The following is a 55,976-nucleotide window of genomic DNA, read 5'->3' on the forward strand; positions in this document are numbered from 1 at the left end:
CGAGCAGCCGCCCGCGCAGGGCGTCGCGGCGGGCCATCGACAGGGGCAGGTCGCACAGTGCCTTCCCGTCACGGACCATGACCGCGTGGTGGCCGAGGGAGTGCACCACCGGCCAGGGCAGGTCCCGGGGCAGCGAGCCCGACAGCAGGGTCCGACCGGTGAGGGTGAAACCCGTGATGCACCCGGCCTCGGCGTCGAGGACGGTGTCCTTGACGTGGGCGACGGCATCGCCGCCCAGCGTCACCACGGGCAGCGTCGACAGGCTCCGCACCGCCAACAGCTCGCTCATCGGTCGCCTTCCCGCCGTCGCCCCTGTGCCGCCGTCCCTCCCGCACGCCCCGGAACCCGCCCACGCCTCCACCGGACCGGGTTCCCGCTCTGTGGCGCGGCGAACACCGATGGGGGGACTGAGCGGCCGAACTCGGGGTACGTGCATCAATGCAGATCGTCCGGCTCGTCCGGCCGGCCCGGCTTCGCAGAGAGAAGCGCATGATCGATCACCTGGACGGGGCAGTGATACCAACTGGTTTCGACGTACCCGTGGAGCCGCTACGGCGGTCGGCACACTTCACCGGCGAGCCGGGGTGCATCGCCGAGGCGCGCGCCTTCGCGTCGCTGTTCCTGGAGCAGCTCAGGACCGAGTGGTGCGCCACGATCGGCAAGCGGACCGACGGCGCGGCACTCCTGGTCGTGAGCGAACTGGTCACCAACGCCGACCGGCACAGCAACGGCCCGTACATCCTGGAGCTGGAGGGTACGGACGAAGCGATCACGGTCGCCGTCTACGACAGCAGCGGCACGCTGCCCCGTATCTACCCCCGCGATCCCGAGCGCATCGGCTGCCACGGCCTGGAGATCGTGCAGGCTCTGGCGCGCGACATCCTCGTGGAACGCGTACCGGTCGGAAAGTGTGTCCGCGCGGTGCTGAGCTTCGAAGTCGGCTGAACCGCACCGGCGGTCGGCGCGGGGCTCGAACGGTCTGCACGCGCCGAACTCCGGCACCCCGACATGCGTGACGGAAGTGCGGCTGCCGCCCCACCCCCGTGGGGGTGGGGCGGCAGCCGCACTTCCGTGTCCCGTGCCGTCAGGCGCAGCCGAGTTCGCCCAGCATGCCCTCGCGCAGACGGCCGATGATCCGCTTGATCAGGCGGGAGACGTGCATCTGCGAGCATCCGAGCCGTTCGCCGATCTCCGCCTGGGTGGCCTCCTCCACGAACCGCATCCGGATGATCTCCCGGTCGCGGTCGCTGAGCTCGGCCATGAGCGGGGCGAGCGCGTGGAAGTCCTCGACGAGCCGCAGCCCTTCCTCCTCCATGCCGATGAAGTCGGCCAGGACGGACTCGCCGTTCTCGGGGCCGTCACCGGTGAGGGCGGCGTCCAGCGACGACGAGTTGTAGCCGTTCGCGGCCAGCCGGCCCTCGTTGACCTGCTCCTCGGTGATGTTCATCAGCGTGGCGAGCTCGGCGACCGTGGGCTCGCGGTCCAGCCTGCTGGCGAGTTCCTCGCGGGCCTTGGCCAGTTCCACCCGCAGCTCCTGGAGCCGGCGCGGCACGTGGACCGCCCAGGTGGTGTCGCGGAAGAAACGCTTGATCTCGCCCACGATGTACGGCAGCGCGAAGGAGGTGAACTCGACCTCGCGCGACAGCTCGAACCGGTCGATCGCCTTGATCAGACCGATCATGCCGGTCTGGACGATGTCCTCCATGTCGTCGCCACGGCCGCGGAACCGTCCGGCCGCGAACCGCACCAGCGACATGTTCATCTCGATCAGGGTGTTGCGCGCGTACTGATACTCGTGCGTGCCCTCTTCCAGTTCCGCCAGACGACGGAAGAACTGACGGGACAGCTCCTTGGCATCGCGCGGAGCGACGGTCCGCGGGTCGACGATCCCCGGCAGGCTTCCGTCACCCGTCCCGGCCTCGACGTTTCTTTCGACGACCTGCGCCTGCGACCGGATCACGGCGGTCTCCATTACCTCTCCCCACGAAAGTCCGATGGACGTGTGCCTTGGTCCTTCGGGGTTGCGACTACCCAGCTCCGTTCCGAACACTCCCCCCGACTTTCGAGGATCTTCGCAGTGACGGGCGGTGCCGTCTCCTTCACTCAGAGCGGAACGCCGCTCCCTTCCCCTCGGGGCGAGGATTCCTACGCTGAAGGGGTGAGAAACCAAGTGCCCCTCGACATCAGTGTCATTCCCCTGCGGCCCGCGCCCGCGCGCCGCGCCGTCGCCCCGCCGGCCCCGGCTCCCGTTCCCGCCGCTCCCGCTCCCAAGGAGCCGCTGTGGCGCGACCTGGTCGGCGACGTGCTGCGCCGGGAGCGGCTCGCCCAGGAGCGGACGCTGAAGGACGTCGCCGACACGGCCCGGATCTCCATGCCGTATCTGTCGGAGGTGGAGCGGGGCCGCAAGGAGGCATCCTCGGAGGTCCTCGCGGCCGCCGCCCAGGCCCTAGGTCTGGGCCTGGGCGACCTGCTGACGCGGGCCCAGGGAGAACTCGTCCGCCTCACCAGCCGACGTGCTCCCGCGGGCCGGAGCACGCCCCGCGCCTCGTACGACGGACTGTGCCTGGCCGCCTGACCCCGGCGTGCCCGTGCCGGATCCGGCGCCTCACACACCCATGAGGCGCCGGCTCAGCACCTCGTCGGCCAGACCGTACGCCACGGCCTCCCGCGCGGTGAACACCTTGTCGCGGTCCATGTCCGCCCGCAGGGTCGCCACGTCATGGTGCGTGTGCCGGGACAGGACCTCCTCCACCTGGGCACGGATCCGCAGCATCTCCTTGGCCTGGAGCGACAGATCGGAGACCGTGCCCCGCTGCCCGGCCGTGGCCGGCTGCCCGAGGAGCACACGCGCGTGCTCCAGCACGAACCGGCGCCCCGCGTCCCCGCCGGCCAGGAGCACGGCCGCGGTGGACGCGGCCTGCCCGACGCAGTACGTCGAGATCGGCGCCCGCACGAACGCCAGCGTGTCGTAGATCGCCATGAGCGAGGTGTACGAGCCGCCCGGGGAGTTGATGTAGACCGCGATCTCGCTCTCCGGGGCCGACGACTCCAGATGGAGAAGCTGTGCGATGACGACGTTGGCGACCCCGTCGTCGATCTCGGTGCCGAGGAAGATGATCCGCTCGGACAGCAGCCTGCTGAACACGTCGTAGGACCGCTCACCCTGCGGGGTGCGCTCGACGACGTTCGGAATCGTGTACGTCCCCATCGTCACAGCCCCATCCTGCGTCGCGTCGCGGCCGGGCGGACGTCGTCGAGCGACTCCACCACCCGGTCCACCATCCCGTACTCCCTGGCCTCCTCGGCCGTGAACCAGCGGTCGCGGTCGCCGTCCCGGGAGACGGTCTCCACCGACTGGCCGGTGTGCTCGGCGGTGATCCGCTCGATCGTCCGCTTGGTGAACTCCAGGTTCTCCGCCTGGATCTCGATGTCGGCGGTGGTGCCGCCGATCCCGGCGGACGGCTGATGCATCATGATCCGCGCGTTGGGCAGGGCGAACCTCTTGCCCGGCGCGCCCACGCTCAGCAGGAACTGGCCCATGCTGGCGGCGAACCCCATGGCGAGCGTCGAGACGTCGTTGGGGATCAGCCGCATCGTGTCGTAGATCGCCAGGCCCGCGTGCACGGACCCGCCGGGGCTGTTGACGTACAGGCTGATGTCGGTGCGCGGGTCCTCCGCGGACAGGATCAGCAGCTGCGCGCACACCCGGTTGGCGGAAACCTCGTCGACCTGCGTCCCGAGCATGACGATCCGCTGGGCGAGGAGCTGGGCGGCCAGGTGGTCGTCGAACCGGGTCGGAGGGGTGTCGCCCTCCTCGGCCCGGGGCAGCGGGACCGGTGGCCGGCCGGCGCTGAACCCGGCCGCGTGTCCGGCCGCGTGTCCGGCGGCAAGTCCGGTGATGAAGGGGGACATCGGCGCTCCCATGGGTGTCGGTGTGGGGCTGTCCGGTCGTGTGCCGGTGTGCCTGTGCCGTTCGTCGGTACGCGGCCGGTGCGACCGCGTGCCTCCACTCTCGACCGGCCGCGGTGACCCGCGGGGATTTCTCTGCCCGTGGCAGATTCGCCACGGGCAGAGGCCCCTTCCGGCCCCGAGGCCCCGCAGCGCCGTGGTTGCTCCGTCGTCGACCGATGAGTTCCGGGGCCCGGACCGGTCGACACCGGTGACCGCGTTCCCCACCCCGGGAGGTATGCATGACCACCGACGGATTCACCATGTGTCTCTGGTTCGACGGCCGGGCCGAGGAGGCCGCGCACTTCTACGTGTCCGTGTTCAAGGACTCCGGCGTCGGCCGCACCCTCCGGTACACCGAGGCCGGGCCCGGACCCGAGGGCTCCGTCCTCACCGTGGACTTCACGGCCAACGGCCAGAGGTTCGTCGCGCTGAACGGCGGACCCGAGTTCAAGTTCACCGAGGCGATCTCCCTGCAGATCGACTGCGCCGACCAGGGCGAGGTCGACTTCTACCTCTGATCTTGGCCAGTGCTCCGCCCTTCAGGGCGGGGGTGAAGGCCATCCCTGGCCCGGAGGCACGGAGCGCCGGAGTGCTCTTCTTCTCCGGGGTGACGGTCAGCCGGGACGCTGCCGGCTTTCGATGTACTGCTTGACGACGGTCAGGGGTGCCCCGCCGCATGATCCGGCGAAGGAGGAGCCGGACCAGAAGTGTCCGCCCAGCAGGTACCGGCGGACGTGGCTGTCGTACTCTTCCCCGGCCTTCGGCCGGGAGGTGCCGCCAGGCGGAGCCTGCGGGAGCTGACGCCCTTGAGGGAGTCGACCAGCTTGGAGAGCTGGACGGTGGGAGGGTGGTGCACGAGCAGGTGGACGTGGTCCTGTTCGCCGTTGAACTGCTTCAGCCCGGCTTCGAAGCCGGCACAGACCTCCCGCATGACCGCCTCGGCGCGGCATGGTGTCGGTGAACGTCTTCCGCCGGTATTTCGTAACAAAAACCAAGTGAACATGCAGGTGGTGAACAACATGGCGGCCGGTTCCGGCACCGGGGTCAGAGTCCCAGCGCGGTGACACCAACCATGGCTATTCTCGTGATCGTGAGTCGAGACACCCTGGTCAAGCGGCAGTTCGGGCACCGTGCCCGGCTTGCACTGTCGCCTTCCGGGGTTCGCGCGGTGGATGATCAGGCGCACGCGGCCCGTACCCTGTGGAACCTGCTGCACGCCTGGTGGCAGATGATGCCGAAGGAGAAGCGGACACTCCAACACGCGGACGCCGCGATCCGCCAGGCCCTTAAGGACATCGACTTCCTGGCCGTCCTCCCCGCGCAGGCCGCGCAGGCGGTACTCAAGACGTACTTCCGGGCGTGGCAGAACTGCTGGGAGCACCGGGCCGACGCCCCGAACTTCAAGGGCCGCATCCGCACGGTGATGTCCGTGGATATCCCGCAGGGCCGCGACCTGAACATCGTCCGGGTGCACCGACGCTGGGGGCAGGTCAACATTCCCAAGGTGGGCCGAGTCCGCTTCCGGTGGACCAAGGACCTGCCCGTGGGCAAGCGTGCCACCGCGGAGAACCGGATCACCGGGGCCCGGCTGATCAAGGACGCGCTCGGCTGGCACATCGCCTTCCGCGTCCAGGCTTTGGAGGTTGAGCCCGGGCCCCACCAGGGGCCGGACGTCGGCATCGACGTCGGTATCACCGTGCCCCTCGCCTGCTCCAACGGCGAGACGTACGAGCACGGCGCATGGCTGACACCGAAGGAGAAAGCCAGGCTCCTGCATCTGGAGCAGCGCGCCGCCCGGCGCAAGCAGCGCCGCAGGCCGGGCGAACGCACCAGCGGCCGGCTGCACCGCACCTATGACCGGATCGCAGGACTTCGTGCGAAAGCCAAGCGCCGGGCCCTGGACTGGCAGCACAAGGCGACCACCACCATCGCCCGCACCTACAACGCCGTCGTGGTCGAAGCACTCACCATCACGAACATGGTCAAGTCCGCCAGGGGCACCATCGAAGCACCGGGGAAGAACGTCGCCCAGAAGTCCGGGCTGAACCGTGCCATCAGCGGCGAGGCCTGGGGGCGCACGGTCACCATGCTGACGTACAAGACCGCCCGGCACGGCGGCACCCTGGTCAAGGTCCCCGCCCCCAACACCTCCAGGCGCTGCTCGGCATGCGGCTTCACCACGCCCGGCAGCCGGGAGTCCCAGGCCGTGTTCGTGTGCAGGAACCCGGACTGCGGATGGTCGGGCAACGCCGACCACAACGCGGCCCGCAACGTCTTGCACCTGTACCGGATGGGCCTCGCGCTCACCCCGGCTGCCGGGAGGGCAGTCGTCAGGCGCGCGCAGCGCGTCAAGCCCGCTACCGCAAGGTAAGCAGGAATCTCCCGGCTTCAACCGGGAGAGCACTTCAATGGGACAAGCTCGTCGAGGGAGGCGGCGAGCACGGGCCCTGCGGCTGGCTCAAGGACCGGTTCGGCGTGTCCTGGCAGGTCGTCCCCACCCGGCTGACCGAGCTGATCGCCGACCCGGACACCCGGAAGGCGGCCCGCGCCATGAAGGCCATGATGTCGATGGGCAAGCTCGACGTCGCCGCCCTGGAGAAGGCCTACGCGGGCGAGTGACCAACGGTGCGCAGCGGGGCGGGCGGTGGAACGGCCCCGCCCCGCTGCCCGAGCCCTCCTCGCGTCCCGCCGGTGCCGCGGCGCCTCGTCCCGTCAGCGCGAGCGGGCGTGCTCCCCGACCACCCGGGTGATCTCCCGCGCCATGCGCAGGATGCCGGGCGAGCGGACCGGGCAGGGCTTCGGCGTCGACGTCGTGGGCGCCAGACAGAAGTGCAGGTAGTCGTCGTCCCGGTGCAGGGCCGTCCGGTCACGGTCCCGCTGGGTGCAGTACTCGGGATGGGCCCGCTCGTAGGCGTTGCAGGGCAAGTACTGCGACCAGGTGTAGCGTGCCCCCGCCGGACTCACCGCCTTGCCCCCGTCGGCCAGGAGGCCGCCCGAGGCGGCGGCCCGCTCCTCGTAGAGCGCGTTCACCCGGCGGACCCGGTCGGGGGTGATCGGGTCGGGACCCTGCAACACCCAGACGACGCGCGGCGGTCGGGCCGCGCCGGCCGCGGCGATCTGCTCGGTGAGGCGTCGCGCGTCGGCCGCGTACCGCTCGAGGTACCGCTCGCGGGCGGCGTCGTAGGTGATCCCGTCCATGCAGGGGGTGTAGTCCCAGGCGTTGCCCCAGAACTGCAGCACCACGTAGTCCGGCCGCAGCGAGCGCACCAGCGCCGCCGCCTTGTCCGCCGCCGGGACCAGCAGGGACCGCTCGGCCGAACCCTCCAGGTAGTCGCACAGGGTGGTGCCCGAGTAGGGCGCGCTGGTGTACCGCGCGCGCAGAACCCCGCGCAGCTCCCGTCCGAGGACCTCCTGGTTCTCCATCGCGAGGGAGTCGCCGAGGTACAGCACGGTGGGAGGCTTCCCGGATCCGGTGCCGGACGACGACGTGGCCCCGGGGGAGGGGGCCTCGGAGGAAGCCTTCCCGGAGGGAGCCGTTCCCGGGGAGGCCGCGGGCCGCTGGTGCGTGGTGGCCGACGCCTCGGGGACGGCCGGCGGCCCGGCGGACGGCTCGGACGACGGGTCGCCGCACGCACCGAGCAGCACGGCGGCCAGCGCCACTCCCCCCACCCATGGCTTGCGCATACGTCCCCCCGCCCGGCCGAAAACGGCACCCCAGGCAAGCACAGCCCGGCCCGGAGGGGAAGACCTGCTTCAGGACAGATCGTTCACTGCGGCTCGGACGGCTCGGACGGCTCGGACGGCTCGGCGGGCGGGTGCGGGCACGGGTGATTAGCGTGAAGGAAGGACCGACCACTCGTCCGGAGAGGGCACGCCATCATGGCCGTACAGCTCGAGGGAACCCCCTGCTGGGCCGATGCGATGTTCAACGACGTCGAAGGGGCCAAGAGTTTCTACGGAGACGTCCTCGGCTGGACCTTCGGGAAGTCGTCGTCGGAGCTCGGCAACTACACCCAGGCCTACGCCGACGGCAAGGCGGTGGCGGCCGTCGTCCCGCCCATGCCCGGCCAGGAGGGGCAGTCGCAGTGGTGCCTCTATCTCGCGGTCCGGGACGCCGCTGCCACCGCCGTCCGCGTCCGGGACAACGGCGGCGAGGTGCTGATGGAGCCGATGCGGGTCGGCGACTTCGGCACGATGTGCCTGGCCCGCGAGCCCGGTGGCACCGTCTTCGGCCTCTGGCAGGCCGGCACCCACGAGGGCTTCGAGGCGACCGGAGTACCCGGCGCTTACTGCTGGGCGGAGGTCTGCACCCGGAAACCGGAGAAGACCGACGTGTTCTTCCCCGCCGTCTTCTCCTACAGGTCCAGGCAGCTCGAGGACGAGGCGATCGACTTCCGGCTCTACGAACTCGGCCGGGAGACCGTGCTCGGCCGGATGGGGATGGGGGAGGACTTCCCGCCCGAGGTGCCGTCGTACATGAACGTCTACTTCGCCGTCGAGAACTGCGACGAGGCGGCGACCAGGGCCACCGAGCGGGGCGGCACCCTGCACTTCGGGCCGATCACCACTCCCTTCGGGCGGTTCGCCGCCCTGAGCGACCCGCAGGGCGCGAACTTCTCGGTGATCGACGTCACGACCCTGGGGGTCGAGACGCCCGGCGGCACCGACGTGCCGAACGGCTGACCTGATCGCCCGGACCGCGCCGACCACCCGGATCACCCCGGGAAGCGGCCCGGCGGGCGCTCCCGGACAGGCGCACCGCGTGGCCCGGCGCCCCGTCCGGCCATGGCATGATCGGGCGCATGCGTGAACGTGTTGTGGCCGCGTGCGACGGGGCCTCCAAGGGCAACCCCGGACCCGCCGCCTGGGCCTGGGTGATCGCCGACGCCTCCGAGACCCCGGTCCGCTGGCAGGCGGGCGCACTCGGCAGAGCCACCAACAACGTCGCCGAACTCACCGCGCTGGAGCGGCTGCTGGCGGCGACCGAATCCGACGTGCCGCTCGAGGTCCGGATGGACTCGCAGTACGCGATGAAGGCGGTCACCACCTGGCTGCCTGGCTGGAAGCGCAACGGCTGGCGGACGGCGGCGGGCAAACCGGTCGCCAACCAGGAACTCGTCGTCAGCATCGACGGACTCCTGCAGGGCCGCTCGGTCGAGTTCCGCTACGTCCCTGCCCACCAGGCCGACGGAGACCGCCTCAACGACTTCGCCGACCGCGCCGCCAGCCAGGCGGCCGTCGTCCAGCAGGACGCGGGCAGCGACGCGGGCTCGCCCGAGCCGCCGCCCTCCCCGGACACCCCGCCCGCCGGTGCCGCCAAGCGCAGGTCCACCGGGGCGAAGACGGCGTCCCGTCCGCGCGGCGGCTCCTCGAACCGCACGATCAAGGCGAAGTTCCCGGGCCGCTGCCTTTGCGGCCGGTCCTACGCGGCGGGCGAGCCCATCGCCAAGAACGACAGCGGCTGGGGCCACCCCGCTTGCCGCACGGCCGAGAGCGCCTGAGCACGGCCTAGGCCGGTCCCGCGAGCAGCGGGACCGCCGGCCAGCCCCGCTCCCCGGCCAGGACGCGGCCCGCTGCGGCGCCACCCCACCCACCCACACCGACCACTCCGGCAGCGCCACCCGTTCCGGCCGCCCCGGCCCGCCGGGACACCGAGGCCGGCAGGGCCGCCGTCCTGCGGGCGGCCCGCCACCTCCCGGCCCGGCCCGCACACGCCGACATCACACTCAAGGCGGTCGCCGAACGCGCCGGGGTGAGCCCGCCGTTGATCCTGAAGTGCTTCGGCGACAAGGACGCGCTCCTCGCCCGGGGCATGTCCTTCGAGACGGACGCCACCGCCCTGCTCGGCATCGGTGCCCTCCACGGCCTCGCCCGGGGCACCCCTGTGCGTTCCACCGCCGTCGACGTCCTCGTGGACCGGTACGCGCCCGCCCTGCAGGCGCCTCTCGCCTCCGGGCCGGCCGGGACGGGCGGCCCGGAGGCGAGAGGCGCCTGCCGATCGCACGCCCGGTCGCGACGGATGACAGACTGACGCCATGGACGAGCGCACATTCGACAGGTCGGGTCAGCACGCCTCCGTGATCGGTCTCGGCACCTGGCAACTCGGGGCGGACTGGGGAGATGTCGACGACAAGCAGGCCCTCACGGTCCTGGAAGCCGCCGCCGAGTCCGGGGTCACCTTCTTCGACACCGCCGATGTGTACGGGGACGGGCGCAGCGAGCAGACCATCGCGTCGTTCCTGAGCGGACGGCCCGATCTGCACGTACTGGTCGCCACCAAGATGGGCCGCCGGGTCGAACAGATCCCGGAGAACTACGTGCTGGACAACTTCCGCGCGTGGAACGACCGCTCGCGCCGCAACCTGGGCGTCGACCGCGTCGACCTGGTGCAGCTGCACTGCCCGCCGACCTCCGTGTACTCCACCGACGAGGTCTTCGACGCCCTCGACACCCTGGTCGCGGAGGAGCGGATCGCCGCGTACGGGGTCAGCGTGGAGACCTGCGCGGAGGCGCTGACCGCGATCGCCCGGCCGAACGTGGCGAGCGTGCAGATCATCCTCAATCCGTTCCGCATGAAGCCGCTGCGCGAGGTGCTCCCGGCGGCCCGCGCGGCGGGCGTCGGCATCATCGCCCGCGTCCCGCTCGCTTCGGGCCTGCTGTCCGGCAGGTACACCAAGGACACCGTCTTCCCCGAGAACGACCACCGCACCTTCAACCGGCACGGCGAGTCCTTCGACCAGGGCGAGACCTTCTCCGGCGTCGACTACACGACCGGCGTCGAGGCCGCCGCGGAGTTCGCCGCGCTCGCCCCCGAGGGATACACCCCGGCCCAGCTGGCCCTGTGCTGGATCGTCCGCCAGCCCGGTGTCACCACCGTCATCCCCGGCGCCCGCTCGCCCGAGCAGGCCCGCGCCAACGCGCACGCCGCCCGGCTCCCGGAGCTGTCCGAGCAGACGCTCACCGCCATCGACGACCTGTACGAGCGGCGGATCAAGCACCAGGTGGAGGGCCGCTGGTGACACACCGGGCGGCAGCCCGGCGGTGAAGGACCGGGCGGGCGCCCGCCCGGTGACGGACCCGGTGGAAGCCGTCCGGGCGCGGCCGTGAGGCGGTAGGAGCCCCGGACGGTGGGCACCCGAGGGGAGAGGCGGGCCGAGGCCGTTTCTCACCCCGGGAGGCGCACTGTGGCGCACGCGCAGCAGGACAAGAGCGGGCGCAGAGGCCGCGACGAGACCGCGGAGGAGCGGGCGGACCGGATGTGGCAGGAGCTCATCCAGGAGGTCCGAGTCGCCCAGACGGGCGTCCAGATCCTCTTCGGCTTCCTGCTGACCGTCGTGTTCACACCCAAGTACGAGGAACTGTCCGGCACCGACCAGACGATCTACATCGTCACGGTCGTCCTCGGTGCCTGTGCCACCGGTGCGCTCATCGGCCCCGTCTCGCTGCACCGGCTGGTGTCCGGGAGGAAGGTCAAACCGCAGGCCGTCCGGTGGGCTTCCCGGCTGACCCTGTTCGGCCTCGTCCTGCTGCTCGCCACCACCTGCGCCGCACTGTTGCTGATCCTGCGGGTCGCCACCGACGACGGCTTCGTCCCGTACCTGGTCGCCGGAGTGGTGGCCTGGTACCTGCTGTGCTGGTTCGTGCTCCCGATGTGGACCCGGTACCGGCACACGGCCCCGTGACGTGCGCGACCGCGGGTTCACCGGGCCGGGGAGTGCCGGTGGCCCGAGGCTCAGCGGCCCGTGAGGACCTCCGTGAGGAAGTCGTCGAGGCGGGTCTCCTCGCTGCCGGGCGGAACCGAACGGAAGGTGTCGCTCAGGAAGTCCCCGACCGCCCCGGCCCACGCGAACACCACCGCGTGGTGACGGCCGCCGTCGGCGTGGGGTTCACCGAGGAACTCCATCCGCAGCTCCCGCCCCACCCCTCTGGACTCCGGGCGAAGCCGCACGTCACCGGTCCCGACCGGGCGGGTGAGGCCGTCGGCGAGCATCTCGCGGTCGAGCCGCCAGCGCGCCAGGACCCGGCCGTCGTGGCTGAAGACCAGCGTGACCGCGAACGGGTCGGCGGGGTCGTAGCTCAGGTGGGCGAGCACGGGAAAGCGGTCCGTGACACCCGCCTGGAGCTCCACCACCAAAGTCCTGCGCACCATCGAGTTCACGAGAGGCCTCCTGGTCGTACCGGCGTAGGGCCCTCTCCTACCCCGAGGGCGCGGAGAATGCTCAGCCGACCGTGAGATTGATCCGCCCCGTTCCGCCCCGCTCCGTGCCGGTTGGCCCGTCGGTCCTCGCCCGGCCACCGGCGCATCGAGTCCGGGCGGTCGGGCAGGATCCCTCCCATGACTGCCCACCCGCTGCCCACAGACGCCCCCGCCGCGCTGGGCGTCGACGCCTTCGGTGTCCACGCCTTCCTCGACGCACTCGACGACGCCCCGGAGATCGAGCCGCACAGCCTGATGATCCTGCGTCACGGCCGGCAGGCCGCCGCCGGCTGGTGGGCTCCGTACACCCCCGAGCGGCCGCACCTGCTGTACTCGCTCAGCAAGAGCTTCACGGCCACCGCCGCCGCCCTCGCCGAGGCCGAGGGGCTGATCGACTTCGACGCCCCGGTGATCTCGTACTTCCCCGAGTTCGAGGCGGACATCACCGACCCGCGCAGCCGGGCGATGCTGGTCCGGCACGTGGCGTCGATGGCGAGCGGCCACGAGACCGAGACCGTGGACGCGGCCTACGCGACCGACCCCGCCGAGCCGGTCCGCGGGTTCCTGCTGCAGCCGCCCGACCGCGACCCCGGCACCGTCTTCGCCTACAACCAGCCCTGCACGTACACGCTCGCCGCGATCGTGCAGCGGGAGACGGGCCGGTCGCTCACCGACTGGCTGCGGCCCCGCCTGCTGGATCCGCTCGGCATCGGCGAAGCACTGTGGCAGCGCGACCGCACCGGCCGTGAGCTCGGCTTCAGCGGGCTGCACGCCACCACCGACGCGATCGCCCGGCTCGGGCTGCTGTACGCCGACGACGGGATGTGGGACGGCAAGCGCCTGCTGCCCGAGGGATGGGTGGCCAGGGCCTCGCGTCCGTACCTGCCGACCGCCGGGGCGATGGGGGAGACCGGCCGGCAGGACTGGGACCTGGGCTACGGCTTCCAGTTCTGGACGTCCCGGCACGGGTTCCGGGGCGACGGGGCGTACGGACAGTTCTGCCTCGTCCTGCCCGAGCACGACGCCGTGATCGCCACGACGGCGGCCACCGAGCAGATGCAGCAGTACCTGGACCTGGTCTGGCGGCATCTCGTACCGGCCTTCCGTCCCGGCCCGCTCACCGGGCGGGGCGCCGAGGACCGGGCCCTCGGGGAGCGTCTCGCCCGCCTCGCCCTGCCGCCGGCCGTAGGCGGCCCGGTACCGCCGGAGCGGGCGCGGGAGGGCCGGCCCACCACACGCTTCACCCCGTACGGCGGGGTCTGCGCGGACCAGCCGACGCTCACCGCCGCCGAGGTGACGGTGGACGCCGGCGGACGCTGGACGCTGAGCCTCGTGGAAGACGGCCACCGCCTCGACCTGCCGCTCGGCGGCGAGGGATGGGCGGTCTCGGAGCAGCCCTGCCCGACCGCGGTGAGCGGCGGCTGGACCGACGACGGCACCTTCGCCGCGGACGTGGTCTTCCTGGAGACCCCGCACCGTCTCCGGGTCACGTGCGCCCTCACGGACCGGACCTTCACGGCACACTGGCGTACCCGCCCGCTGCGCCTGACGCCCCTGCACCGGCTGTGCGCACCGCGCGGCTCAGCCTCGGCCGGAGGACGGCCGGAACGTCCGCAGGAACGTCCGTAGCGCCTCCTGGTTCGCGGACTTCGCCCAGTCGGCGGCCGGGGCCGTCCAGCGCAGCGAGAAGCCGCGTCCACCGCCCAGCAGGAACCCGCGGCCGAAGGTGCGTGTCCGGGCGCCGTCGTCCGCCGAGAGCCACTCCATGTCGGCGGCCTCACTCCCCTGGTAAGTGGTCGCGCGGATCGCGCCGATCCGCTCGTAGCCGGCCGTCCGTTCCAGGGGCGGCTCCACGTCGTCCCGCCACACGGCCACCGGGTCGGTCCCCACCCGCTCGCTGTAGGTGATCGCGAGGGTGCGGGTGCCGTCCTCCGGGCCGAAGGTGATGCGGTAGGCCAGGTCGGAGACGCGGGAGGTGTCGAGGCGCTCGAAGTTCTCGGGGAGCGCGACGGAGAAGCCCTCCGGCGCGCTCAGCAGGCCGTAGCCGGGCGGGAGATCCCCCGTTCCCGAAGGAGCGGGGGTGGTCGGGGCCGGCGTCGGCTCGTCCCGGTCGTCCCGGTCGCCCGGGTCGCCGGACGCCCCGGGAGCCTGGGGCGCGGCCGGAGCGGCGGCGGAGGCGGGCGGCGCGCTCGGCGTGTCGGCGGCGGATCCGGAGTCGGTGCCGGGCAGCCCCCGAGTGGCCGCGGTGAGCACGACGACCGCGACGGTGACCACGGCCAGGGCGGTGCCAAGGACCGCCGTCCGTCTTCTCCCGGCGCGGCCGAGGTCTCTGAGGACGGCGGGGTACGCGCCGCGCAGCCGAAGGCGGCCCGGCACGGCCTCGGGGGCCGTGCCGGGGTTCTCCTCCGCGAGCACACGGCCGAGCGCCTCGCGGACCACCCGCCCGGTCGGCCGTTCCGCGGCGTCCTTGCGCAGCAGCCCCTGGACCACCGGGGTGAGCGGTCCCGCTCGCAGGGGCGCGCGCAACGGCAGCCGGTCCACTCCCTTCAGCGTGGCCTCCGCCCGCCCCCGGTCACGGAAGGGCGGGCGCCCCTCGACCATCGTGTGCAGGAGCGCGCCCAGGGCCCACAGGTCCGCCTCGGGCCCGGCGCCCTCGCCGCGGGCCTGCTCCGGCGCCGCGTACGACGGTGCCGTGAGCCGGAGGGCCGGGACGGTGCCCGCCAGGCCGAAACCGGTGACCACGACCGGACCGGTCTCCCGCACGAACACCTGGCCGGGGCCGAGTTCGCCGTGGGTCACGCCCGCGCTGTGCGCGGCGTCCAGTACGTCGAGCAGCTCCAGCCCGATGCGCGCGGCCCGGGCGAAGGTGAACGAGCCCTGTTCGGCGAGGAGTTCACCGAGAGGGGTGCCATCGACCCAGGCGGCGGCGGTCCACAGGAAGCCGTTCTCGTGGACGGAGTCGACGACCGCGGCGATCCGGCCGGGGCACAGCCGCGCCATCATCCCGGTCGCCCGCAGGACGTGGGAGGGGGCGTGACGCACGGCCTCGCCCGGGTCCCCGGGCAGCGCGACCTGCGTGACGAGGCAGGGGCGGCCCGTCCCGAGGTCGTCGGCGTACCAGCAGAGGTGGTTGGTCTCGCGGTGGATGATCTCGACCAGCCGGTACCGCCCGGCGACCGGCTGGTGTGTGGAGACGTGCGCCCTGCCCATGGCCATCCCTCGTCGAAGCCGCTGCTGTCCGCCTTTCCCAGTGGTACGCGGGACCGCACGGCCTTCGTTCAAGAGGCGGAGCCCGAATCCCGGCTCCGACGCATTCTTGTCCTTCGGTCAAACTCCGAGGCGGACTTCGAGCCCGGTCCCGCGTCGGGGGAGGGCGACGGGCAGGGCGTCACGGACAGGGCGTCACGGGCGGCGGCCGGGCCGGGAGGCTCAGCGCAGCCCGAAGCGGGAGGCCCAGGCGATCATGTCACCGGTGGTCGCATTGCCCCCGCACACCACCAGCCCGATCCTGGCCCCCTCGCCGACCCGCTCCAGCACCCGTCGCGCGGCGGGCAGCAGACAGCCCGCGGCCGGCTCGGTCCACACCTTGGCGTGGTCCGCCAGGTCGAGCGAACCCCGCACGGCCTCCCGGTCGGACACCACCAGCACCTCGGTGACCAGCGCCGACACATGCTCGTACGTCAACTGCGAAACGGCCGGGGCACTGAGCGTGGAGACGATCGAGGACAGCCCGACCGGCACCGGTCCGCCCGCCGCGAGGGCCTCGGACATCGCCTGGGCGCCTTCCGTCTCCACCCCCCAGATCCGGATCCCGGGCCGCCGGGCCCGCAGCGCCGCCGCCACACCGGAGATCAGCCCGCCGCCCCCGATGCTCACCAGGACGTCGGTCAGGTCACCGGCGTCGTCGGCGAACTCCAGCCCCACCGTGCCCTGTCCGGCGATCACCACCGGGTCGTCGAAGGGGTGGACGAGAGTCAGCCCCTCCTGCCGGAGCCGCGTCGTCAGCGCGAACGCGCCGTCCATGTCGTCGGCCAGCCGCACCGACGCGCCGGCGGTCTCCGCGACCTCCACCGCCCGCGCGGGCGCCGACCTCGGCATCACCACCGTGGACTTGACGTCGAGGGCGGCGGCCATGACCGCGACGGCGATCCCGTGGTTGCCGCCGCTCACCGCCACGACCCCGGCCGCCCGCTCCGCCTCGCTCAGCGACAGCAGCTTCGCCACCGCGCCGCGTGCCTTGAACGAGCCGGTGCGCTGCAACAGTTCCAGCTTCGCCGTGACCGGGGCGCCCAGCAGCGCCGACAGCCCGGGGCTCGGCACCGTCGGCGTCCGCACCACGTGCCCGGCGATCCGCCCGGCCGCGGCTTCGATCTCCGCCGTCCCGATCACCACAACCACCCTCCCTGGCACGGGGACATGATCCGCACCGGGACGAACCCTGGCCTGTCCGGACCACCGAGGTCAACACGGTGTGCCCAAAGGCGCGCCCGCACCGGAAACCGGAGCGGGCGAGCGGGGGCGGACCTCAGTGCTGCTGTGCCTTCGCCGGCGTGGCCTCGCTGGGCCGCACGATGACGTACCCCTCGCCCTGCAGCACCAGTTGCACCGCCTCGCCCGAGCCGCCGCGCAGCATCGAACCGAGCGACTGCGAGCGGTGCAGGGAGGTCGACAGACCTGCCGTCCAGCCGACGATCGCGTCCGTGTCGACGTGGACCGGGTACTGCGGAGACACCGGGAGGACCAGCGGGTCGCCCTCGCACACCAGGCCCAGGAGGCCGTGCCCCGTGAAGACACTGTTGAACAGGCCGCCACCGGTGATTCCGGCGCCCTTCACGGTCGCGATGCGGTACGACAACGTGGAGTCGAAGCACAGGACGTTGCGGCCGTTGACGGTGAACTCGTCGCCGGCCTCGACCTGGACGATGAAGCAGTTCTGCGCCTCGTGCGCGAACCAGGCCTCGCCCTGCCCCCGCACCGCCATCAACGGCAGCCCCTCGCCGGTCACCGCGCGCTTGAGCATGCCGCCCACGCCCTGGCCCTTGCGCTCGAACTGGAGCCCGCCACGGTAGGCGATCATCGCACCCTGCCGGGCGTGCATCTCGCCGTCGACCACGTAGCGGATGCATTTGGCGTTCTCGACCGTCATGCCCGGAGCCGAGGCGGGCCGCACCATGTGCCGGCTGGAAAACAGATCACCCTTCATGCAGGCATCCTCACCCGGAGGAGCCGCCTCCGCCAAGGGCCGGCTGCACGCCCGGAATCTGTCCGGCGGATCAAGTCGGAGGCAAGGGGCGGTATTCGTCCAGAGGAGGTCGAGCGGGGGCGGTGCGTTCAGGCGCAAGGCGGAGGAGGGAGCGCCGGCCCCCGCGTCTTCGGCACGACCCGCCGAAGAGGCCCTAAGCGCCGAAGAGCTGGGTCCAGTACGTGCCGGCGCGGCCGCCGCCCGCGAAGCCGACGCCGATGTGGGTGAAGTCGGGCTTGAGGATGTTGGCGCGGTGGCCGGGACTGTTCATCCACCCCTCCACCACCTCGGCGGCCGAGCGCTGGCCGCAGGCTATGTTCTCGCCGATGGTCCGGCGTGCCGAACCCGCCGTGGCGGCCCGGTCCCAGGGCCGGCTCCCGTCGGGAGCGGTGTGGGAGTAGAAGTCGCGGGCCACCATGTCGGCGCTGTGCGCCTGCGCGGCCGTGACGAGGAGCGAATCGACGGCCAGGGGCGGCAGCCCGGCCCGGGCGCGCTCCCGGTTGGTGCGGTCGACCACGTCCGTCACCGTCCGGGCCAGGCCGGCCGGGGTGAGCGGGACGGCCCACAGCGCCGTCCAGTAGACGTCACCGGCGGAGCCGCCGCCCACGTGCGCCAGACCGGCGTGGGTGAAGGCGGGACCGTGCAGGGTGCGCCGGGACGGCTCGTTGCCCAGGCAGTGGGCGACGAACTCGGCGGGGGTGCGCGGGCCGGACACCAGATGCTCGCCGACGGTGAGATACGCGTACCCGGCGGCGACGACCCGCTGGTGGACGGAGACCCCGTCCCGGCTCTCGACGGCGAGGTGCCGCTGTGCCGCCATGGCCTCGGCGTGGGCACGGGCCGCCACCGCCAACCGCGCGTCGAGCGCGACCGGAGGCGAACCCGCCTCGGCCCGAGCGGAGTTGACCGGACCGAGGTAGTCCGTCGGATCGGGGACGGCCGAAGGCGCCGCCGCAGCCGGAACCCCGGCCGCCCCGGGCTCCGTCCCGTCGAGCACGTCGACGCCGAAGTCCCGGGCCAGACCGGCCAGTCCGTCGGCGTACCCCTGGCCGAGGGCGCGCAGCTTCCAGCCCTCGCCGCGCCGGTAGATCTCCGCGAGGAGCAGCACCGACTCCTGCCCGGGGCGCGCCGGCGAGAACCGGGCGAGGGAGCGCCCGCCGGCGTCGGTGACCCAAAGGACGGGCGGGGGCAGGTCGCCCAGCGGGACGGCGGGGTCGGCGGCGCTGAGGGTCACCGTGACCCGGACGGCGCCGGGTCGCAGGGCGCTCGGGTCGACGGTGAGCGTGTCGCCGTGCAGGCGGGCGCCGGGGGCGGACGGTTGGTTGAAGAACACGAAGTCGGCGTCGTCCCCGACCTTTCCGTCGTCGCCCGTGATCAGCGCGGAGACGTCGTAGGGGCCCGGCACCCGGACGGTCACCGTGCCGTCCGGAAGGGCCAGATTGCCGCCGGGGACCAACTCGCTCATCGCACCGCCCTGCTGTCGTCAGCCGTCAAGGATCCGTCGTCACGGACCGGTGGGGGGTGTTCGGACAACGGTCGGCGGCGGGCGCGGGTTCCCGGAGAGGTCAGCCGGGCGAGATCCCCGTCCCCGCGGGTTCCGTTCCCCCCGGTCGCGTCCCCGCCGTGGTGTCCTCGTGCCACCGTTCCGGAGCGGAGTCCTGTCGGACCGCCGGCCCCTCGCCGCAGAAGGCGGATTCCAGTGTGCCGAGCATCGTGCTCATCACCGGAGCGTTGTTCGAGGTGGTGGCGAGCGCGGTGAGGCTGCGCCCGCCGTCCTTCGAGGTGAACGCGTAGGTGTAGTAGCCCTGGACGGCGCCGGTGTGCCCGTACACGGACACCCCGCACGACAGATCGCGGCGCCGCAGCCCCAGCCCGTACGCCTGACCCGTGCCCGCGGGGATCCAGCGCTGCATCTGCGCCAGACCGGCCGCCGAGGTGAGCCGGCCGGCGAGCAGCGCCGACAGGAAGGTGTTGAGGTCCCGGGCACTCGAGACGACGGCGCCTGCGCTCTGCGCCCAGGACACCGTCTGCTCAGTGGCGTCGACGAGCTCCGTCGCCGGTGCGTCCGGGGTGAGGTAACCGCGCGTGTGAGGGCCGGGGATCGTGGTGCGGGGATGCGGGTAGGACGTGTCGCTCAGCCCGAGGGGGGTGGTGATCCGGTCGCGGTACTCGGTCGCGAGGGAGTGGCCGGTCAGCTTCCTGATGAGCAGGCCCGCGACGACGAAGTTGGTGTTGGAGTAGCTGTAGGCGCCGCCGGGGGCGGTGGTCGGGGGATGCTCCAGCGACAGTTCCACCAGCCGGCTCAGGGTGAAGGTCCTGGTACGGACCGCCTCGAAACCGGGGACCGTCCGTGCGAACAGGTCGTTGGTGTAGTCGTACAGACCGCTGCGGTGGCTCAGTACATGGCGGACGGTGATCCGGTCGTCGGGCAGCAGTCCCGGCAGGTGGAGGTTGACCGGGTCGTCGAGCTTCACCTTGCCCTCGTCGACCAGTTGCAGGACCACCACGGCGGACATGATCTTGGTGACGCTGCCGATGCGGAAGCGGTCGGTGGTCGCGATGGCCCGCCCGGTTCCGCGATCGGCGAGGCCGAAGGACGTCCGGTGCACCGTGCCGTGGTCGTCGATCCGGGCCAGGGCGCCGGGCGCGCCCTGCGACCGTGCCGTGCGCAGCACGCTCCCGAGGCCGGCCAGGTCGGGGGCGGGCAGCGTCGTAGCCGCCGAGGGCCGGGCCGTGTCCGGAACCGGGGGAGCGGCATGCGCCGCAGCCGCCGGGAGGATCAGGGCGGCCACCACGGCGGCCGTCCCTCTGCGCATCGTCGTCGCTGAGACCATTCGGCTGCTCTCTCCCGTGTCCGCCGACCATCCGTCACCTGACTTTCGGCAGCGCACAGTTGCACACCGTGCCGGACGTACCGGGCGCGACCGATCGGCACAGTATTACTGTGATATGCGGTCAAGACGGTTATTTGGGGTGACTGTCGGGAGTGTTGGGAGTGTCGGGAAGGGCGGGGCAGCGGGAGCGGCGAGGGCGACACGCACCGGCGCGACGGGCAGGGGAAACCGGACGCCGCTCAGCCCGAGACCGCGGACTCCGGGGAGATCAGGCCCTTCCGGTAGGCGACCGCCACCGCCTCGGTGCGGCTCGCGGCGCCCAGCTTGGCGAGGATGTTGGAGACATGGACGCTCGCCGTCTTGCCGCTGATGAACAGCTCCTCGCCGATCTGACGGTTGCTGCGGCCCCGCGCGAGCAGCCGCAGCACCTCCTGCTCCCGCGCGGTGAGCAGGGTGACGGCGCGCTCGCCCCTCGCCGGTGTCTCCGCCGGCCAGGCGCGGTTCACCAGGGCGTCCAGTCGCTCCCGCAGCAGGGCGGCGCCCAGCCGGTCGGCGGCCTCGCGCACCGCGCGGGCCTCGGCCGCGGCCTCCTCACGCAGCCCGGCGGCCAGCAGCGCCTCCGCGTGGCGCAGCCGGCAGCGCGCCCGCTCGTACGCGTCGCCGTACGCGAACCCGGCCACCGCCTCCGCCCACGCCGCCACGTCGGGACCCGACACGGCCCGTGTCCACTCCGCCTCCGCGCGGGCCAGCCAGGCCCGGCCCTCGGGACCCTGAGGCGTGCCGTCCTCACCGTGCGCGGCAGAGGCACGGGCGGGCCCCACCAGCTCCGTCGCGGCCTCGGCCCAACGCCGTGCCCCGGCGTCGTCACCGGACAGCCGCAGCGCGACGGCCGCGTCGGCGACCGCGGCGAGCGCGAGCGCCGTCAGCCGGACCGTGACGTCGGGGCGGGTCCCCGTTTCGTCGGTCAGGGACGCCAGAGTGGACCGCACGCACCGCACGGCCTCCTCCGGATCGCCCCGCAGCGCGGCGGCGTCGGTGAGCACGGTGCCCGCCACCAGCGTCGCCATCCAGTCGAACGGACCCTCGAGGAGCGCCCGCGCACGGTCGGCGGCCGTGAAGTCGCCGCGGGCCAGCGCCACGAACAGCGCCGGCGTGACCGTGAACCCGCCGGCCGGGGGCAGCACCTCGGCATCGGCCGCCGCCGTGCGGACGCACTCGTCCCAGCGGCCCAGCGCGTACAGCACCAGCAGCCGCAGATACCGCATCTCCAGCGGATACGCCGACGACGACAGGCCTGCGCGGCGCGCCCGCTCCAGGCCCTCGGTCAGCCAGGGCAGACACGCCTCGGGGTCACCGGACTCGTAGCAGCCCATGGCGAGGTTGAACAGCGCGCGCAGTTCCACCGGGGCGTTGCCCGCCCCGCGCGCCAGCTCCAGCGCCCGGACCAGCCGTTCGCGGCCGGCTTCGGTGCTCCGGCCGTTCCCCTCCAGGCCGGCCGTGGAGATCAGCAGATCCGCCTGGGCGTCGGTCATCCCCAACTGCTCGGCCCTCCCCAAGGCCTGGCGCGCCACCTGCAGCGCTGTGCCGGCGGCGCCCATCTGCCGCGCCGTCATGGCATGGGTGGCCGCCGCCCACACCCAGGTGGGCGACGGGGGTTCCTCGGGGATCATGGCGAGCGCCTCACTGCTGTGCGCGAACGCCGCGGACAGACTGTCGACCCGCAACAGGTTCCCGGCCAGGGTGTAGCGGACCCGGGCCGCCAGCTCCAGGTCGGCGTCCTGGCCGAGGTCCGCGAGCGCGGACCGGGTGAGGGAGACCGCGCGGTGCAGCTCGCCCGCGTGCGCCGCCGCGGCCGAGGCGCGCAGGGTGAGGGCCACCGGGTCGAACCCGACGCCCTCGGGCAGCCCGGCGGGTCCCACCGCCGGCCACAGATCGAGGGCGGTCTCCAGGTGGCGCAGCTCCTCGGCGGGCGCTCCCACCCGCTGGGCGTGATCGGCGGCCTCCAGCGACGCGGCGAGCGCCCGGGCCGGGTCGTGGCTCTCCCGGTAGTGGTGGGCGCGCTCCGCGGCACTCGCGCCGCGGAGCCCGCGGCCGGTGAGCAGCCGGGCGAACGCGCCGTGCAGCCGGGCCCGCTCACCGGGGAGCAGATCCGCGTAGACCGCCTCGCGCGCGAGTGCGTGCCGGAAGGAGTACGTGCCGTCGTGCGCGGCCACCAGGAGCTGCCGTCCGGCAGCCTCACGGAGCGCGGACTCCAGCTCCTCCTCGGGGAGCCCGACCGCCTCGCGCAGCACCTCGTGCTCCACCCGGCGGCCGGCGACGGCGGCGGTCCGCAGTACCTGCTGGGCGGTCTCGGAGAGCTGTTCGATCCGGATGAGGAGCACGTCGGCCAGCTGGCTGGGCATCCCGCCCGCCGGGGAGTCCGTGGCCGCGAGCAGTTCCTCGGCGTAGAAGGCGTTGCCCTCGGCACGCTCGACGATCCGGCGGACCGTGGCGTCCGGCAGCGGCCGCTGTTCGAGGGCGCGCACCAGCCGGGCCACGTCGGGATCGGGCAACGGCCGCAGCTCCAGCCGCTCCACCGAGGGCAGTCGTACCAGCTCGGCGAGCAGGGGCCGGAGCGGATGCCGGCGGTGCAGGTCGTCCGCGCGGTACGAGCCGCACACCGCCAGCCGGTGCGTGGGGGCGCCGCCCGCCGGCCGCTGGAGGACGCCCCGGCTGAGCAGGAACCGCAGCAGGTCCCGGGAGGACTGGTCGGCCCAGTGCAGATCCTCCAGGACGAGCAGCAGCGGTGCGATGTCCGAGACGTCGGCCAGCAGCCCGGCCATGCCCTCGAACAGCCTGAGCCGCGCGTCCACGTCCCGCGCGGCGTCGGTTCCGGCGCCGAGCAGCCGGCCGACCACCGGACGGGCGTCGACGGCGGGGGCGAACCGCTCGTCGGCGGTGAGCCGCCCCAGCACCTCGGTGAAGGGCAGATACGGCAGGCCCACGTCCCCGAGGTCCACGCAGTGGCCGGTCACCACCGTCATGCCGGTCCCGGCGGCCCGCGCGGACACCTCGTCCAGCAGCCTCGTCTTGCCCACCCCGGCGTCCCCGGCGATCAGCGCGGCGCGCGGCTCGCCCCCGCGGGCGCGCTCCAGCACCCCGGCGAGCCGGGCGAGTTCGTCGTCGCGGCCGACGAGCGGACCGGCGAATGAGGTCTGTGACACGCGTCCATCCTGGCACGCGCCACCAGCCCCGCCTTCTCCGCCGGTGATCCCCGCGGAGGGGCCGGCCCGGCCCCGGTCCCGTGGGCCCCTCAACGCCGCAGATTCTGCTTCCAGTCCTCCGGGACCCGCCCCGCCGGGCCCGGAGCCGGCTGGTCGGCCGGACGGCGCGCGGGGTCAGGTCCGGGCCCGACTCGTACAGCTCTTCCGTGGCGTAGTTCCAGAACCAGGCCTCGCCGGGTTCGTAGCTGCGGACCACGGGATGCCCGGTGGCTTCGAAGTGCGCCGTGGCGAGCTGTCGCAGCAGCCGGCGTGGCCGCACCGCGCGCAGCGCCGCAGAGGGAACCACCAGCCGCCCACGGCGTCGCAGTCGGAGCATCCCGCGCCACTCGGCACGGCACCGGGATCGATGGCCTGGTCGCTGGTCATGCCGGCTCCTCGTGAGGTCGTCGGGGCTCCGGCGATGAGCGCGGGCGGAACCGGAGAACGGGTGTCGCCGTCCGGTACCCGGCGCCACGGAAACACCACCGGCAGCCGGTCCATCGGAGGTTCGAACCAGGCGTCGCGCGCGGCGGGGGCGAGGCTCGGGCAGGGTGCGAGGAGAGCACGCGGAACTCGTCTCTCCCGGGGCGGCGAGGGCCCGCCACGGCTGCTCGCCCTGGCCGACGTCCGCCGGGCGGGCACCGAGGGCGAGGAGCCGGACGGCCTCCGCCGCCTGGTCGTCGGGCCGGAAATCCAGGGGGAGGCGTTTCTGCACGGTCCGTTCGTCCGGCACCGGCACGCGGACGAGCCCCGGCAGACGGTTCCGCTCCGGCCGGATCCCGTACTCGTCGGGCGGGTCGTCGAGCACCACCCGGCCGAGGGCCTCTGCCCAACGGCGTCCCGGTGTCACCGGATCGGCCGCGTCCACCACTGCCTGCTCCCGGGTCGAGGTCGTGCGGGAAGGTTAGGGAAGACTGGACCGTGCGTAGTGGACACGACACAGGAGGAACCGCATGACGCGCCCGATCACGGCAGGGGTCGACGGAACCGAGGAGAGTCTTGCCGGACTGGCCTGGGCGGCGAGGGAAGCGGTCCGCCGGGGGCGGCCGTTGCGGGTGGTGCACGCCTGGCGCTTCCAGACGCACGAGGCGGTCGACGCCGGCGACGCCGCCACCCAGGAGCGGTGGGTGCGCGACGCGGTGGCCGAGTCGGTCCGCCAGGTCACCGAACGGCACCCCGCTCTCACGGTGACCACCGATGTCCTGGAGGGGGACGCCGTCGGGGTCCTGACCGGCGCCGCCGCGGACGCCGAGATGCTGGTGCTCGGCTCCCGCGGGCACGGGCGGATCATGGGCTTCCTGGTCGGCTCGGTCGGCCAGCAGGTGATCGTCGAGGCCCGGCGGCCGGTGGTGTTCGTACGGGCCGAGGACACGCCGTCCGGCGAGGCCGCCGGGCGGGAGATCGTCGTCGGCCAGCAGGGCGATCCGGAGGACAGCGCCGCCGCGCTGGAATTCGCCTTCGAGGCCGCCGCCGCGCGGGGTGCCACCCTGCGCGCCGTACGTGCCTGGGCCCTGCCGCCGATGTTCGCCTACAGCCCCGACACACTGCGTCTCATGGACGAGGCCGGGGGCCTGGAGCCGTACGAGCAGAAGTCCCTGTCGGACGTCCTCGCGCCGCTGCGCGAGCGCTATCCGCAGGTGCGCGTCGTCGAGCACGTGGAGATGGGCAGCGCCGGGCAGGTGCTGCTGTCGGTGTCCGGCACGGCCCAGCTGATGGTCGTCGGCCGCCGCGCGCGCCGCAGCGCCGTCGGGGCCCGGATCGGCTCGGTCGCCCACGGCGTCCTGCACCACGCGGACTGCCCGGTGGCGGTGGTGCCGCACGACTGACCCGCCCGGCCGCCGGGGCCCGACGCGCCCGCCACCGCCGGGCGGCGTCCGGCCGCTGCCCCGCCCGGCTCACTCGGTCGTGGGCCGCAGCGTCTCCCGGGTCTTGGGCAGGATGTTCCTGATGTAGTCCTCGACGGCCGTGTCGAGACCGATGTCGTGCTGGGCCCGCTCGGACAGGTACCAGCGGTGCTCGAGGAGTTCGTGGTAGATCTCCGCCTGGTCCATCGCGCCGCGCAGTCCGGGTGGCACGGCACGCACGGTCGGGCGGAACACCTCCCGCACCCAGCGGTGGGCGAGGACCTCCGGGCGGGCGCCGGGCAGAGCGCCGTCGGGGGTGTGGTCGTCCTGGGTGGCCATCCAGCTCTCCAGGTCGTTCAGCAGCCGCCTGGCCTGGTTCTCCTCGGCGTCCAGTCCGGTCAGGCGCAGCAGTTGGCGCTGGTGGTGCCCGGCGTCGACGACCTTCGGCACGAAGGTGACCGTGTCGCCGTTGGAGGCGTGCTCGATCTGCATCTCGGCCACGTCGAAACCCAGATCGTTCAGCCGGCGTATCCGGCGCTCGATGTAGTGGTACTTGCCCGCGGGGTAGACGGAGGTACGGGTCAGCTCCCGCCAGAGGCCCTCGTAGCGGGCGCAGATCCGGGTGCCGAACTCGATGGGGTCCACGGACGGGTGCAGCGCCCCGGAGGCCTCCAGGTCGAGCAGCTCGCCGCTGATGTTCACGCGGGCGAGGTCCAGGTCGTACGCGCGCTGGCCGGGGCTCAGCTCCGGGTGCAGTTCACCGGTCTCGGCGTCCACCAGATAGGCGGCGTAGGCACCCGCGTCCCGTCTGAACAGCGTGTTGGACAGCGAGCAGTCGCCCCACGCGAACCCGGCGAGATGCAGCCGCACCAGGAGCACGGCGAGCGCGTCCATCAGCCGGTGCATGGTCGCCGGGCGCAGCGTCGTCTCGAACATCGACCGGTACGGCATCGACCCGCCGAGATGCCGGGTGATCAGCACGCTCTCCAACGGCTCCCCGTCGGCGCCCGCGCGGCCGGTGACCACGGCGAGCGGGTCCACCGCGGGGATGCCGATCCGGTCCAAGTCGCGCAGCAGCTCGTACTCGCGCAGTGCGGGCCGCCGGGCGAGTTCCTTGACGGCGATCACCTCGTCACCGGCGCGGGCGTAGCGCACCACGTGCCGGGAGATGCCGCGCGGCAGCGGCACCAGGTACTCCTCGGGCCACTCCTGGAGCGGCAGGTGCCAGGGCAGTTCCAGCAGGAGCGCGGGATGCTCCGGGTTGGTCGCGCTGATCTGCAGGGCCATGGCTCGGGTGTCCTCGTCTCGCGGGCGGCCGTCTCCAGAGTGATGATCACACCGGCGGTCGTCCGCTCACCCTATTGCGCGCGTTCGCGGGCCAGCTTCGCCGCACCTTCCAGGGACCCCCGGTACGCGGGGCCGTGTCCGGGCAGCGTCAGGTCGCCCTCCAGCTCGGCCAGGATGTCCAGCGAGCCGACGGCGGTGGCCCGCTCGTGGTGGAACATGCGGGGCAGCAGCTGCGGTCCGTCGATCCGGGACGTCGGATGGGCGCTCACCAGGGCGTCGCCGGACACCACCACCCCGAGGTGCGGGAGATGGAAGACGCAGTGCCCGGCGGTGTGGCCGGGCGTGTGCACGGGCACCGGCCGGCCGGGCAGGTCCAGCGGGCCGGACCGCGGGAACGGCTCGGGTGCGGCCACCGGCACGTGCGCCGTGCCGCCGGAGCGCAGCACGTGCAGGGCCCAGGGCAGCACACCCGGCCGCCAGCCGTTGCGCAGGACCTGTCCGACGGTCACCTGCTGGAGGAAGTCCCGGCGGGCGTGGGGGACTTCGGCCTCGTGCGTGTACACGGGCGTGCCGTACGTGGCCCGCAGGTACTCGGCGGAGCCCAGGTGGTCCGTGTGGGCGTGGGTGATGAGGACGGCCGCGACCGATTCCGGTGAACCGCCCACCTCCGCAAGGGAGGCGAGGAGCTGCTCGCGGTCACCGGGGTACCCGGTGTCGATCAGTGTGACGGCGTCCCCCTCCCGGAGGATCACCCAGTTGGTGTGGGAGCCGTGCACCAGATGGGTGCCGTCGGCCACCTGCCGTACCTCTGCGCGCATGATCGCCCCGAGTCCGTCGTCCCTGCCGGAAGCCACCAGGAAAGCAGATCAGGACGCCGTCCCAGGGGGCGGTTCCGTTCGTGTCGCAGCCGGTACGGGACGGGCCGGGGACGCGGTGCGCATCCCGAACAGGAAGCGCGTCGCCCGGGTTCTGCGCACCCCGTACTCATGGACGGTGAAAATGACCGCCGGTGAGGAGACCACGATCACGGTGTACTTGACCGCCGCCGGACGGCAGCCCGGAGTCTGCGCGCATCGTCCCTCCCCGCAGGTGTGCGGCCCGGTGCGGGGGAGCGGAGCGGGGGGACGACAGGCTTCTGGCAGGGGCAGGGGCAGGGGCAGGCGGGGCCTGCGCATCGCGTGCTCGGCCGGGATCGGGAAGTTCCCGCCGCCGAGGGCTATGGATACATCGGTGTATCGGATACGTTCGCGTATCGAACGGAGGTGGCGGGGTGACCGGGGACGGCAGCACGGGGCGCGGGGCCGGGCGGGTGACCAGACGCCGCGTCCGCACGCGCGCCGACCTTCTCCGGGCGGCGTTCGCCGTGTTCGCGGCCAAGGGCTTCGGACACGTCTCGATCGAGGAGGTCTGCGAGGCCGCCGGATACAGCAGGGGCGCCTTCTACTCGAACTTCGCCACCCTGGACGAGTTGTTCTTCGCCCTGTACACGGAGCGCGCCGAACTCATCGCCGCGCAGGTCTCCGCAGCCCTCGCCGGTGGCGGCCCCGACCTCGACGTGCCCGCCACCGTGGACCGCGTCACCGAGGTGCTGCTGCTCGACCGGGACTGGCTGTTGGTGAAGACCGACTTCCTGGTGCGCGCCGCCCGCGACCCCGACGTCTCCCGCACCCTGCTGGAACACCGCGCCAGGCTGCGTCGCGCCATCGCGGACCACCTGGACCGGGCCCGAGGCCACACCGAACTGCCCGCCGTTCTCGGCACCGTCGAGGGTGCCGCGCACGCCGTGGTCGCCGCGTACGACGGAGTCACCACCCAACTGCTGCTGGACGGGGACGTCGAGCACGCCCGCGCCTGGCTGAAGCAACTACTGACCGCGCTGCTGACCGACGGCAGCGCCGGACCGGCCGCGCACCGACGCGGATGAGGAAGGGACTTCTCGCCATGGATGCCGACGTCATCGTCGTCGGAGCGGGTCTCGCGGGCCTGGTCGCGGCCCACGAACTGACCAGCCGGGGCCGCAGGGTCGCCCTCGTCGACCAGGAGAACGCCGCCAACCTCGGCGGCCAGGCGTTCTGGTCCTTCGGCGGGCTGTTCCTCGTCGGCTCCCCGGAGCAGCGGCGCCTCGGCGTCAAGGACTCCTTCGACCTGGCCTGGAGCGACTGGCAGGGCAGCGCCGGGTTCGACCGGCTCGAGGACGAGGACACCTGGGCGGTGCGCTGGGCGCGCGCCTACGTCGAGTGGGCGGCGGGGGAGAAGCGGTCCTGGCTGACCGGGCACGGCATCTCCTTCCTGCCCACCGTCGGCTGGGCCGAACGCGGTGACCTCCGCGCGGACGGGCACGGCAACAGCGTGCCCCGCTTCCACATCGCCTGGGGCACCGGTACCGGCGTCGTCGAACCCTTCGTCGGCCATGCCCGACAGGCCTCGCGCGACGGTCTGCTCACCTTCCACCACCGGCACCGGGTCGACGAACTGGTCGTCCAGGACGGCGCCGTGAGCGGAGTGCGGGGCGTCGTCCTGGCCTCGGACGACGCCCCGCGCGGTGTCGCCTCCAGCCGCGAGGCGATCGGTGACTTCGAACTCACCGCCCAGGCCGTGATCGTCACCAGTGGCGGCATCGGCGCCGACCACGACATCGTCCGCCGCCACTGGCCCGAGCGGCTCGGCACCCCGCCCCGGAAGATGGTCACCGGGGTCCCCGCCCACGTGGACGGGCGGATGCTCGGCATCAGCGAGCGCGCGGGCGCGCGCCTGGTCAACCGGGACCGGATGTGGCACTACACCGAGGGCGTACGGAACTGGGACCCGGTCTGGCACGGTCACGGCATCCGCATCCTCCCCGGACCGTCCTCGATGTGGTTCGACGCCCTCGGCCGCCGGCTGCCCGAGCCCTGCCTCCCCGGTTACGACACCCTGGGCACGCTCGAGCACCTGCGCACCACCGAGGACATCGCCGGCTACGACCACTCCTGGTTCATCCTCACCCAGAAGATCATCGAGAAGGAGTTCGCGCTGTCGGGGTCCGAGCAGAACCCCGACATCACCGCCAAGGACCGGACCGGGTTCCTGCGCGAGCGCGTCCTGGGCAAGGGCGCCCCCGGCCCGGTCGACGCCTTCCTGCGCGAGGGCGCGGACTTCGTGACCGCCCCGGCCCTGGAGCAGCTCGTCGAGCGGATGAACGCCCTCACCGACGAGCCGCTCCTCGACGCGGCCGCCGTCCGGCGCCAGATCGAGGCCCGCGACCGGCAGCTCGACCACTCCTTCAGCAAGGACGCCCAGGTGCAGGGCATCCGCAACGCCCGCCGCTACATAGGCGACCGCCTCGGCCGCGTGGCCACCCCGCACCGCATCCTCGACCCCGCGGCCGGCCCGCTGATCGGCGTCAAGCTGCACATCCTCACCCGCAAGACCCTCGGCGGCATCCAGACCGACCTCGACTCCCGCGCGCTGGACGGCGGGGGCAGGCCGATCGGGGGACTGTACGCGGCGGGCGAGGTCGCGGGCTTCGGCGGCGGAGGCGTCCACGGCTACAACGCCCTGGAGGGCACCTTCCTCGGCGGCTGCCTCTTCTCGGGCCGAGCGGCGGGCCGGGCGGCCGCACGGCAGACGGCGTAGCCGGTTCGGAGCGGGCCGGGGGACACGGCTGCCGCCCGACCGCTCCGGCGCCTCGGACACGCCGGAACGGTCGGAGGATTCAGCCGTTCCGGTCGTCGAGGAGGCGGGCCAGCACCTCGGCGTGGCTGGTCTCCGGCTCCCGGGCCGCGGTCACCAGAGTCACCCGGCCCTGCGTGGCCAGATCCCGTACGTGATCGAGGAGTTCGGCAGCCTCGGGAGTGGCGAGCTCCTTCTCGTAGCGCCCGCGGAACTCCTCGTACGGCCGCTCGCCTGTGTGGTACCAGCGCCGCAGGTCCGTCGACGGCGTCAGGCCCTTGGGCCACTCGTCCACGCGGGCCAGGTCCTTGGCCAGGCCACGCGGCCACAGCCGGTCGACCAGGACACGGATCCCGTCGTCCGGCTCGGGTGGTTCGTAGACACGGCGCACACGCACGCTCATGATCGGTCCCTTCCCGCGCTCTCCCGGCGAGCCTAACGCCGCCCACCGGGCCGGGCACGGCGGGCAGGCCGGACGGGCAGGGCGGACGGGCAGGCCGGACGGGCAGGGCGGAACGCGGGCCTGCCTCAGGCGCGGCGCGCCTTCAGGCGCCGCTTCAGCGCGCGCCGCTCCGTCTCGCTCGTGCCGCCCCACACCCCGAGGGACTGCCCTGTGTCCAACGCCCAGTCGAGGCACTGCTGCTGGACAGGGCAGCGTCGGCACACCCCCTTCGCCTGCTCCGTCTGAAAAAGGGCCGGGCCGGAGGTCCCGATCGGGAAGAAGAGGTCGGGATCCTCGTCCCGGCAGGCCGCGCGGGTCCGCCAGTCGTCCATGGGAAATCACCTGATTCGCAGTGGATACGCACCCTTGGGGTGCCGTACTCCGTTACGGGTCACCTGCCGGCACGGGATGAAACAGCGGCTTCGGTGAGGCGCGTCTCCCTGGGATCCGTCGGCCGGCCGACGAGGGGCGCACGGTACCGACTTCTCAACTCCGCAGTGCCGTCACCGCAGTTGCCGCCACCGCCTCGGCCACCGCAGCCAGGGCCGGGGAGTCCAGCTTCCACTGCTGCCAGTACAGGGGCGCGTCGGCCGCGCGGTCCGGGGCGAAGACGGTGAGCCGGCCGGCCCGCAGCAGGGGGTCGGCCTGCGTTTCGGGGACCATGCCCCAGCCCAGACCCGCGGCGACCGCCTCGGCGAACCCTTCCGAGGTCGGAATGAGGTGCCGGCCCGTACTCGCCCCGGTGCGGCCGCGGGTGAGCCGGCGGACGAAGGCGTCCTGGAAGTCGTCCCGCCGGTCGAAGGTCACCACGGGCGCCCGCGGCAGCGTCTCCTCCAGCGGCCCGGCGAGGTACCGCGCGGCGAACTCCGGGCTGGCCGCGGGAAGATAGCGCATCCGCCCCAGCAGTCGTACGGAGCAGCCGGGCACCGCGTCCGGCGAGGAGGTCACCGCGGCCATCACCGCTCCCTCCCGCAGCAGCGCGGCGGTGTGGGACTCGTCCTCGCGGCGCAGTTCGAAGCGGAGGCGCAGCTCGGCCGGGACGCGGGTGAGAGCCCCGAGGAACCAGGTCGCCAGCGAGTCGGCGTTCACCGCCACCGACACCCGGGTCGGCTCCCCGGCCGAGCTCAGCCCCAGCTCCGCGTACGCGTCCCGCTCCAGCCGCGCCACCTGGCGGGCCAGCCGCACCAGCACCTCGCCCGACTCGGTCGGCCGCACCGGGCGGGTCCGCAGCAGCAGCACCCGCCCGGTGCGCTGCTCCAGCGCCTTCACTCGCTGGCTCACCGCGGAGGGCGTCACATGCAGGGCCGCGGCCGCCGCGTCGAAGGTGCCCTCGTCCACCACGGCGAGCAGGGTCCGTACCTGGTCCAGCGGAAGGTCGTCCATCACATCGGCTAAGGGTACGTAAGAATCATTAGCTGTACTGCGGCAGGGCGAGGCCTCTAGCGTCCTGTGCATGACCGCCGCCTTGACCACCGCCGCCGCCGGATTCGGCACCGGCCTCTCCCTGATCGTCGCCATCGGCGCCCAGAACGCCTTCGTCCTGCGCCAGGGCGTCCGCCGCGAGGCGGTGCTCGCCGTTGTGGGCATCTGCGCGGTGTCCGACGCGCTGCTCATCGCCCTGGGCGTCGGCGGAGTCGGCGCGCTGGTCGTGGCCTGGCCCGGCGCGCTGACCGCGGTCGGCTGGATCGGCGGAGTGTTCCTGCTCGGCTATGGCGTCCTGGCCGCGCGGCGGGCGATCCGGCCGGCCGGGGCCGGGCTCGAGACGGAGGGCGAGGCCGTGACCTCGCGCCGCCGGGCCGTACTCACCTGCCTGGCGATGACCTGGCTCAACCCGCACGTCTACCTCGACACCGTGTTCCTGCTGGGCTCCGTGGCCGCCGACCACGGGCCGCTGCGCTGGACGTTCGGGCTCGGCGCGGTGCTGGCCAGCCTCTGCTGGTTCGCCGTCCTCGGCTTCGGCGCCCGGCTGCTGAGCCGCTTCCTCGCCCGGCCCACCGCCTGGCGGGTCCTGGACGGCCTGGTCGCCGCCACCATGATCGTCCTCGGCTGCACGCTCATCGCCGGAAGCTGAGGCGGCGGGCGAGTGCCGCCGCGGGTGCTGCCATAGTGATCCCCGGAAACAAGATGTAGTCACCAACCGGGACGGTCGTGGACCTCAGCGAGAACAGCACCGAACCCCGGGCCGAGGGGCCCGCCCTCGAGCGGGCCGTGTCCGGACCGGCCGCGTCCGCGCCACCCGAGCCGGCCGTGGCCGGGGCGGTGACGGCGGAACCGTCCGCACCGCCCCGGCCACGCGGCCTGCGCCGCTGGGCCATGGACACCCGGCCCCTGCGCCGCCCGGCCTACCGCCGGCTGTGGACGTCCACCATCGTCACCGCGGTCGGCAGCCAGCTCACCGCCGTCGCCGTGCCCCAGCAGATTTACGACATCACCGGCTCCTCCGCCTGGGTCGGCGCCGCGAGCCTGGCGGGACTGCTGCCGCTGATCGTCTTCGCGCTGTGGGGCGGCGCGATCGCCGACGCCATGGACCGCCGCACCCTCCTGCTGATCACCAACACCGGAATCGCCGTCACCTCGGTGTTCTTCTGGGCGCAGGCTGCCGCCGGGCTGGACTCCGTGGCCGTGCTCATGATCCTGCTCGCGGTGCAGCAGGCGTTCTGGGGGCTGAATGCCCCGGCCCGCAGCGCCTCCATCGCCCGCCTGGTCCCCGAGGACGAACTGCCCGCCGCCAACGCCCTGGGCTCCACCGTCATGCAGACCGGCCAGATCGCGGGACCGCTGCTCGCGGGCGCGCTCATCCCGGTCGTCGGGCTGGCGGAGCTGTATCTGATCGACGCGCTGGCGCTGTGCGTCACCGTCTGGGCGGTGTACCGGCTGCCCGCCCTGCCACCGCTCGGGGCCACGGTGGCGCGGCGCGCGGGCATCCGGGAGATCGTGGCCGGGTTCCGCTACATCGCCGGGCACGCGGTGCTGCTGCTGTCCTTCCTCGCCGACATCGTCGCCATGGTCCTCGGCATGCCCCGTGCCCTGTTCCCGCAGCTCGCCGCCGAGACGTACGCCCCCTACGGTGAAGGGGTCGCGCTGGGGATGCTGTTCGCCGCGATCCCGATCGGCGCGGTGCTGGGCGGACTTCTCTCCGGCACGTTCTCCCGGGCCCGCCGGCACGGCTGGATGGTCATCGGGTCCGTGGTGGTGTGGGGCGTCGCCATCACGGGGTTCGGGCTCAGCGACAGCCTGTGGATCGCCGTGGCCTTCCTCGCCGTCGCCGGCGTCGCGGACATGGTTTCGATGGTCTTCCGCGGGGCGATCCTGCTCTCCGCCGCGACCGACGAGATGCGCGGCCGGATGCAGGGCGTCTTCACGGTCGTCGTCGCGGGCGGTCCCCGGCTCGCCGACGTCCTGCACGGCACCGCCGGTTCCTCCCTCGGCCCCCGTACGGCCGTGGCGGGCGGTGGGCTCCTGGTCGTCGTGGTGATGCTCGCCCTGGCCGCCGCGATACCGGCGCTGCGCCGTTACCGGGTGTGAGACGAGCGCGCCCTGCTTCGGCAGGACCCGCCGGAACAGGATCCGGCAGGACCCGCAGGAACAGGCTTCACAGGACCCGCAGGAGCGGGCTTCAGAGGACTTTTCGGGTACGCGGCGCCGGCTGTTCCATCAGCCGTACCCGCGTCGCCTCCAGCCGGTGCGCGAGGATCTCGGCGACGCAGCGCACCAGCGTCAGCCCGAGCGCCGGATCCTCCTCGCACAGCCGCAGGACGGCCGCCGCGTCGAACTCGTAGGCGCGGACCCGGCTGAAGGCTTCGGCGCCGAAGTCCCACTCGTGGGGCGGGAAGAGCCAGGACCAGCCCAGCAGGTCGCCCGCGCCGAGCGTGGCGACCGTGACCCGCTGGAGCTGGTTCACCCGCTGATCGAGCGACACCGCCCCGGAGCGGATGACCCAGAAGCGATCGGCGGTGGTTCCCGACTCGAAGATCCTGGTGTCCTCGGGAAAGGACACCTCCCGCGCGAGCGCCATCATGCGCTCCCGCTGCGGCGGAGGCAGGGCGGTCAGGAGTTTGATCGCTTTGGTCATGGGCGGGACTCCTCGCCGGGCCATCGGACGGTTCTCTGTCCATTGGAGCCGCTGCCGCCGCCCGGGGCACCTCGGCGACTGCGGAGGCCGTGGTCCGGGAAGTTGAAAGCCCTGGCTGGACGGGGGAAACCAGCCAGGGCCGCAAAAGGTGGTCAGGGAGGACGGTCGTCTACTCCGTCACCACGTATGCGTGAACGATAAACCATTTTTCGGGGCTCGTGCCGCCGGAATCGGGTCGCGTGACCCGTTTCACTCCGGGCGGCGGTCGCCGCATCCGTCGAGCCGGCCGGCCGCCCCGGCGCACCGTGGAGACGGCATCCGTTCCGGAGCGGGCCGAAAGGTTTGCCGGTGCCATGAGAGGTCAGCCGGAAGGGGGTGACCTTTCTCATAGAGCAGGGAGCCGACCAATGTGCCAGGAGCACATGTTTTCAGCCGACACGGAGCCACCCGCCATGGAACCGCTCACCGCGGAAGGGCCGTCCGCGGAACCTCCCGGCACCGTCCGGGCCGCACTCCAGCGCCCCTATCGGCCGGCCCAGGTGCGTGAGGCCGTGCAGCGGGCGGTGTGCGAACGCTGCCGTGCCACGCACACCCCGTGCGACACCGCCGCCCTCGCGGACGCCCTGCTCGTCGCCTCCGAACTCACCACGAACGCGATCCTGCACGGCGGCGGCGTCACCGACGTCAGGGTCGACGTCGCCGGCCCCGGCGTACGGGTGTCGGTGAGCGACCGCAGTACGGAACTGCCCGTCGCCCGGCCGGCGGCCGGCCCGCAGGGACGCCTCACGCCCGGCGGTCACGGCTGGCCCATCGTCTGCCGGCTGTCCCGCGACATCCGCGTCCGGGACCTGCCCACGGGCGGCAAGTGCATCAGCGCGCTGGTCCCCCTGCCCTGACCTGCCGCCGGAGCCTTTTCCGGATTTGTGCGGGGAAGCGGAGTTTGCGCCACCGGGCACCGGGCAGTCGGAGGGTCGTGCCTCGGACCGACGGCGCGCCGCCGGAAGAGGCATGGCTGCTGTGGTACCCACTCCGGACGTCCTCACAGCGGCCGCCCCACGGTAGATCGCCCATGACAACAACTGTTCGGGAGCGAAACCGCATGCTCATAGAAACGTCCACCGACCGCCCCGACACCCTCGCCCCCACGACCGCAGGAACCCGCCGGAGGCACGACGACGCCCCCGACACCGCCGCCCTGTTCACCCGGCTGACCTCCCTGGAGGACGGCCCCGAGCGGGACGCCGTACGCGACGAGCTGGTCACCGCGTGGCTGCCCATGGCCCACCGCATCGCCGGCCGCTTCCGCGACCGCGGCGAATCCGTCGAGGACCTGCGCCAGGTGGCCGCACTGGGCCTGGTGAAGGCGGTGGACCGCTTCGACCCGGACCGCGGAGCCTTCGAGAGCTACGCCGTCCCGACCATCACCGGCGAGGTCAAGCGGCACTTCCGGGACCGGATGTGGGCCCTGCGGGTGCCCCGCCGCGTGCAGGAACTGCGGAACAAGGTACGGATCGCCCGGCGGGACCTCACCCAGACGCCCGGCAGTCCCGAACCCGCCCCGGCGGACATCGCCCGGCACACGGGACTGACCGAGGAGGAGGTCACGGCCGGGCTGGAGGCGCTGGAGAGCTTCAGCACCCTGTCGCTGGACGCGGAGATGTCGCCCGACGACGACGGCTACAGCCTGGCCGACACCCTGGGCGCCTCGGACGCGTCCTACGACATCGTGGTCGACCGTGAGTCCGCCAAGGAGGGCCTGCGCCGTCTGCCGGAACGCGAGCGCACCATCCTGTACATGCGCTTCTTCGAGGACATGACACAGAGTCGCATAGCCGCCCAGCTGGGAATCTCCCAGATGCACGTCTCCCGGCTGATCAGCCGGAGCTGCGCCCGGGTACGCGCCGACGCCCTGGGCGGCCGCATGAGGGGAGCGCGGAGCCGATGAGTGAATCCGAGATTCCGCCGGAGGACGGCCGGCCCGTGGACGTCTACCTCGACCTCCTGAGCATCCGGATGGACACCGAGGACTACCGCCTGCTCCTCCGTGTGGTGGAGCCGGTCCTCCGGGCGATCGAGGAGCACCGGCTGTCCGGTCTCGACCTCGCCCTGGACGGCGGCGACGAGGAACTGCCTCAAGAGGTCCGCGACGAGGCCGCCCTCGTCATCGCCACGGCCGTCACCGGCCGCATGGACAACGAGGTGGTCGAGCTGGAGGTCGACGAGAGCGGACCGGTCAGGGTGGTCACCGACGCGACGACCGCGGCCGATCCGTCCCGCCTCGACGAGATCGCCGACTACATCAGGCAGCGCCACCGGCAGAACGACGAACTGCGCGGCATCGCCGAGGCCAGCGGTCTTCCCACCGACTTCTGAGCCGGGCGGTCACCGCCTCCCGACCCCGCCACCCGCTGCCCGCGACGACCGGATCTGCCGCTTCCGTCCTCCGAGCACGCGGCCTTCAGCGCTCGGCCGTCGCCTTTCGGCCGTCGCTCGCCAGCGGGACGTCCAGCGGGCGGGCGAGGCCCACCACCGCCTCGTCCAGCCGCTCCAGATGCCGCAGCACCCGGCCGGTGATCCGGCCGTAGCGCGACGCGCCGTCGCCGCCGGAACCGCCCAGCAGCGAGGCGAAGCTCGGCCCCGTCTCGATCCCGGCCGTGGCGTCCTCGCCCGCGACCCGGGCAGCGATCGTCGCGATGTTGCGCACGGTACGCGCCGCCGCCCCGCGCAGCCGGGGATCCGCCGCGATCGAGGGATGGGCCGGCAACAGCTCGGCCGTCGCCGCCAGCGAGCGCGCCTGGTACGCACAGGTCTCCAGGAGCGCGACGACGTACCGCGCGGTGTCGCGCCGGCCCCGCAGCGGAGTGACCGGATGGGTGAGCGGCTTGGTCGCGGCGCGCAGTTCGCCCAGTGCCTCGTCCAGCTCCCGCGCCCGGTCCAGCAGATCGACGGCGGGCCCGCCGCTGAGCTGGTCGACCGCGGCCTCGGTGACCTCGGTGAGCCGTTCCAGCACGGTGCCCAGCAACTCGTTCGTCCGCCGGTCCGTACGCACCGGCAGCACCAGGAACGCGGCGAACACCCCGCAGGCGGCGCCCAGCGCGGTCTCGGCCACGCGCAGGACCAGCACCTCCCAGCTGTAGGTGTGCAGCAGCGTGTACAGCAGCCCCACCATCGCGGTCACGAAGAACGACATCAGCGTGTACGAGAGCGGGGCCGTGTACGCCATCGCGAAGATCAGCACCAGCATCAGGGCGAACGCGGTCCAGGCGTGCCCGCCCACCAGTCCCGCCAGCACGATGCCGGCGACGACGCCGAGCACCGTCCCCAGCAGCCGCCGGTAGCTCTTGACCAGGATCTCGCCCGTCGACTCGGTGTTGATGAAGACGAGCCAGCAGGTCAGGACCGCCCAGTGCCAGCCCTGGGAGGACAGCAGTTCACCGCCGGCGATGGCCAGCGACGAACCCACGGCGACCTGGACGGCGGCCCGGGTGGTGGGCCGTCGCAGCCCCTTGGCCTCCTCGGCGGGCTCGTTCTCCTCGACGGCTTCGATCGCGGCGTCCTCGGCGTCCAGCTCCTCCCGGGAGCGGGCCGTCGCGGGGGTGTCGTCCGACTCGTCCTGCGGGCCGTCCAGGGCGATCCGCAGGCCCATCACCGCGCGGGACATCTCGCCGATGGCCCGGAACACGTCCTGGAGGGCCGGGGAGCAGGCCGGCAGGTTCTCCTCGTCCCGGTAGGAGAGCAGCCGGTTGCGTACATGCGCGATCGACGTTCCCCCCACCCCGGGTCCGGCGTGCAGAACCTGGGTGCGCAGGGAGAGCAGATCGCGGCGCAGCGCCGCGGTGGCCTCGTCGGGCGCGGGCATACGGCCGGCCTCCGGGGCGGGCGCCCCCGGAAGATGCAGGGTCAGTGTGTCCGCGCGCTCGGCGCTGCGGGCGGTGAGCAGCAGCAGGCCGAGCCGCTCGGCGGAGACCTCGGCCTCCGCGATCCGGCGCTGCACCAGCCGTGCCGACGACGCGTCCGGGGTGCCCCGCTCCAGCCGGCTCTGGATCATCAGGGCCGTCTCGTGCAGCCGGGCCGTACCCGCGCGGACGTCCGCCAGAGCCTCGTCCACCCCGTCGCCGTCGGCGTCGAGCAGCGCCAGCTGGGCCGTCACGAGCTGCGCCAGCCGGGCGCGGAAGGCTTCCCGCAACCGCAGGAGGAGCCCGGCCGGGGTCACCGGAACGACGGCGAACCGAAGGACGGCACTGCATCCGAACGCGACGGCCAGGGCGGCCCAGATCTCCGGCAGTCCGTCGACGGACGCGCCGATGAACAGGGACACGAAATAGACCTGGAAGCCGATCAGCCCGAGCCCGGTCCCGCGGTCGCCGAACCGGCGGGCGTACACCGCGCAGAAGATGAGGACGACGAAGAAGAGGTCATCGGCAGTGGTCCGCTCGCTCAGCACCGCGGCCAGCGACACGGACACCATCGCCACCGGCAGACCGAGGGCGAGCGTGACGGCCTGGGCCCCGCGCCGCTTCTCCCGGATGGCGAAGTTGGCGACCGCCGCGGTCATCGCCCCCGCCACCAGTTGGGTGACACCGGCCCCCGTCACAGCGAGCACGGCCAGCGTCAGCGCGAGGGAGCCCACCATCCGCAGCCCGGCCGTCATCCGCAGCATCCCGGGATCGGACGCCGCCAGGCGGTCCCCCAGCCGTGTCCGTACCGAGCGCCCCGCCGCCTTCACTCCGCCGTACACTCCCCGTCGCTCGCGTTGATCAGGATGCAAGCATGGCATGTGCCGCCACTGACCTGCCGGGTGGCTCCATCGGCCGGAAGACCGGCCGGGCACGGCCCGCGGAAAGGCGGAGCGGCCGCGGGGACCGGGTCATCGTGCCGGCAGGCCCGCCTCCTCGACGTGCGCCCGCACCTGCTCCGGGGTCAGATAGACGTCCGTGTACTCGAAGTCCCGCAGCTTGGCGGGCTGGCGGGCCTGGAAGCCGGTCCGTACGAAATCGTCGCCGGCGATCGAGTTCAGCAGCCAGTTGGTCATGACCCTCGTCTTGGCGACATTGGTGCGCAGTGCCGACCAGTGGTACCCGCGGGCCGCCACCTGAGCGGGCAGGCCCCGCAGCTCCACGCCGAGCGGCCTGGAGACGGCGTCGGTGCCGCCGAGGTCCACGACCAGCCCGAGGTCCTTGTGGTGGTACGGCCGAAGCAGGCGGCCGGTCAGCGTCGCGATGACGTTGTCGGCCACCTGCCTGCCCTGCCGTAGGGCGTGCTGCGCGGTCGGCGGGCACACCGCGCCCTCCACACCCTTGGCGTGGTCGGGCACCGCCGCGGCGTCACCGAGGGCGAACACCCCGTCCGCGCCCGGCAGGCACATGTCCGCGGTGACCGCGAGCCGCCCGCGTACGGTTTCCGCGCCGAGCGTGGCGATCAGCGGGCTGGCGACCACGCCGGCCGTCCAGATGAGGGTGCGGGTGGGCACCACCCGGCCGTCGGTGAAGGTGACCTCCGTCGGTCCCGCCTTCGCGATGGAGACGCCCAGCGAGATCTCGATACCGCGCCGGGTGAGGATCTCCTGTGCGCTGCGCCCGAGCTTCTCCCCCAGTTCGGGCATGAGCTTCGGTGCGATGTCGATCAGATGCCACTTGATCAGGCCCGGGTCCAGCCGTGGGTAGCGCTCGACGGCGGCATGGGTCAGCCGCTGCAGACAGGCGGCGGTCTCGGTGCCCGCGTAGCCGCCGCCGACCACCACGAACTGCAGCCGCGAGGCCCGCTCGGCCGGATCCTCGATCGCGTCGGCGAGATCGAGCTGGGCGATGACGTGGTCGCGGATGTAGGCGGCCTCGGCCAGCGTCTTCATGCCGAACGCGTGCTCCGTGAGCCCGGGGATGTCGAAGGTACGGGTGACGCTGCCGGGGGTCAGCACGATGTAGTCGTACGGCTCGTCGACGATCCGGCCGGTGATGCCGCGGATGACGCAGACCTTGGCTTTCAGATCCACGCCGATGGCACCGCCCGGGATGATCCGGGTGCGGTACTTCGTGCTGCGGCGCAACGACAGGGCGACCGACTGCGGGGTCAGCACACCGGAGGCGACCTGGGGGAGGAGCGGCAGGTAGAGCTGGTAGGAGTTCGGCGTCACCAGGGTGATCCGGGCATCGTCGGGGGAGAGCTTCCGCTCCAGTCGGCGAACGCACTCCACTCCGGCGAAGCCTGCGCCCACCACCAGGATCCTGGGTCGTGTCACGGTGTCCATCCCTTTCTGCGGCTCCACACGGTCTGCCTCGAACGCCGACGACCCTTCGCCTGCCCGTGGACCGCCGCCCCGCACCTCCTCGATCGCGGCGCATCCCGATCGCGGCGGCGCTCCGGGCCGGGTCCGGACGCAGATCCGGCACGCGCACACGTTCAGCACCACGATGCCCGCACCGGCGCCGGCACGCACCGGGAGAACCGTGGTGCGGGCGGGGCGGCGGGTTTCCGCGCCCCGTACGGTGGGTGCCCGGCCACCGGACGGACACACCCGGACGCCGCCGGTGACCCGGGAGAGGAGACCGGCGAGCGGTGATCAGCTCTGCAGATGGCAGAGCAACAGACAGACGTCGTCGTCGCGCTCGGAGTCGCTGAGGAGAGGTTTCAGGATCCGGTCCGCCGCGCCCTCCAGGTCCGTGTCGAGCTCCGCGGGGCCGAACGAGCCGAGCGCGGCCGAGAGCCGCTCGATGCCCGGATCGATGCCCTCGGCACGGCGCTCGACCAGCCCGTCCGTGTAGAGCGTCAGCGTCGAGCCGGGCGCCACCTGCTCGGTGTGGTCGGCGATCTCCTGCTCCAGCGGGATGCCGAGCATCGCGCCCGGCTTGGCGTCCAGGGCCCGCACCCGCCCGTCGGGCAGCCGCAGCACCGGCGGCGGATGCCCCGCGGCGGCCCACGTCAGCGTGGGCTCGTCCGGATGGAACCGGGCGATGACCGCCGTGGCGTACAGATTCGGCTGGAGCCGGTGCAGGAACTTGTGCAGCCGGGTCAGCAGCCGGCCGGGACTGCCGTCGTCGACGGCGTAGGCGCGCAGCGCGGTGCGCAACTGGCTCATCATGACCGCCGCGTGCAGCCCGTGCCCGGTCACGTCGCCGATGACCGTGATCAGACTCCCGTCCGGCCGGTGGAAGGCGTCGTACCAGTCGCCGCCGATGTTCATGCCGTGAGTGGCCGGCAGATACCGTGCGGCCAGGCTCAGCCCCGGCGTCGTGGGCAGTTCGGTGAGCAGGGCGCGCTGCAACGTCTCCGCGATGTCCCGGTTGTGTTCGAAGCGGCGGGCGTTGTCGATGGCGATACCGGCCCTGCGGGTGAGCTCGATCAGCATCACCGCGTCGTCCGGATCCCAGCGTTCGCCGGGCGGCGACAGCGTGAGCACGCCGAGCGGCGCCCGATGCGTCAGCAGCGGGACGCACAGCAGGGGCCGGTCGGGGTGGAGGACGGAGGGCGGCAGGTCGTCCACGCCGCGCAGCCCTCCTGGATGGTCGGCGGCGTACTGCGGCCGGCCGGTGCGGGCCGCGCGCACCGTCGCGGCCGGACGGGTCATGGGGTGGTGCGGATCGTCCTCCTCGTCGAACAGCCAGATGCCGACCTCGGCCGCGTACCGCGGCACCAGCAGCTCGGGCAGCCGGCGCACGATCTCGCCGTGGTTCAGCGAGGTGTTCAGCACGGCGCTGGCGTCCGCCAGGAAGGTCAGCCGGCGGCGGGCGTTCTCCGCCTCGTTGCGCGCCCGGCGCTCGGCGGCGAAGGCTTCCCGCTGGGCGCGGCCCGCCGCGTCGAGCTCGGCGTGCAGGGCCAGGACGCCCTGGTTGGTCTGGTGCAGCTCGTCCCGGTGGAAGGCGACCAGTGCCTCCTGCTCGGCGAGACGGTCGAGCACCAGGGCGGTGTCCGCGTCGGCGCTCATCAGCGCCTGGGACAGGGCCGCCGGATCGTCGCCGGGCACCATGTCGCTGTCGCTGTCGCTGTCGCTGTCGCCGGTGCCGCCCGGCCGGTCCGCCGCGGGCAACGGGACCGTCGTCTCCCAGCGTGTTCCCTCTCCGGCGGAGGACGCGTCCGGAGAGGGCTCCAGTACGGCGTGCAGCGCGCCCCCGCCGCTGTCCGCGCTCCGTACGCCCAGGGTGAGCCGCCAGGTGCCGCCCTCGGCGAGGCACTGCCGCAACCGGGCGCCGAGCGTTGCGGCCAGGCGGGCCCGTTCGAGGGCCGGGACCCCGTGGCGTGCGGCGAGCCGCGCGGCTGCCGCACGCGCGGCTGCCGCATCGGTCACGCTGTCGATCTGCCGTGTGTCGGTCATGGACGGTCCGGTGGGGAGGAGGTCATGACGGCCACCGCGGTGTCGTCCCGCACCGGACGGGCGGCGCTGCCCGCGTCACGGATCACCAGGGCGGCCGTCACGGCCGGGTCGGCCGTCGCCGTACCCGGATCCGATGGCGGGGTCCAACGGCTGGGCAGGCCGTCGGAGTGCAGGAACAGCACGCTGTCGGTGGACCACGCGAACTCGTCCTCGCGGACGGTGCCGGGCCGGTGGACCCCGACGATGCCGGGCCTGGAGAGCAGGGCCCGCCACCGGTCGCCCTCACGCACCCGGGCCCCGATGTTGCCGATCCCGGCGAACCACAGCCGTCCGGACCGGGCGTCCAGCTGGGCCACCGCGACGGCCGCGCCCCGGGTGGCGCCCAGCTCCGCGTGCAGCAGGCGCAGCATCTCGGCAGGACCGAGATGGGGCCGGCCGCGCACCGCGTCCACCGCGGCGGTGGAGGCGCGGGCCGCCTCGGGGCCGTGGCCCAGCCCGTCGGCCAGCATCAGTGTGTGCCGGTCCCCGGACCTGACCCAGGTCCAGGCGTCCCCCGAGTGCTCGGCTCCGGCGTAGGGGACGTTGACTCCGCCGGCACGGATCACCGGCACCCGCGGACCGTCGTCCCGGCCGTCCCCGCCGTGCATCGGAGGCGTGCCGTGCCCCACGCGGGCCACCGCCACCGTGCCCCGGCCGAGGACGCTGTGCAGGCCGAAGTCGTCCGAGAGCCGCCGGCAGGTGCCGAGGCCCGCGCCCAGCGAGCGGGTCGTGCTGAAACCGTCCCGCAGTACCCCGGCCACATCGGAGATCCCGGGCCCGTGGTCGATCGCCGCGATCTGTACGACCCGTGCCTGCCCGCCCTCGCGCAGCACCGGCGGCTCCACCACGTCGACGAGTACCTCACCGTCCCGCGCGTGCTTGAGGAGATTGGTGGCGAGCTCCGTGGCCACCAGGGACACGGCCGAGGTGCCCCGCTCGTCGAGACCGGCCAGGGCCGCCGCCTCCTCGGCGGCGACGCGGACGTCCCGTACGCGGGTGGAGTCCCGCACCGGCACGTCCCAGACGCGGGGCATCAGCCCTCCTCCCGTGCCCGGGGAGGCCGGCTCACCCACGAGGTCACCCGCACCGTGGTTCCCGCCCCCTCCGCACTCTCGACCTCGAACTCGTGCACAAGGCGCCGGGCACCGCCCAGGCCCATGCCCAGCCCGTTGCCGGACGTGAAGCCGTCACTGAGCGCCCGCTCGAGGTCGGCGATGCCCGGCCCGGTGTCACTGAACGTCAGCCGCAGCCCATGGCCGAATCCGGCGGTCACCGGGGTGACGTCCAGCTGTCCGCCCCCGCCGTGCACCAGGGTGTTGCGTGCCAGCTCACTGGCCGCGGTGACCAGCTTCGTCTGGTCCACCAGACCGAAGCCGAGCAGGGCGGCCGCCTGCCGCACATGCTGGCGCACCCACATCAGGTCCATGTCCGAACGGATGGGCAGGCAGGCCTCGATCTCCGAGGCGGTGTACATCACGCACGCTCCCGGCGCATACCGCCCGCGTGCGACCGCACGACGGGCTGCTCGAGCAGTGCCATCGCGGCCTGGGCGTCGAGCGCGGTACGCAGCCCCGGCAGTGTCAGGCCCAGTTCCACCAGGGTGATGGCGACCGCGGGCCGCATTCCGGCCACCACGGTCCGCGCGGCCAGCAGCGACGCCTGCGCCGCGATCTCGGCGAGCACCCGCCCGAGAAAGGAATCGACGATCTCCACGCCGGAGATGTCGATCACCACCCCCGTGACCCCGGCGCTCACGATGGTCTCCGACAGGTCCTGCTGCAGCTGCTGAGCCGTACTGTCGTGCAGGTCGCCCTGGAGGGTCACCAACAGAATGTCGCCAAGTCTCAGCACCGGAACTTGTCCCGCTTCGGGGCGGGAGTACGCCTCGTTCACCGGCGGACCGCACTGCCGGCCGCGGGACTCGAGACAGCGACTCCCAGCTCGTTCAGACAGTAGCCCAAGGCGTCGGCGAGGCTCGCCCGGGTGAGTACGGAACCGAGATCGAGGCCCAGGTGGACCATGGTCTGCGCGATCGCCGGGCGGATACCGGAGACGACGCACTCCGCGCCCATCAGCCGGGCCGCCGCGACCGTCTTCATCAGGTGCTGCGCCACCAGTGAGTCGACCGTCGGCACCCCGGTGATGTCGAGGATCGCGAACCGCGCGTGCTGGTCGACCACCGCGTTCAGCAGTGTCTCCATCACCACCTGGCTGCGGGCGCTGTCGAGCGTCCCGATCAGCGGGACCGCGACGATCCCGTCCCACAGCCTGATGACCGGCGTCGCCACCTCCAGCAGTTGCAGCCGCTGCCGGTCGATGAGCGCCTGTCCCTCGCTCAGCGCCGTCTGCATGGCCACCACCCGCAGGGTACCCATGAGCGTGCTCAGCGTGGTCGTGCAGGCCCGCAGCTCCTCGGTCGGCCTCTCCTCCAGTTCGGAGGCGAGGAGCTTGTCGACCGGCGGCCACAGTGAGGCCAGTTCGTTCGACACCTGTGTGGCGGACAGCCCCGCCCGGGAACGGGACGCGCTCATCCGCGCCAACTGCTCCCGCACACCGGTGAATCCGGCGGCGTCCGAGTCCTCCACCCGCTGCGCGTCGGCGACTTGGGCCAGGGCGTCGACCACTGCCTTGCCTGCCTCGACCGCTTCGTCGCGTGAAAGGGTGAACACCGTACGGAACAGGGGTTCGTCCGCCCATCGCTGCGCTATCTGCTCGCGACTGCGCCGCAGGAAGTCCCTGACCTCGAGCGTCGGCGTTCCCAGCGGTCCGCCCGCTTCGTGCTCAGGCACCTGTGTCTCCTCGTCGTTTCCTCGTCGTCGTTTCCGCACCGATACCGCGCCGGGCCACGAAAGGGTGCCGAGACCTGGCCGGACGACCACTCTAACGAGGCTCCGGACCTGTGCGGCATCCCGTGCGGGAGTCGGGTCCTTGCGCAGGTGGCGGGCGCCGTGCGCCCGCCACCTGCGCCCGCGCGAGAGCCGCGGAGGTCCGACGTGACGGTGCACCGGACCTCCCCGGGTTCGGCTCAGGACTCCGGTCGTCCTGTTTCCGGCTGCTGTGACGCACCGGGCGTGCCGTCGACCCGCTCCAGCGCCTCCTCGGCGCTCTGGGACACCGGGACGGTGATGCTCACGCCGGTCAGGTCCAGGATGCGGCGCACCGCGGGCGTGGGGGAGATGATGTGCACGCTGCCCGGCAGTTCCCGGGCTTCCTGGTAGACGCGCAGGATGATGTTCATCCCGGACGAGTCCATGAAGGGGACCCCCGTCAGGTCCAGCAGGAAGTGCCGGCGCCCGTGATGGAGCTGGTTGGCCAGGTGGTGCTGGAATTCGGTCCCGGTGTCGGCGTCCAGGTCGCCCTGCACCGTGAACAGGGCGACATCCTCCCGGACCACGGTCACCTCCACGGACAGCGGGTTCAGGGCCATGGACACACATACCTCCCACGTCGAGCCGACGGCCGGGTCCGGCCGCACGTGCGGCCGCCTACCCCTGGATCACCAGGTCATGCCGGTCCGTGCGTGCAGGTCCGGTAGGTGGGATCTTCGGAACAGGACTGGACCTGTGCGGGTTTTGTGTCTTCGCAGGCCGAATGCGCCCGCTCCAGGCGGGTAGTTGGCTGCTGTGGAGACGGACGGAGCCGGAGAGCGGGTCCCGCCCGCTCCGGGATCGTCATCACAGGGGAGGAAAGGAGCAGCGTGCCCACGGACAGTATCTGGTCGTACGCGCCGGAGCTGGGTCCCGCCCAGGGGCAGGATCCGGACCTCACGGGATACACCGTCGTCGCGAGCGACGGCAGCACCATCGGCCATGTGGACCGGCAGGCCGACCATCACGCCATGCGGCACCTGGTCGTCGACACGGGCGTCTGGGTGTTCGGCCGGAGTCTCCTCGTACCGGTCGGCGTCGTCGCCGCCGTCGCCGCCGGCGACCGGAAGATCACCGTGTCCTGCACCAGGTCCGAGGTGAAGGCCGCGCCCCGGTTCAGGACCGACAGCGAGACGATGGACCCGGGCTACCTCACGACGGTCGGCGACTACTACTGGGCGCTGACACGGCCCGGGCCCCCGCCCGAGCAGGCTCCCGGCACCCAGGCCGGATGACCGTCGCCCGGTGATTCCCGCACCGGACGCCGGCCGGGGTCCGTACGGAGCCCGGCGCGGGCGTCACCGGGACAGGGGGCCGTCACCAGGGCAGGAACACATGGATGTCCTTGCCGTCGGCGGTGACGACCACGCTGACCTGATCGCAGAGCGTGTGGATCAGATGCCAGCCGATCCCGCCCCCGCCGCGGCTCGGCCTGAAGGGTCGGGGCGCGGGCTCGGTGGTGCTCGTGTCGTGCATCACCACGTGCACTCCGTCGAACGTCCTGCGCAGCCGCAGCCGGAACGGTCCCGGCGCGTACTGGACCGCGTTGGCGGCGAGTTCCGTGACCACCAGGAGGATGTCGTCCCAGTGTTCCGGGGCCGTCGGAGGGGAGACGCGGGCCAGGTCGAGGAGGAACTCCTCCGCCACCAGGCGTGCGTCGGTGACGTCGTGCAGCTCCCCGGGGAAACCGACGACGCGTTCCGTGATCTCCTCTGCGGCCAGTGACCTGTCCCTGTGCGGCTCGGATGCCATGTCGCCTTCCCTGCCCCGGCTACCACGGGCCAGTCATTCATGTGCCGTGTGTGTTCCTTCGTTCTCCTGGTCTGTGGGTTCCCGGGCCGCCGGACCCTACGCGCCCGTATCCATGGGAGCCGGGGGTGACGGGCACGTCACCCCCGGCGGTCAGCGGAAGACGTTGTCCGAGTCGTCCCAGACCGACGGCTCCTCCGGCAACGGCTCCCGCTCCGGACGGGAACGGGAGTGGTACATCGCGTCGATCTCCAGGGCGTAGTGCCGCACGATCTCGTCCCGGCGCAGTTTCATCGACGGCGTCAGCAGCCCGTTGGTCACGTCGAACGGCTCGGGCAGCACCCGGAACACCCGGATCGACTCCGGACGTGACACGCTGCTGTTCGCCGCGGTGACCGCCCTCGCGATCTCCTCACGCAACGCGTTCTCCTCCCGGGCCTCGCGCATGGGCGCGTCGCCGGGCAGTGAGAGAGCCCCGCGCCAGTGCGTGAGGAAATCCGGGTCCAGCGTGATCAGAGCCCCCACACAGGGCCGGTCGTCGCCCACCACGACGGCCTGGTGGACGAGCGGGTGCATCCGCAGCCGCTGCTCCAGGGCCGCAGGAGCGACGCTTTTGCCGCTGCTGGTGATGATGATGTCCTTCTTGCGGCCGGTGATCGTCAGATAGCCCTCCGAGTCCAGCCGGCCGATGTCCCCCGTGGCCAGCCAGCCACCGGCCAGTGAGGCCAGGGTGGCGGCCTCGTCGCCCGGGTAGCCCTGGAACACCGACGGTCCGCGCACCAGGATCTCCCCGTCCTCGGCGACCCGGATCTCGCTGCCCGGCAGCGCCTGCCCGACGGTGCCGGACTTCTCCCGGCCGAGCGGCTGCATCGTCACCCCGCCGCCGGTCTCGGTGAGCCCGTAGCCGTCGTGGACGTAGATGCCGATGCCCTCGTAGAAGAGGGACAGATCGCGGCTGAGCGTCGAGCCGCCCGAGGTGGCCCTGCGCACCCGGCCGCCCAGCGCGGCCCGCAGCCTGCGGTACACCGTCCGCTCGTACAGGGCGTGCTGCAGCCGCAGGTCGAGGCCGGGCCCCGACCCTCGTCCCAGCCGCTGCCGCTCCACGGCGGCGGCGAAGTCACGGGCCGTGTCGGCGGCCCGCTCGAACAGGGCCCCGCGGCCCGCTTCCTGCGAGGCGCGCAGGAAGTTCTTGTAGATCTTCTCCAGCAGTGAGGGGACCGCGTACAGATAGGTGGGCCTCAGGGTCCGCAGGGCCGAGGACAGGGCCTCCGCGCCGAGATCGGGCTCGTGCCCCATCAGCAGGCCGCCCCGCACGCACAGACCCTGGATCATCAGCCCGTACACGTGGGAGAACGGGAGGAAGGCGAGGACGACCGCCTGCTCACCCGGCTCCGCGGCCGTGTGGGCCCAGCCCTTCAGCAGGGTGTCGCAGGGGGCGGCCAGGTTGCGGTGGCTCAGCGCGCATCCCATCGCCTGCCCCGAGGTGCCGGACGTGTAGGCGATCACGGCCGTGGAGTCCGGCAGCACGATCCGGCGCAGTGAGTCGACCGTGGCCGGCGGTATGTACTCGCCTCGCGCCACCAGCTGGTCCAGCGCACCCGAGTCCAGCTGCCAGACGTGTCGCAGCCGCGGCAGCGCGGCGCACACGGACCCGACGGTCATCACGCCCTGCTCGTCCTCGACCACCACGGCGACGCATCCGGAGTCCCTGAGGATCCACTCCACCTGCTCCCGCGACGAGGTCGGATAGATGGGGACGACCTCGGCACCCACGGTCCACAGCGCGTAGCACAGGACCGTCCACTCGTAACGGGTCCGCGCCATGATCGCCACACGGTTGCCCGGGGACAGCCCGGAGGCGACCAGTCCCTTGGCCAGGTCGACGACCTGGTCGCGGAACTCCAGCGCGGTGACCTCCTCCCAGGATGCGGAGGCCGGATCGGCGCGGCGGGCGAGCATCGGCAGATTCGGGCTCTCGGCCGCCGTCTCGAAGAGGCTGTCCGCGAGGCCGCCCGTCAGGGGTGAGGCGGCCTGGGGAGCGAGAGCGAGGTCACGCATGCACTGCTCCTGACATGTACGGGCTGTGACTCGGCCGACGAGCGGAGTCATCGGCGGTGCCTGAATGTAGCCGAGCCGGAGCGTTCCGGGGCCGGATCGCCGGAACTGTGGCCACACTGATGATCACGCCGCCCCGACGGCCCGGGCCTGCCCGTACATTCCGCCCGTATCCCTCTTCCGCTTTCCCTCCCAGGCCTTGCGTCCCGGCGTTCTGCCGGGGCGCACCGCACCCGCGCCGGTCGCCGTCCGGGCGCGGGTACGGTGCGGGGGAGGGAAGGCCGCCGGGCCTCACAGGTCGTGCGGCACCAGCCACACCGTCGCGAGGGGCGGGAGGGTGATCCGGAGACCGCCGTCCTCGGGCTTGACCGGATCCGGGTTGGTGACGTCACCGCCGCCGTAGCGGGCCGCGTCCGTGTTGAGGACCTCCCGCCAGGCGACCACGTCCTCGGGCACCACGAGCCGGTGGCCGTGCCGGACGACGGGGGAGAAGTTCGACACCGAGAGCAGCGGCCGGCCCCCGGCGTCGTACCGCAGGAACGCGAGCACGTTGTCCTCGGCCGCGTCCACCGAAACCCAGCGGAACCCGGCCGGATCGGTGTCCCGCTGCCACAGCGCGTCCGTCGCCCGGTAGCGGGCGTTGAGGTCGCGCACCAGGTCCTGTACGCCGCGGTGGTCGCCCGCGGAGTGGTACGCGTCGTCCAGCAGCCACCACTCCGGTCCATGCTCCTCGGACCACTCGGCGCCCTGCGCGAACTCCTGCCCCATGAACAGCAGTTGCTTGCCGGGGTGGGCCCACATGAAGCCGAGGTAGGCCCGTGTGTTCGCCCGCCGCTGCCACCAGTCGCCGGGCATCTTCGACACGAGGGCCTGCTTGCCGTGCACGACCTCGTCGTGGGAGATCGGCAGGACGTAGTTCTCGCTGTAGGCGTACACCATCGAGAACGTCATCTCGTGGTGGTGGTACTTGCGGTGGACCGGCTCGTGGCTCATGTACTGCAGCGAGTCGTGCATCCAGCCCATGTTCCACTTCAGCCCGAACCCCAGGCCGCCGGTGTCGGTGGGCCGGGTCACCCCGCCCCACGCGGTCGACTCCTCCGCGATCGTCACCACTCCCGGGCACCGCCGGTACACGGTCGCGTTCATCTCCTGGAGGAACGCCATCGCCGCCAGGTCCTCCCGGCCGCCGTACGCGTTGGGCTCCCACTGCCCGGAGTCGCGCGAGTAGTCCAGGTAGAGCATCGAGGCGACGGCGTCGACGCGCAGCCCGTCGATGTGGAACTCCTGGCACCAGTACACGGCGTTGGCGACCAGGAAGTTGCGCACCTCGGTCCGGGCGAAGTCGAACGTGTACGTCCCCCAGTCCGGGTGCTCCGCCCGCCGGGCGTCCCCCGGTTCGTACAACGGGTCCCCGTCGAACCGGGCCAGCGCCCAGTCGTCCTTCGGGAAGTGGGCCGGCACCCAGTCCATGATCACCCCGATCCCGGCCCGGTGCAGGGCGTCGACCAGGTACTTGAAGTCGTCCGGGGTGCCGAGGCGGGCCGTGGGCGCGTAGAAACCGGTGACCTGGTAGCCCCAGGACGGGCCGTAGGGATGCTCGGCGACCGGCATCAGCTCGACATGGGTGAAGCCGAGGTCCTTGACGTAGGCCGGCAGCACCTCGGCAAGCTCGCGATACGTCAGCCCCGGACGCCAGGAAGGCAGATGGACCTCGTACACCGAGAACGGCGCCTCGTGCACGGACACCCGGGCGCGGCGCTTCATCCACGCGGCGTCGTCCCACGTGTGGTGCGAGGCCGTCACGATCGACGCGGTGTTCGGCGGTTCCTCCGCGAGGCGCGCCATCGGGTCGGCCTTGAGGGCCCGACCGCCGTACCGGGAGTGCACCTCGAACTTGTAGCGGGCGCCCTCGCCGATCCCCGGCAGGAACAACTCCCATACGCCGGACGAGCCGAGCGAGCGCATCGGGAACGCCGTGCCGTCCCAGCAGGTGAAATCGCCCGCGACCCGGACGCCCTGCGCGTTGGGCGCCCACACGGTGAAGCGGGTGCCGGTCACCCCCTGGTGGGTCATGGGGTGCGCGCCGAGCGCCGTCCACAGCTCCTCGTGGCGCCCCTCGCCGATCAGATGCAGATCCAGTTCACCGAGCGAGGGCAGCATCCGGTACGGATCGTGCACCTCGGCGGCGTCCTCGTCGCCGTACGCCACCGCCAGCGTGTACGCGGGGACCGCGTCCAGCGGCAGCACCCCGGAGAAGAGGCCGTCGCCCTCCGAGGCGAGCGGGGCGCGCTCGCCGCCGGTGACCACACTCACCGTGCGCGCGAACGGCCGCAGGGCCCGGAAGGCGATGCCGCCCGGCACCGGGTGGGCGCCGAGCAGCGCGTGCGGATCGTGGTGGGCGCCCGCCAGCAGGCGCCCCCGGTCGACGGGATCGAGGGCAGGTGCGGTCCGGTATGTCTCCGGGGCGGACGGGGCGGACCCGGCCGACTCGGGAAGCGGTGTGTCGTGCAGGGCCACGGCTCAGTCTCCTCTCACGGCGAGGCGCTCGATCGCCGCCATGGGTACGGGCAGCCAGTCGGGTCGGTGCCGGGCCTCGTACAGCACCTCGTACACGGCCCGGTCCGTCTCATAGGCGCGGAGCAGGCCGTGCTTCTTGCGCGGGTCCCAGCCGGCGCGGGCCGCGTAGCCCGCGCAGTAGGCCTCGCGACAGCGGCGCGCCCACTCCGGACGCCAGGGGCGGCGCTGGCGGGCGGCGTAGTCGAACGAGCGCAGCATCCCGGCGATGTCCCGCAGGGGGGAGTGGGCGCTGCGCCGTTCGGAGAGCGGCCGGGACGGCTCGCCCTCGAAGTCGATGACGAACCAGTCGCGTCCGGCCCGCAGTACCTGCCCGAGGTGCAGGTCGCCGTGGATGCGCTGGGCGGGCGGCCCGGGATCGCAGGTGGCGAGCGCGGAGAACGCCGCCTTCAGACCGGGGACGAACGGCTGGAGCACGGGCACGGAGTGCGCGGCGGCCGTCAGATGTTCGGTCATCCCCTCCGCCGTCAGCCCGTTCCCCCCGGGGCCGCCGACGGGGAAGGCCGCGCCGAGCGCCAGATGCACGTCCGCGGTGACCCGGCCGAGGGCGTGCGACTGCGCGGTGAAGTCGTCACCGGCGGCCAGCGCCGCCAGGGCCAGCGTCCAGCCGTCGGAGGCATCGCGCAGGAACGGCTGGAGGACGCCGAGCGTCGCCTTGAACGGATGTGTGGTGCGCAGCCAGGCCACCGGAGCGGGTACCCGGTGGCAGCCCTGCCGTGCCAGGGCGCCCGGCACCTCCAGATCCGGGTTGACCCCGGGCTGGATCCGCCGGAAGACCTTCAGGATGAACTCGTCGCCGTACACCAGCGAGGAGTTGGACTGCTCGGCGTCCAGCAGCCGCGGCACCAGCCCGGTGGGCACCTGCCGGGCCGCGTCGCCCTCGAACCGCAGCGGGCCCACCGCTCCGGGGTGCCGCAGCCGTTCCAGCAGCAGCTGCGCCGACCGCGGGTCGTGGAGCGCGTCGTAGACCGTGCGCCCGGCCAGTGGCCCGTCCTGCACCCTGCCGATGACCGCCCGGCCCAGACGCGGCGACGGGTGCTCCCGTACGCCGAGGAGGAGCTGGTAGCAGTCCCCGGCCCAGGGCGTGTTGCCGGGAGAGGGCACGCCGCCGTGGCCGGCGTGGACCAGCAGATGCAGACAGCCGGGGAACAGCTCCGTCATCGACAGCACATGGAGGTCGGTGACGGGCCGGTCCTTGCCGGCGAACCAGCGCTGCTCCGGCAGCCACTCGCGCAGCAGCCCGGCGAACGACTCCATGGGTTCGGCGGCCGCGCTTCGCGGACGCAGGAATGCGGTCCTCGTCATGGTGACGCCTCCTCTCGTCGGCGCACGGTCACAGTCGCCGGCCGATGCGGGTGCGGGCCGCGGCTCGGGCGAGCCGGAACCAGTAGAAGCCGTGGCCCCCCAGGGTCAGCAGATACGGCAGTTCGCCGACGGCCGGGAAGCGCACCCCGCCGAACAGCTCGACCGGGTGGCGTCCCTCGAAGGCGCTCAGATCGAGCTCGGTGGGCTGCGCGAACCGGGAGAAGTTGTTGACGCAGAGCACCAGGTCGTCCTCGTGCTCGCGCAGGAAGGCGAGGACGGCGGGGTTGGAGGAGGGCAGTTCGGTGTAGGTGCCCAGGCCGAAGGCGTGGTTCTGCTTGCGGATCTCGATCATCCGGCGGGTCCAGTGCAGCAGCGACGACGGCGACGCCATGGACGCCTCGACGTTGGTGACCTGGTAGCCGTGGACCGGATCCATGATCACCGGGAGATAGAGCTGTCCGGGATCGGACGACGAGAAGCCGGCGTTGCGGTCGGGGGTCCACTGCATCGGGGTGCGCACCGCGTCGCGGTCGCCGAGCCAGATGTTGTCGCCCATGCCGATCTCGTCGCCGTAGTAGAGGATCGGCGAGCCGGGCAGCGACAGCAGCAGGGCGTTGAAGAGCTCGATCTGGTTGCGGTCGTTGTCCAGCAGCGGGGCCAGGCGGCGGCGGATGCCGATGTTGGCGCGCATGCGGGGGTCCTTGGCGTACTCGGCCCACATGTAGTCGCGTTCCTCGTCGGTGACCATCTCCAGGGTCAGCTCGTCGTGGTTGCGCAGGAAGATGCCCCACTGGCAGCCCGAGGGGATGGCCGGGGTCTTGGCGAGGATCTCGGAGACGGGGTAGCGCGACTCGCGCCGCACGGCCATGAAGATGCGGGGCATGACCGGGAAGTGGAAGGCCATGTGGCACTCGTCGCCGCCGGCGGCGTAGTCGCCGAAGTAGTCGACGACGTCCTCCGGCCACTGGTTCGCCTCGGCGAGGACCACGGTGTCCGGGTACTGCGCGTCGATCTCCTTGCGCACCCGCTTCAGGAAGGCGTGCGAGGCGGGCAGGTTCTCGCAGTTGGTGCCCTCGGCCGCGTAGAGGTACGGCACGGCGTCCAGCCGGAAACCGTCGATGCCGAGGTCCAGCCAGAAGCGCAGGGCCGCCAGGATCTCCTCCTGGACCCGAGGGTTCTCGTAGTTGAGGTCCGGCTGGTGCGAGAAGAAGCGATGGAAGTAGTACTGCCCGCGGACCGGGTCGTACGTCCAGTTGGAGGCCTCGGTGTCGACGAAGATGATCCGCGCGTCCTGGTACTGCTTGTCGTCGTCCGCCCACATGTAGAAGTCGCCGTAGGGGCCGTCCGGGTCCAAGCGGGACTCCTGGAACCACGGGTGCTGGTCGCTGGTGTGGTTCATGACGAAGTCGATGATCACGCGCATGCCCCGTTGGTGGGCGGCGTCCACGAACTCCACGAAGTCGGCGAGGTCGCCGAACTCGGGCAGCACGGCGGTGTAGTCGGCGACGTCGTAACCGCCGTCGCGCAGCGGTGACTTGAAGAACGGGGGCAGCCAGAGACAGTCGACGCCGAGCCACTGCAGATAGTCGAGTTTGGCGGTCAGTCCCTTCAGGTCGCCGATGCCGTCGCCGTTGCTGTCCTGGAAGGAGCGGACGAGGACCTCGTAGAAGACGGCACGCTTGAACCAATCGGGGTCCCGGTCCCTGACCGGAGTGTCCTCGAAGGTGTCCAGCACTGGTTCGTTGACAGTCATGACGCTCCTGACCCTCCGGTTCGCTGTGCGGCGGGCGGTCGCTGGACGTGCAGGACGTGCGCAGGAGTCCGCCCCGGCTCCAGACGCACGTAGTTGGTCCTGCCCCAGTGGTAGGTCTCGCCGGTGAGTTCGTCGCGTACCGGCACCGACTCGTGCCAGTCCAGGCCGAGTTGCGGCATGTCCAACGAGACCGTGGCCTCCTGGGTGCGGTGGGGATCGAGGTTGGCGACCACCAGCACGGCATCCGCTCCGCTGCGCTTGCTGTACGCGATGACCGCGTCGTTGTCGGTGTGGTGGAAACGGAGGTTTCTGAGCGCCTGGAGCGCGGGGTGCTCCCGGCGGATGGTGTTGAGGCGGGTGATGAGGGGGGCGATGGTGCGGCCGTGTCGCTCGGCGGTGTCCCAGTCGCGGGGGGTGAGCTGGTACTTCTCGGAGTTCAGGTACTCCTCGGAGCCCTCCCGCAGGGGGGTGTTCTCGCAGAGTTCGTAGCCGCTGTAGACGCCCCAGGCGGGGGAGAGGGTGGCGGCCAGGACGGCGCGGACCTCGAAGGCGGGACGTCCGCCGTGC

The 55,976-nt window shown here is 72.5% G+C and carries 49 protein-coding genes and 6 pseudogenes (2 of these 55 running past the window's edge); 20 read left to right on the forward strand and 35 right to left on the reverse strand.

Features of this window, described 5'->3' with window-relative positions:
* Positions 1-289, reverse strand: partial view of a PRC-barrel domain-containing protein gene (locus tag OHB56_RS38550; protein ID WP_326751106.1) — the start only. Its footprint begins 296 nt before the window's first position; the window shows 289 of its 585 coding nt (coding positions 1-289); it begins with the start codon at positions 287-289; the stop codon falls past the left edge of the window.
* A gap of 200 nt (positions 290-489) precedes the next feature.
* Between OHB56_RS38550 and OHB56_RS38555 the strand changes: the two genes are divergently transcribed.
* A complete protein-coding gene (locus tag OHB56_RS38555) occupies positions 490-945 on the forward strand; it encodes an ATP-binding protein (protein WP_326751105.1) in 456 nt (151 codons plus the stop codon).
* A 139-nt stretch (positions 946-1,084) separates the two neighbouring features.
* Here OHB56_RS38555 and OHB56_RS38560 read toward each other — a convergent pair whose 3' ends face one another.
* The gene (locus OHB56_RS38560) at positions 1,085-1,972 is read right to left on the reverse strand and encodes an RNA polymerase sigma factor SigF (protein ID WP_326751104.1); all 888 of its coding nucleotides are present in this window, start codon (positions 1,970-1,972) and stop codon (positions 1,085-1,087) included.
* Positions 1,973-2,158: 186 nt separating this feature from the next.
* Here OHB56_RS38560 and OHB56_RS38565 point away from each other — a divergent pair, with 186 nt between their 5' ends.
* Complete coding sequence (locus tag OHB56_RS38565; RefSeq protein ID WP_326751103.1) at positions 2,159-2,575, forward strand: helix-turn-helix transcriptional regulator; 417 nt, start codon at positions 2,159-2,161, stop codon at positions 2,573-2,575.
* A gap of 30 nt (positions 2,576-2,605) precedes the next feature.
* On the opposite strand, the gene OHB56_RS38570 is transcribed toward OHB56_RS38565, so the two are convergent.
* The gene (locus OHB56_RS38570; protein ID WP_326756893.1) at positions 2,606-3,208 is read right to left on the reverse strand and encodes an ATP-dependent Clp protease proteolytic subunit; all 603 of its coding nucleotides are present in this window, start codon (positions 3,206-3,208) and stop codon (positions 2,606-2,608) included.
* Between the two features lie 2 nt (positions 3,209-3,210).
* Positions 3,211-3,912: an ATP-dependent Clp protease proteolytic subunit gene (locus OHB56_RS38575; protein WP_406358549.1), complete on the reverse strand. Its 702-nt coding sequence runs from the start codon at positions 3,910-3,912 to the stop codon at positions 3,211-3,213.
* Between the two features lie 278 nt (positions 3,913-4,190).
* Here OHB56_RS38575 and OHB56_RS38580 point away from each other — a divergent pair.
* Positions 4,191-4,463: pseudogene (locus OHB56_RS38580) on the forward strand (VOC family protein); the annotation flags it as partial.
* A 102-nt stretch (positions 4,464-4,565) separates the two neighbouring features.
* On the opposite strand, the pseudogene tnpA reads toward OHB56_RS38580, so the two are convergent.
* Positions 4,566-5,018: pseudogene (gene tnpA / locus OHB56_RS38585) on the reverse strand (IS200/IS605 family transposase).
* A 23-nt stretch (positions 5,019-5,041) separates the two neighbouring features.
* On the opposite strand from tnpA, the gene OHB56_RS38590 reads away from it, so the two are divergent.
* Both OHB56_RS38590 and OHB56_RS38595 read left to right on the forward strand, forming a co-directional pair.
* Positions 5,042-6,322 carry an RNA-guided endonuclease InsQ/TnpB family protein gene (locus tag OHB56_RS38590; protein WP_406358551.1) on the forward strand — a complete coding sequence of 427 codons (1,281 nt, stop codon included), beginning with the start codon at positions 5,042-5,044 and terminating at the stop codon, positions 6,320-6,322.
* A gap of 38 nt (positions 6,323-6,360) precedes the next feature.
* Positions 6,361-6,570: pseudogene (locus tag OHB56_RS38595) on the forward strand (VOC family protein); the annotation flags it as partial.
* Positions 6,571-6,663: 93 nt separating this feature from the next.
* Here the strand turns inward: OHB56_RS38595 and OHB56_RS38600 are convergent.
* Complete coding sequence (locus OHB56_RS38600) at positions 6,664-7,635, reverse strand: SGNH/GDSL hydrolase family protein (protein WP_326751100.1); 972 nt, start codon at positions 7,633-7,635, stop codon at positions 6,664-6,666.
* A gap of 195 nt (positions 7,636-7,830) precedes the next feature.
* Between OHB56_RS38600 and OHB56_RS38605 the strand changes: the two genes are divergently transcribed.
* The 5 genes and pseudogenes from OHB56_RS38605 (at position 7,831) to OHB56_RS38625 (ending at position 11,633) form a co-directional block, all read left to right on the forward strand.
* On the forward strand, positions 7,831-8,634 hold the full coding sequence (locus OHB56_RS38605) for a VOC family protein (RefSeq protein ID WP_055591651.1): 804 nt from the start codon (positions 7,831-7,833) through the stop codon (positions 8,632-8,634).
* Positions 8,635-8,741: 107 nt separating this feature from the next.
* Complete coding sequence (locus OHB56_RS38610; RefSeq protein ID WP_326751099.1) at positions 8,742-9,452, forward strand: ribonuclease H; 711 nt, start codon at positions 8,742-8,744, stop codon at positions 9,450-9,452.
* A gap of 101 nt (positions 9,453-9,553) precedes the next feature.
* Positions 9,554-9,982 (forward strand): annotated as a pseudogene (locus OHB56_RS38615) (TetR/AcrR family transcriptional regulator); the annotation flags it as partial.
* Between the two features lie 4 nt (positions 9,983-9,986).
* On the forward strand, positions 9,987-10,970 hold the full coding sequence (locus tag OHB56_RS38620; RefSeq protein ID WP_406358554.1) for an aldo/keto reductase: 984 nt from the start codon (positions 9,987-9,989) through the stop codon (positions 10,968-10,970).
* Between the two features lie 165 nt (positions 10,971-11,135).
* The gene (locus OHB56_RS38625; RefSeq protein ID WP_326751097.1) at positions 11,136-11,633 is read left to right on the forward strand and encodes a DUF6328 family protein; all 498 of its coding nucleotides are present in this window, start codon (positions 11,136-11,138) and stop codon (positions 11,631-11,633) included.
* A gap of 50 nt (positions 11,634-11,683) precedes the next feature.
* Here OHB56_RS38625 and OHB56_RS38630 read toward each other — a convergent pair whose 3' ends face one another.
* Positions 11,684-12,109: an SsgA family sporulation/cell division regulator gene (locus OHB56_RS38630; protein ID WP_326751096.1), complete on the reverse strand. Its 426-nt coding sequence runs from the start codon at positions 12,107-12,109 to the stop codon at positions 11,684-11,686.
* Positions 12,110-12,286: 177 nt separating this feature from the next.
* On the opposite strand from OHB56_RS38630, the gene OHB56_RS38635 reads away from it, so the two are divergent.
* Positions 12,287-13,777: a serine hydrolase domain-containing protein gene (locus tag OHB56_RS38635; protein ID WP_326751095.1), complete on the forward strand. Its 1,491-nt coding sequence runs from the start codon at positions 12,287-12,289 to the stop codon at positions 13,775-13,777.
* On the opposite strand, the gene OHB56_RS38640 is transcribed toward OHB56_RS38635, so the two are convergent.
* The 8 genes and pseudogenes from OHB56_RS38640 to OHB56_RS38675 form a co-directional block, all read right to left on the reverse strand.
* Positions 13,730-15,358: a serine/threonine-protein kinase gene (locus OHB56_RS38640; protein ID WP_326751094.1), complete on the reverse strand. Its 1,629-nt coding sequence runs from the start codon at positions 15,356-15,358 to the stop codon at positions 13,730-13,732. The two genes, OHB56_RS38635 and OHB56_RS38640, sit on opposite strands and share 48 nt — an antisense overlap.
* 219 nt (positions 15,359-15,577) lie before the next feature.
* The gene (locus tag OHB56_RS38645; protein WP_055630918.1) at positions 15,578-16,537 is read right to left on the reverse strand and encodes a threonine/serine dehydratase; all 960 of its coding nucleotides are present in this window, start codon (positions 16,535-16,537) and stop codon (positions 15,578-15,580) included.
* A gap of 136 nt (positions 16,538-16,673) precedes the next feature.
* Positions 16,674-17,351 (reverse strand): AIM24 family protein, encoded by a 678-nt coding sequence (locus OHB56_RS38650; protein WP_326751093.1) that lies wholly within the window; start codon positions 17,349-17,351, stop codon positions 16,674-16,676.
* A 193-nt stretch (positions 17,352-17,544) separates the two neighbouring features.
* Positions 17,545-18,855: a CAP domain-containing protein gene (locus tag OHB56_RS38655; protein WP_326751092.1), complete on the reverse strand. Its 1,311-nt coding sequence runs from the start codon at positions 18,853-18,855 to the stop codon at positions 17,545-17,547.
* Between the two features lie 100 nt (positions 18,856-18,955).
* Positions 18,956-20,224, reverse strand: coding sequence for a serine hydrolase domain-containing protein (locus OHB56_RS38660; RefSeq protein WP_326751091.1), 1,269 nt, complete (start codon positions 20,222-20,224; stop codon positions 18,956-18,958).
* A gap of 239 nt (positions 20,225-20,463) precedes the next feature.
* On the reverse strand, positions 20,464-23,427 hold the full coding sequence (locus OHB56_RS38665) for an AAA family ATPase (RefSeq protein WP_406359300.1): 2,964 nt from the start codon (positions 23,425-23,427) through the stop codon (positions 20,464-20,466).
* Between the two features lie 89 nt (positions 23,428-23,516).
* Positions 23,517-23,853, reverse strand: a pseudogene (locus tag OHB56_RS38670) (UBP-type zinc finger domain-containing protein).
* Positions 23,854-24,109: 256 nt separating this feature from the next.
* Positions 24,110-24,337 (reverse strand): annotated as a pseudogene (locus tag OHB56_RS38675) (VOC family protein); the annotation flags it as partial.
* A gap of 82 nt (positions 24,338-24,419) precedes the next feature.
* Between OHB56_RS38675 and OHB56_RS38680 the strand changes: the two are divergent.
* Positions 24,420-25,292 carry a universal stress protein gene (locus OHB56_RS38680; RefSeq protein ID WP_055630910.1) on the forward strand — a complete coding sequence of 291 codons (873 nt, stop codon included), beginning with the start codon at positions 24,420-24,422 and terminating at the stop codon, positions 25,290-25,292.
* A gap of 69 nt (positions 25,293-25,361) precedes the next feature.
* Here OHB56_RS38680 and OHB56_RS38685 read toward each other — a convergent pair whose 3' ends face one another.
* Together OHB56_RS38685 and OHB56_RS38690 are read right to left on the reverse strand one after the other, a co-directional pair.
* Positions 25,362-26,597: a DUF4032 domain-containing protein gene (locus OHB56_RS38685; protein WP_326751090.1), complete on the reverse strand. Its 1,236-nt coding sequence runs from the start codon at positions 26,595-26,597 to the stop codon at positions 25,362-25,364.
* 71 nt (positions 26,598-26,668) lie between these two features.
* Entirely contained in the window at positions 26,669-27,415 is a 747-nt protein-coding gene (locus OHB56_RS38690; RefSeq protein WP_326756891.1) for an MBL fold metallo-hydrolase, read from the reverse strand.
* Between the two features lie 491 nt (positions 27,416-27,906).
* Here OHB56_RS38690 and OHB56_RS38695 point away from each other — a divergent pair, with 491 nt between their 5' ends.
* Positions 27,907-28,521, forward strand: a complete 615-nt coding sequence (locus OHB56_RS38695) for a TetR/AcrR family transcriptional regulator (RefSeq protein ID WP_388444446.1) — start codon at positions 27,907-27,909, stop codon at positions 28,519-28,521.
* Positions 28,522-28,538: 17 nt separating this feature from the next.
* Positions 28,539-30,212, forward strand: coding sequence for an FAD-binding dehydrogenase (locus tag OHB56_RS38700; protein ID WP_406358560.1), 1,674 nt, complete (start codon positions 28,539-28,541; stop codon positions 30,210-30,212).
* A 79-nt stretch (positions 30,213-30,291) separates the two neighbouring features.
* On the opposite strand, the gene OHB56_RS38705 is transcribed toward OHB56_RS38700, so the two are convergent.
* The 3 genes from OHB56_RS38705 to OHB56_RS38715 all read right to left on the reverse strand — a co-directional run bounded on the left by OHB56_RS38705 (position 30,292) and on the right by OHB56_RS38715 (position 32,073).
* Positions 30,292-30,651 (reverse strand): DUF488 family protein, encoded by a 360-nt coding sequence (locus OHB56_RS38705; protein WP_326751087.1) that lies wholly within the window; start codon positions 30,649-30,651, stop codon positions 30,292-30,294.
* A 125-nt stretch (positions 30,652-30,776) separates the two neighbouring features.
* Positions 30,777-31,022, reverse strand: a complete 246-nt coding sequence (locus OHB56_RS38710; protein WP_055592859.1) for a WhiB family transcriptional regulator — start codon at positions 31,020-31,022, stop codon at positions 30,777-30,779.
* A 154-nt stretch (positions 31,023-31,176) separates the two neighbouring features.
* The gene (locus OHB56_RS38715) at positions 31,177-32,073 is read right to left on the reverse strand and encodes a LysR family transcriptional regulator ArgP (protein WP_326756890.1); all 897 of its coding nucleotides are present in this window, start codon (positions 32,071-32,073) and stop codon (positions 31,177-31,179) included.
* Between the two features lie 70 nt (positions 32,074-32,143).
* Between OHB56_RS38715 and OHB56_RS38720 the strand changes: the two genes are divergently transcribed.
* Positions 32,144-32,761, forward strand: a complete 618-nt coding sequence (locus OHB56_RS38720; protein WP_326751085.1) for a LysE/ArgO family amino acid transporter — start codon at positions 32,144-32,146, stop codon at positions 32,759-32,761.
* 77 nt (positions 32,762-32,838) lie between these two features.
* A complete protein-coding gene (locus OHB56_RS38725) occupies positions 32,839-34,215 on the forward strand; it encodes an MFS transporter (RefSeq protein WP_406358563.1) in 1,377 nt (458 codons plus the stop codon).
* Positions 34,216-34,306: 91 nt separating this feature from the next.
* Here the strand turns inward: OHB56_RS38725 and OHB56_RS38730 are convergent, their stop codons facing one another.
* On the reverse strand, positions 34,307-34,762 hold the full coding sequence (locus OHB56_RS38730) for a cyclic nucleotide-binding domain-containing protein (RefSeq protein ID WP_406358564.1): 456 nt from the start codon (positions 34,760-34,762) through the stop codon (positions 34,307-34,309).
* A 452-nt stretch (positions 34,763-35,214) separates the two neighbouring features.
* Here OHB56_RS38730 and OHB56_RS38735 point away from each other — a divergent pair, with 452 nt between their 5' ends.
* From OHB56_RS38735 to OHB56_RS38745, 3 genes are all read left to right on the forward strand, one after another.
* On the forward strand, positions 35,215-35,658 hold the full coding sequence (locus OHB56_RS38735) for an ATP-binding protein (protein WP_326751083.1): 444 nt from the start codon (positions 35,215-35,217) through the stop codon (positions 35,656-35,658).
* A gap of 203 nt (positions 35,659-35,861) precedes the next feature.
* A complete protein-coding gene (locus tag OHB56_RS38740) occupies positions 35,862-36,707 on the forward strand; it encodes a SigB/SigF/SigG family RNA polymerase sigma factor (protein ID WP_326751082.1) in 846 nt (281 codons plus the stop codon).
* A complete protein-coding gene (locus tag OHB56_RS38745; protein ID WP_055592853.1) occupies positions 36,704-37,135 on the forward strand; it encodes a hypothetical protein in 432 nt (143 codons plus the stop codon). Before OHB56_RS38740 ends, OHB56_RS38745 begins: the two co-directional genes overlap by 4 nt.
* Positions 37,136-37,220: 85 nt before the next feature.
* Here the strand turns inward: OHB56_RS38745 and OHB56_RS38750 are convergent, their stop codons facing one another.
* From OHB56_RS38750 to OHB56_RS38785, 8 genes are all read right to left on the reverse strand, one after another.
* Complete coding sequence (locus OHB56_RS38750) at positions 37,221-39,488, reverse strand: FUSC family protein (RefSeq protein WP_406359301.1); 2,268 nt, start codon at positions 39,486-39,488, stop codon at positions 37,221-37,223.
* 141 nt (positions 39,489-39,629) lie between these two features.
* The gene (locus OHB56_RS38755) at positions 39,630-41,006 is read right to left on the reverse strand and encodes an NAD(P)/FAD-dependent oxidoreductase (protein ID WP_406358567.1); all 1,377 of its coding nucleotides are present in this window, start codon (positions 41,004-41,006) and stop codon (positions 39,630-39,632) included.
* A gap of 312 nt (positions 41,007-41,318) precedes the next feature.
* The gene (locus OHB56_RS38760) at positions 41,319-43,067 is read right to left on the reverse strand and encodes a PP2C family protein-serine/threonine phosphatase (protein ID WP_406358569.1); all 1,749 of its coding nucleotides are present in this window, start codon (positions 43,065-43,067) and stop codon (positions 41,319-41,321) included.
* On the reverse strand, positions 43,064-44,140 hold the full coding sequence (locus OHB56_RS38765) for a SpoIIE family protein phosphatase (protein WP_406358571.1): 1,077 nt from the start codon (positions 44,138-44,140) through the stop codon (positions 43,064-43,066). Before OHB56_RS38765 ends, OHB56_RS38760 begins: the two co-directional genes overlap by 4 nt.
* Entirely contained in the window at positions 44,140-44,580 is a 441-nt protein-coding gene (locus OHB56_RS38770; RefSeq protein ID WP_326751078.1) for an anti-sigma regulatory factor, read from the reverse strand. Before OHB56_RS38770 ends, OHB56_RS38765 begins: the two co-directional genes overlap by 1 nt.
* Positions 44,580-44,999 carry an STAS domain-containing protein gene (locus OHB56_RS38775; RefSeq protein ID WP_055592848.1) on the reverse strand — a complete coding sequence of 140 codons (420 nt, stop codon included), beginning with the start codon at positions 44,997-44,999 and terminating at the stop codon, positions 44,580-44,582. The genes OHB56_RS38770 and OHB56_RS38775 overlap by 1 nt, the downstream gene beginning before the upstream one ends.
* Positions 44,996-45,895, reverse strand: a complete 900-nt coding sequence (locus tag OHB56_RS38780) for an STAS domain-containing protein (RefSeq protein WP_326751077.1) — start codon at positions 45,893-45,895, stop codon at positions 44,996-44,998. Before OHB56_RS38780 ends, OHB56_RS38775 begins: the two co-directional genes overlap by 4 nt.
* Positions 45,896-46,131: 236 nt before the next feature.
* Positions 46,132-46,539 (reverse strand): STAS domain-containing protein, encoded by a 408-nt coding sequence (locus OHB56_RS38785; protein ID WP_326751076.1) that lies wholly within the window; start codon positions 46,537-46,539, stop codon positions 46,132-46,134.
* Between the two features lie 264 nt (positions 46,540-46,803).
* Between OHB56_RS38785 and OHB56_RS38790 the strand changes: the two genes are divergently transcribed.
* Positions 46,804-47,208, forward strand: coding sequence for a PRC-barrel domain-containing protein (locus OHB56_RS38790; protein ID WP_326751075.1), 405 nt, complete (start codon positions 46,804-46,806; stop codon positions 47,206-47,208).
* A gap of 82 nt (positions 47,209-47,290) precedes the next feature.
* Here OHB56_RS38790 and OHB56_RS38795 read toward each other — a convergent pair whose 3' ends face one another.
* The 6 genes from OHB56_RS38795 to OHB56_RS38820 all read right to left on the reverse strand — a co-directional run.
* A complete protein-coding gene (locus tag OHB56_RS38795; protein WP_055592845.1) occupies positions 47,291-47,725 on the reverse strand; it encodes an ATP-binding protein in 435 nt (144 codons plus the stop codon).
* 150 nt (positions 47,726-47,875) lie between these two features.
* The gene (locus OHB56_RS38800; RefSeq protein WP_326751074.1) at positions 47,876-49,780 is read right to left on the reverse strand and encodes an AMP-dependent synthetase/ligase; all 1,905 of its coding nucleotides are present in this window, start codon (positions 49,778-49,780) and stop codon (positions 47,876-47,878) included.
* A gap of 288 nt (positions 49,781-50,068) precedes the next feature.
* Entirely contained in the window at positions 50,069-52,294 is a 2,226-nt protein-coding gene (glgB, locus tag OHB56_RS38805) for a 1,4-alpha-glucan branching enzyme (protein WP_406358576.1), read from the reverse strand.
* A 3-nt stretch (positions 52,295-52,297) separates the two neighbouring features.
* Positions 52,298-53,656: a maltokinase N-terminal cap-like domain-containing protein gene (locus OHB56_RS38810; protein ID WP_406358578.1), complete on the reverse strand. Its 1,359-nt coding sequence runs from the start codon at positions 53,654-53,656 to the stop codon at positions 52,298-52,300.
* Positions 53,657-53,684: 28 nt separating this feature from the next.
* Complete coding sequence (treS, locus tag OHB56_RS38815; RefSeq protein WP_406358580.1) at positions 53,685-55,409, reverse strand: maltose alpha-D-glucosyltransferase; 1,725 nt, start codon at positions 55,407-55,409, stop codon at positions 53,685-53,687.
* Positions 55,406-55,976, reverse strand: the end of a protein-coding gene (locus tag OHB56_RS38820; protein WP_406358582.1) for an alpha-1,4-glucan--maltose-1-phosphate maltosyltransferase. 1,427 nt of this gene lie beyond the right edge of the window; the window shows 571 of its 1,998 coding nt (coding positions 1,428-1,998); the start codon falls outside the window, past its right edge; its stop codon occupies positions 55,406-55,408. Before OHB56_RS38820 ends, treS begins: the two co-directional genes overlap by 4 nt.

It is taken from the genome of Streptomyces sp. NBC_01635 (assembly GCF_045209715.1).
Taxonomy (GTDB): Bacteria; Actinomycetota; Actinomycetes; order Streptomycetales; family Streptomycetaceae; genus Streptomyces; species Streptomyces hirsutus.

What these genes read in the sequence shown, in the direction of transcription:
- treS (WP_406358580.1), bottom strand. Translation starts at nt 55,409, where the DNA reads ATGACTGTCAACGAACCAGTGCTGGACACCTTCGAGGACACTCCGGTC.
- OHB56_RS38650 (WP_326751093.1), bottom strand. Translation starts at nt 17,351, where the DNA reads ATGAAGGGTGATCTGTTTTCCAGCCGGCACATGGTGCGGCCCGCCTCG.
- OHB56_RS38760 (WP_406358569.1), bottom strand. Translation starts at nt 43,067, where the DNA reads ATGACCGACACACGGCAGATCGACAGCGTGACCGATGCGGCAGCCGCG.
- OHB56_RS38740 (WP_326751082.1), top strand. Translation starts at nt 35,862, where the DNA reads ATGCTCATAGAAACGTCCACCGACCGCCCCGACACCCTCGCCCCCACG.
- OHB56_RS38575 (WP_406358549.1), bottom strand. Translation starts at nt 3,912, where the DNA reads ATGTCCCCCTTCATCACCGGACTTGCCGCCGGACACGCGGCCGGACAC.
- OHB56_RS38705 (WP_326751087.1), bottom strand. Translation starts at nt 30,651, where the DNA reads ATGAGCGTGCGTGTGCGCCGTGTCTACGAACCACCCGAGCCGGACGAC.
- OHB56_RS38655 (WP_326751092.1), bottom strand. Translation starts at nt 18,855, where the DNA reads ATGAGCGAGTTGGTCCCCGGCGGCAATCTGGCCCTTCCGGACGGCACG.
- OHB56_RS38560 (WP_326751104.1), bottom strand. Translation starts at nt 1,972, where the DNA reads ATGGAGACCGCCGTGATCCGGTCGCAGGCGCAGGTCGTCGAAAGAAAC.
- OHB56_RS38755 (WP_406358567.1), bottom strand. Translation starts at nt 41,006, where the DNA reads ATGGACACCGTGACACGACCCAGGATCCTGGTGGTGGGCGCAGGCTTC.
- OHB56_RS38765 (WP_406358571.1), bottom strand. Translation starts at nt 44,140, where the DNA reads ATGCCCCGCGTCTGGGACGTGCCGGTGCGGGACTCCACCCGCGTACGG.
- OHB56_RS38700 (WP_406358560.1), top strand. Translation starts at nt 28,539, where the DNA reads ATGGATGCCGACGTCATCGTCGTCGGAGCGGGTCTCGCGGGCCTGGTC.
- OHB56_RS38640 (WP_326751094.1), bottom strand. Translation starts at nt 15,358, where the DNA reads ATGGGCAGGGCGCACGTCTCCACACACCAGCCGGTCGCCGGGCGGTAC.
- OHB56_RS38620 (WP_406358554.1), top strand. Translation starts at nt 9,987, where the DNA reads ATGGACGAGCGCACATTCGACAGGTCGGGTCAGCACGCCTCCGTGATC.
- OHB56_RS38745 (WP_055592853.1), top strand. Translation starts at nt 36,704, where the DNA reads ATGAGTGAATCCGAGATTCCGCCGGAGGACGGCCGGCCCGTGGACGTC.
- OHB56_RS38610 (WP_326751099.1), top strand. Translation starts at nt 8,742, where the DNA reads ATGATCGGGCGCATGCGTGAACGTGTTGTGGCCGCGTGCGACGGGGCC.
- OHB56_RS38735 (WP_326751083.1), top strand. Translation starts at nt 35,215, where the DNA reads ATGGAACCGCTCACCGCGGAAGGGCCGTCCGCGGAACCTCCCGGCACC.
- OHB56_RS38555 (WP_326751105.1), top strand. Translation starts at nt 490, where the DNA reads ATGATCGATCACCTGGACGGGGCAGTGATACCAACTGGTTTCGACGTA.
- OHB56_RS38680 (WP_055630910.1), top strand. Translation starts at nt 24,420, where the DNA reads ATGACGCGCCCGATCACGGCAGGGGTCGACGGAACCGAGGAGAGTCTT.
- OHB56_RS38810 (WP_406358578.1), bottom strand. Translation starts at nt 53,656, where the DNA reads ATGACGAGGACCGCATTCCTGCGTCCGCGAAGCGCGGCCGCCGAACCC.
- OHB56_RS38715 (WP_326756890.1), bottom strand. Translation starts at nt 32,073, where the DNA reads ATGGACGACCTTCCGCTGGACCAGGTACGGACCCTGCTCGCCGTGGTG.
- OHB56_RS38660 (WP_326751091.1), bottom strand. Translation starts at nt 20,224, where the DNA reads ATGGTCTCAGCGACGACGATGCGCAGAGGGACGGCCGCCGTGGTGGCC.
- OHB56_RS38690 (WP_326756891.1), bottom strand. Translation starts at nt 27,415, where the DNA reads ATGCGCGCAGAGGTACGGCAGGTGGCCGACGGCACCCATCTGGTGCAC.
- OHB56_RS38635 (WP_326751095.1), top strand. Translation starts at nt 12,287, where the DNA reads ATGACTGCCCACCCGCTGCCCACAGACGCCCCCGCCGCGCTGGGCGTC.
- OHB56_RS38710 (WP_055592859.1), bottom strand. Translation starts at nt 31,022, where the DNA reads ATGGACGACTGGCGGACCCGCGCGGCCTGCCGGGACGAGGATCCCGAC.
- OHB56_RS38605 (WP_055591651.1), top strand. Translation starts at nt 7,831, where the DNA reads ATGGCCGTACAGCTCGAGGGAACCCCCTGCTGGGCCGATGCGATGTTC.
- OHB56_RS38770 (WP_326751078.1), bottom strand. Translation starts at nt 44,580, where the DNA reads ATGTACACCGCCTCGGAGATCGAGGCCTGCCTGCCCATCCGTTCGGAC.
- OHB56_RS38720 (WP_326751085.1), top strand. Translation starts at nt 32,144, where the DNA reads ATGACCGCCGCCTTGACCACCGCCGCCGCCGGATTCGGCACCGGCCTC.
- OHB56_RS38570 (WP_326756893.1), bottom strand. Translation starts at nt 3,208, where the DNA reads ATGGGGACGTACACGATTCCGAACGTCGTCGAGCGCACCCCGCAGGGT.
- OHB56_RS38800 (WP_326751074.1), bottom strand. Translation starts at nt 49,780, where the DNA reads ATGCGTGACCTCGCTCTCGCTCCCCAGGCCGCCTCACCCCTGACGGGC.
- OHB56_RS38730 (WP_406358564.1), bottom strand. Translation starts at nt 34,762, where the DNA reads ATGACCAAAGCGATCAAACTCCTGACCGCCCTGCCTCCGCCGCAGCGG.
- OHB56_RS38685 (WP_326751090.1), bottom strand. Translation starts at nt 26,597, where the DNA reads ATGGCCCTGCAGATCAGCGCGACCAACCCGGAGCATCCCGCGCTCCTG.
- OHB56_RS38795 (WP_055592845.1), bottom strand. Translation starts at nt 47,725, where the DNA reads ATGGCATCCGAGCCGCACAGGGACAGGTCACTGGCCGCAGAGGAGATC.
- OHB56_RS38600 (WP_326751100.1), bottom strand. Translation starts at nt 7,635, where the DNA reads ATGCGCAAGCCATGGGTGGGGGGAGTGGCGCTGGCCGCCGTGCTGCTC.